Source organism: Pseudomonas syringae group sp. 26L6 (assembly GCF_032587815.1).
GTDB classification, from domain to species: domain Bacteria; phylum Pseudomonadota; class Gammaproteobacteria; order Pseudomonadales; family Pseudomonadaceae; genus Aquipseudomonas; species Aquipseudomonas amygdali.
In genome coordinates, this window is the sequence record NZ_JAWHPJ010000009.1 from 1 (window position 1) to 57,671 (window position 57,671).

General features: G+C 57.1%; 49 protein-coding genes and 3 pseudogenes. 37 read left to right on the forward strand and 15 right to left on the reverse strand.

The genetic code is table 11. The features are described 5' to 3' along the window. Positions 1-1,228, reverse strand: a 1,228-nt coding sequence (gene tssI, locus RYA97_RS02605) for a type VI secretion system tip protein TssI/VgrG (protein ID WP_316886969.1), incomplete at its 3' end; no start/stop codon positions are given. Between the two features lie 68 nt (positions 1,229-1,296). Then, a complete protein-coding gene (locus RYA97_RS02610; protein ID WP_117139953.1) occupies positions 1,297-1,815 on the reverse strand; it encodes an Hcp family type VI secretion system effector in 519 nt (172 codons plus the stop codon). A 599-nt stretch (positions 1,816-2,414) separates the two neighbouring features. Here RYA97_RS02610 and tssA point away from each other — a divergent pair. The 12 genes and pseudogenes from tssA (at position 2,415) to tssM (ending at position 19,350) form a co-directional block, all read left to right on the forward strand. Next, entirely contained in the window at positions 2,415-3,965 is a 1,551-nt protein-coding gene (gene tssA, locus RYA97_RS02615) for a type VI secretion system protein TssA (protein WP_016981947.1), read from the forward strand. Positions 3,966-3,996: 31 nt separating this feature from the next. Continuing rightward, the gene (gene tssB / locus RYA97_RS02620) at positions 3,997-4,497 is read left to right on the forward strand and encodes a type VI secretion system contractile sheath small subunit (protein WP_002553522.1); all 501 of its coding nucleotides are present in this window, start codon (positions 3,997-3,999) and stop codon (positions 4,495-4,497) included. A gap of 28 nt (positions 4,498-4,525) precedes the next feature. Further along, positions 4,526-6,001 (forward strand): type VI secretion system contractile sheath large subunit, encoded by a 1,476-nt coding sequence (gene tssC / locus RYA97_RS02625; RefSeq protein WP_016981948.1) that lies wholly within the window; start codon positions 4,526-4,528, stop codon positions 5,999-6,001. A gap of 8 nt (positions 6,002-6,009) precedes the next feature. Further along, on the forward strand, positions 6,010-6,417 hold the full coding sequence (gene tssE, locus RYA97_RS02630) for a type VI secretion system baseplate subunit TssE (protein WP_016981949.1): 408 nt from the start codon (positions 6,010-6,012) through the stop codon (positions 6,415-6,417). Between the two features lie 90 nt (positions 6,418-6,507). Further along, the gene (gene tssF / locus RYA97_RS02635) at positions 6,508-8,295 is read left to right on the forward strand and encodes a type VI secretion system baseplate subunit TssF (protein WP_044293270.1); all 1,788 of its coding nucleotides are present in this window, start codon (positions 6,508-6,510) and stop codon (positions 8,293-8,295) included. Next, on the forward strand, positions 8,259-9,278 hold the full coding sequence (gene tssG, locus RYA97_RS02640) for a type VI secretion system baseplate subunit TssG (RefSeq protein ID WP_044293272.1): 1,020 nt from the start codon (positions 8,259-8,261) through the stop codon (positions 9,276-9,278). The genes tssF and tssG overlap by 37 nt, the downstream gene beginning before the upstream one ends. Next, on the forward strand, positions 9,275-11,869 hold the full coding sequence (tssH, locus tag RYA97_RS02645; RefSeq protein ID WP_117139952.1) for a type VI secretion system ATPase TssH: 2,595 nt from the start codon (positions 9,275-9,277) through the stop codon (positions 11,867-11,869). Before tssG ends, tssH begins: the two co-directional genes overlap by 4 nt. 1 nt (position 11,870) lies before the next feature. Continuing rightward, a pseudogene (locus RYA97_RS02650) lies at positions 11,871-12,812 on the forward strand (sigma-54 interaction domain-containing protein); the annotation flags it as partial. A 320-nt stretch (positions 12,813-13,132) separates the two neighbouring features. Continuing rightward, positions 13,133-13,633 (forward strand): type VI secretion system lipoprotein TssJ, encoded by a 501-nt coding sequence (gene tssJ, locus RYA97_RS02655; protein WP_029240993.1) that lies wholly within the window; start codon positions 13,133-13,135, stop codon positions 13,631-13,633. Next, positions 13,630-14,961: a type VI secretion system baseplate subunit TssK gene (gene tssK, locus RYA97_RS02660; RefSeq protein WP_044293273.1), complete on the forward strand. Its 1,332-nt coding sequence runs from the start codon at positions 13,630-13,632 to the stop codon at positions 14,959-14,961. The genes tssJ and tssK overlap by 4 nt, the downstream gene beginning before the upstream one ends. An 8-nt stretch (positions 14,962-14,969) precedes the next feature. After that, the gene (gene icmH / locus RYA97_RS02665; protein WP_117139950.1) at positions 14,970-15,821 is read left to right on the forward strand and encodes a type IVB secretion system protein IcmH/DotU; all 852 of its coding nucleotides are present in this window, start codon (positions 14,970-14,972) and stop codon (positions 15,819-15,821) included. A gap of 25 nt (positions 15,822-15,846) precedes the next feature. Further along, entirely contained in the window at positions 15,847-19,350 is a 3,504-nt protein-coding gene (tssM, locus tag RYA97_RS02670; protein WP_117139949.1) for a type VI secretion system membrane subunit TssM, read from the forward strand. Positions 19,351-19,393: 43 nt separating this feature from the next. On the opposite strand, the gene RYA97_RS02675 is transcribed toward tssM, so the two are convergent. Both RYA97_RS02675 and RYA97_RS02680 read right to left on the reverse strand, forming a co-directional pair. Then, entirely contained in the window at positions 19,394-19,852 is a 459-nt protein-coding gene (locus tag RYA97_RS02675; protein WP_117139948.1) for a metallophosphoesterase family protein, read from the reverse strand. A 123-nt stretch (positions 19,853-19,975) separates the two neighbouring features. Continuing rightward, a complete protein-coding gene (locus RYA97_RS02680; RefSeq protein WP_117139947.1) occupies positions 19,976-20,992 on the reverse strand; it encodes a zinc-dependent alcohol dehydrogenase family protein in 1,017 nt (338 codons plus the stop codon). Positions 20,993-21,173: 181 nt separating this feature from the next. On the opposite strand from RYA97_RS02680, the gene RYA97_RS02685 reads away from it, so the two are divergent. Continuing rightward, positions 21,174-22,073, forward strand: a complete 900-nt coding sequence (locus RYA97_RS02685) for a LysR family transcriptional regulator (RefSeq protein WP_117139946.1) — start codon at positions 21,174-21,176, stop codon at positions 22,071-22,073. A gap of 57 nt (positions 22,074-22,130) precedes the next feature. Here RYA97_RS02685 and RYA97_RS02690 read toward each other — a convergent pair whose 3' ends face one another. Together RYA97_RS02690 and RYA97_RS02695 are read right to left on the reverse strand one after the other, a co-directional pair. Then, positions 22,131-22,709 carry an ATP phosphoribosyltransferase regulatory subunit gene (locus RYA97_RS02690; RefSeq protein ID WP_005777737.1) on the reverse strand — a complete coding sequence of 193 codons (579 nt, stop codon included), beginning with the start codon at positions 22,707-22,709 and terminating at the stop codon, positions 22,131-22,133. Positions 22,710-23,018: 309 nt separating this feature from the next. Then, positions 23,019-23,522 carry a GNAT family N-acetyltransferase gene (locus RYA97_RS02695; RefSeq protein WP_005777735.1) on the reverse strand — a complete coding sequence of 168 codons (504 nt, stop codon included), beginning with the start codon at positions 23,520-23,522 and terminating at the stop codon, positions 23,019-23,021. 138 nt (positions 23,523-23,660) lie between these two features. Between RYA97_RS02695 and RYA97_RS02700 the strand changes: the two genes are divergently transcribed. Then, entirely contained in the window at positions 23,661-24,500 is an 840-nt protein-coding gene (locus tag RYA97_RS02700) for a TauD/TfdA dioxygenase family protein (RefSeq protein WP_057404038.1), read from the forward strand. 92 nt (positions 24,501-24,592) lie between these two features. Beyond that, positions 24,593-24,829 (forward strand): hypothetical protein, encoded by a 237-nt coding sequence (locus RYA97_RS02705; protein WP_004661480.1) that lies wholly within the window; start codon positions 24,593-24,595, stop codon positions 24,827-24,829. A gap of 66 nt (positions 24,830-24,895) precedes the next feature. On the opposite strand, the gene RYA97_RS02710 is transcribed toward RYA97_RS02705, so the two are convergent. After that, positions 24,896-25,435 (reverse strand): Bro-N domain-containing protein, encoded by a 540-nt coding sequence (locus RYA97_RS02710; RefSeq protein ID WP_117139945.1) that lies wholly within the window; start codon positions 25,433-25,435, stop codon positions 24,896-24,898. Positions 25,436-25,827: 392 nt separating this feature from the next. Continuing rightward, positions 25,828-26,331 (reverse strand): GAF domain-containing protein, encoded by a 504-nt coding sequence (locus tag RYA97_RS02715; protein ID WP_005744147.1) that lies wholly within the window; start codon positions 26,329-26,331, stop codon positions 25,828-25,830. Between the two features lie 231 nt (positions 26,332-26,562). On the opposite strand from RYA97_RS02715, the pseudogene RYA97_RS26380 reads away from it, so the two are divergent. Together RYA97_RS26380 and RYA97_RS26385 are read left to right on the forward strand one after the other, a co-directional pair. Then, positions 26,563-27,600 (forward strand): annotated as a pseudogene (locus tag RYA97_RS26380) (methyl-accepting chemotaxis protein); the annotation flags it as partial. A gap of 255 nt (positions 27,601-27,855) precedes the next feature. Then, positions 27,856-28,455, forward strand: a pseudogene (locus RYA97_RS26385) (methyl-accepting chemotaxis protein); the annotation flags it as partial. Between the two features lie 70 nt (positions 28,456-28,525). Here the strand turns inward: RYA97_RS26385 and RYA97_RS02725 are convergent. Next, a complete protein-coding gene (locus tag RYA97_RS02725; protein ID WP_005757793.1) occupies positions 28,526-29,431 on the reverse strand; it encodes a LysR substrate-binding domain-containing protein in 906 nt (301 codons plus the stop codon). A gap of 103 nt (positions 29,432-29,534) precedes the next feature. On the opposite strand from RYA97_RS02725, the gene RYA97_RS02730 reads away from it, so the two are divergent. Both RYA97_RS02730 and RYA97_RS02735 read left to right on the forward strand, forming a co-directional pair. Then, on the forward strand, positions 29,535-30,737 hold the full coding sequence (locus RYA97_RS02730; protein ID WP_005777724.1) for an aspartate aminotransferase family protein: 1,203 nt from the start codon (positions 29,535-29,537) through the stop codon (positions 30,735-30,737). Between the two features lie 124 nt (positions 30,738-30,861). Continuing rightward, positions 30,862-31,407 carry a DUF4174 domain-containing protein gene (locus RYA97_RS02735; protein WP_005733079.1) on the forward strand — a complete coding sequence of 182 codons (546 nt, stop codon included), beginning with the start codon at positions 30,862-30,864 and terminating at the stop codon, positions 31,405-31,407. Between the two features lie 53 nt (positions 31,408-31,460). On the opposite strand, the gene RYA97_RS02740 is transcribed toward RYA97_RS02735, so the two are convergent. Then, positions 31,461-31,901 (reverse strand): CBS domain-containing protein, encoded by a 441-nt coding sequence (locus RYA97_RS02740; RefSeq protein WP_002553546.1) that lies wholly within the window; start codon positions 31,899-31,901, stop codon positions 31,461-31,463. Between the two features lie 222 nt (positions 31,902-32,123). On the opposite strand from RYA97_RS02740, the gene RYA97_RS02745 reads away from it, so the two are divergent. Continuing rightward, entirely contained in the window at positions 32,124-34,487 is a 2,364-nt protein-coding gene (locus tag RYA97_RS02745; RefSeq protein ID WP_117139944.1) for a DNA polymerase II, read from the forward strand. Here the strand turns inward: RYA97_RS02745 and RYA97_RS02750 are convergent. Then, positions 34,484-35,329 (reverse strand): NAD-dependent protein deacetylase, encoded by an 846-nt coding sequence (locus RYA97_RS02750; protein ID WP_117139943.1) that lies wholly within the window; start codon positions 35,327-35,329, stop codon positions 34,484-34,486. The two genes, RYA97_RS02745 and RYA97_RS02750, sit on opposite strands and share 4 nt — an antisense overlap. 165 nt (positions 35,330-35,494) lie before the next feature. Here RYA97_RS02750 and RYA97_RS02755 point away from each other — a divergent pair, with 165 nt between their 5' ends. Next, a complete protein-coding gene (locus RYA97_RS02755; protein WP_005744138.1) occupies positions 35,495-36,337 on the forward strand; it encodes a PhzF family phenazine biosynthesis protein in 843 nt (280 codons plus the stop codon). Positions 36,338-36,407: 70 nt separating this feature from the next. On the opposite strand, the gene RYA97_RS02760 is transcribed toward RYA97_RS02755, so the two are convergent. The 3 genes from RYA97_RS02760 to RYA97_RS02770 all read right to left on the reverse strand — a co-directional run bounded on the left by RYA97_RS02760 (position 36,408) and on the right by RYA97_RS02770 (position 39,393). After that, positions 36,408-37,247 (reverse strand): TIGR03915 family putative DNA repair protein, encoded by an 840-nt coding sequence (locus RYA97_RS02760; RefSeq protein ID WP_016981963.1) that lies wholly within the window; start codon positions 37,245-37,247, stop codon positions 36,408-36,410. After that, complete coding sequence (locus RYA97_RS02765) at positions 37,244-38,464, reverse strand: putative DNA modification/repair radical SAM protein (RefSeq protein WP_016981964.1); 1,221 nt, start codon at positions 38,462-38,464, stop codon at positions 37,244-37,246. The genes RYA97_RS02760 and RYA97_RS02765 overlap by 4 nt, the downstream gene beginning before the upstream one ends. Positions 38,465-38,535: 71 nt before the next feature. Continuing rightward, the gene (locus RYA97_RS02770; RefSeq protein WP_005777714.1) at positions 38,536-39,393 is read right to left on the reverse strand and encodes a LysR substrate-binding domain-containing protein; all 858 of its coding nucleotides are present in this window, start codon (positions 39,391-39,393) and stop codon (positions 38,536-38,538) included. 256 nt (positions 39,394-39,649) lie between these two features. Here RYA97_RS02770 and RYA97_RS02775 point away from each other — a divergent pair, with 256 nt between their 5' ends. The 13 genes from RYA97_RS02775 to RYA97_RS02835 all read left to right on the forward strand — a co-directional run bounded on the left by RYA97_RS02775 (position 39,650) and on the right by RYA97_RS02835 (position 52,569). Beyond that, positions 39,650-40,492, forward strand: coding sequence for a transporter substrate-binding domain-containing protein (locus RYA97_RS02775; protein ID WP_029240997.1), 843 nt, complete (start codon positions 39,650-39,652; stop codon positions 40,490-40,492). 67 nt (positions 40,493-40,559) lie between these two features. Then, complete coding sequence (locus RYA97_RS02780; RefSeq protein ID WP_005744133.1) at positions 40,560-41,399, forward strand: transporter substrate-binding domain-containing protein; 840 nt, start codon at positions 40,560-40,562, stop codon at positions 41,397-41,399. After that, on the forward strand, positions 41,396-42,817 hold the full coding sequence (locus tag RYA97_RS02785; RefSeq protein WP_117139942.1) for an FAD-binding oxidoreductase: 1,422 nt from the start codon (positions 41,396-41,398) through the stop codon (positions 42,815-42,817). The genes RYA97_RS02780 and RYA97_RS02785 overlap by 4 nt, the downstream gene beginning before the upstream one ends. Continuing rightward, entirely contained in the window at positions 42,814-44,031 is a 1,218-nt protein-coding gene (locus tag RYA97_RS02790; protein WP_117139941.1) for an aminotransferase class I/II-fold pyridoxal phosphate-dependent enzyme, read from the forward strand. The genes RYA97_RS02785 and RYA97_RS02790 overlap by 4 nt, the downstream gene beginning before the upstream one ends. After that, entirely contained in the window at positions 44,028-44,762 is a 735-nt protein-coding gene (locus RYA97_RS02795; protein ID WP_005744131.1) for an amino acid ABC transporter permease, read from the forward strand. The genes RYA97_RS02790 and RYA97_RS02795 overlap by 4 nt, the downstream gene beginning before the upstream one ends. Further along, entirely contained in the window at positions 44,752-45,540 is a 789-nt protein-coding gene (locus RYA97_RS02800) for an amino acid ABC transporter permease (protein ID WP_005744130.1), read from the forward strand. The genes RYA97_RS02795 and RYA97_RS02800 overlap by 11 nt, the downstream gene beginning before the upstream one ends. Next, positions 45,527-46,363: an amino acid ABC transporter ATP-binding protein gene (locus tag RYA97_RS02805; RefSeq protein ID WP_005744129.1), complete on the forward strand. Its 837-nt coding sequence runs from the start codon at positions 45,527-45,529 to the stop codon at positions 46,361-46,363. Before RYA97_RS02800 ends, RYA97_RS02805 begins: the two co-directional genes overlap by 14 nt. Positions 46,364-46,407: 44 nt before the next feature. Beyond that, positions 46,408-47,001, forward strand: coding sequence for a hypothetical protein (locus RYA97_RS02810; RefSeq protein WP_005744127.1), 594 nt, complete (start codon positions 46,408-46,410; stop codon positions 46,999-47,001). A 54-nt stretch (positions 47,002-47,055) separates the two neighbouring features. Further along, positions 47,056-49,863 carry a cystathionine beta-lyase gene (gene metC, locus RYA97_RS02815; RefSeq protein WP_117139940.1) on the forward strand — a complete coding sequence of 936 codons (2,808 nt, stop codon included), beginning with the start codon at positions 47,056-47,058 and terminating at the stop codon, positions 49,861-49,863. Between the two features lie 57 nt (positions 49,864-49,920). Beyond that, on the forward strand, positions 49,921-50,049 hold the full coding sequence (locus tag RYA97_RS02820) for a hypothetical protein (RefSeq protein WP_002553552.1): 129 nt from the start codon (positions 49,921-49,923) through the stop codon (positions 50,047-50,049). Next, a complete protein-coding gene (gene aztA, locus RYA97_RS02825) occupies positions 50,046-50,795 on the forward strand; it encodes a zinc ABC transporter ATP-binding protein AztA (RefSeq protein ID WP_117139939.1) in 750 nt (249 codons plus the stop codon). Before RYA97_RS02820 ends, aztA begins: the two co-directional genes overlap by 4 nt. Next, positions 50,792-51,661 carry a metal ABC transporter permease gene (locus tag RYA97_RS02830; protein WP_002553554.1) on the forward strand — a complete coding sequence of 290 codons (870 nt, stop codon included), beginning with the start codon at positions 50,792-50,794 and terminating at the stop codon, positions 51,659-51,661. Before aztA ends, RYA97_RS02830 begins: the two co-directional genes overlap by 4 nt. A gap of 11 nt (positions 51,662-51,672) precedes the next feature. Continuing rightward, positions 51,673-52,569: a metal ABC transporter substrate-binding protein gene (locus tag RYA97_RS02835; protein WP_117139938.1), complete on the forward strand. Its 897-nt coding sequence runs from the start codon at positions 51,673-51,675 to the stop codon at positions 52,567-52,569. A 52-nt stretch (positions 52,570-52,621) separates the two neighbouring features. Here the strand turns inward: RYA97_RS02835 and RYA97_RS02840 are convergent, their stop codons facing one another. Beyond that, the gene (locus RYA97_RS02840) at positions 52,622-53,770 is read right to left on the reverse strand and encodes an aldose epimerase family protein (protein ID WP_005777696.1); all 1,149 of its coding nucleotides are present in this window, start codon (positions 53,768-53,770) and stop codon (positions 52,622-52,624) included. A 248-nt stretch (positions 53,771-54,018) separates the two neighbouring features. Between RYA97_RS02840 and RYA97_RS02845 the strand changes: the two genes are divergently transcribed. From RYA97_RS02845 to araG, 3 genes are all read left to right on the forward strand, one after another. Further along, on the forward strand, positions 54,019-54,891 hold the full coding sequence (locus RYA97_RS02845; RefSeq protein ID WP_057404012.1) for an SMP-30/gluconolactonase/LRE family protein: 873 nt from the start codon (positions 54,019-54,021) through the stop codon (positions 54,889-54,891). A gap of 187 nt (positions 54,892-55,078) precedes the next feature. Continuing rightward, a complete protein-coding gene (locus tag RYA97_RS02850; RefSeq protein ID WP_004664986.1) occupies positions 55,079-56,092 on the forward strand; it encodes a substrate-binding domain-containing protein in 1,014 nt (337 codons plus the stop codon). Between the two features lie 55 nt (positions 56,093-56,147). Next, complete coding sequence (gene araG / locus RYA97_RS02855) at positions 56,148-57,671, forward strand: L-arabinose ABC transporter ATP-binding protein AraG (protein WP_005757844.1); 1,524 nt, start codon at positions 56,148-56,150, stop codon at positions 57,669-57,671.

Consider the following 57,671-nt stretch of genomic DNA (forward strand, 5'->3'; position numbering starts at 1 on the left):
AACTGCTCTTGTCATCGCCGCTGCCTTCACGATCCCAATGAAACTGCACCTTGACCCGGCCATGCCGGTCGCAGTGAATTTCCTGATCTTTCGGGCCAGTAACCACTGCAGTCTGACTGCCGAATATTCTCGGTTTGGGATGATGCAGAGGCGGGCGATACAAGGCCTGCCAGGGAGTAGCGAAAAAGGTATTGCGATAGCCCTGTTGAAAGTTATCAGGGCTCTGGATTTTATGTGCGGACTCTTCAAGAACCTGAGGCTGGCGACCTTCGTGACGCACCTCCGTGAGCAACCACAGAGCATTCCACTCCTTGTTGGGGTGTCCATCCAATGGCAGAAAATGACCGCTGACCAGCCGAGGCTGATCGCTTTGACCTTCGCCCAGCCGGTAATCATGGCGGTGGCGTTCAAGGGCTCGATTCGCCCGTTGCAGACCCTGATCACGGTGGGTGAAACCGCCGGGGTAGTCATAGTCCTCAAGATCAGGCTGCGTCTTGATATCCGCTGAACTTTCCATCTTCAGAAGGGGTTTTTCAAAGTGGTAATCGCGGCGAGTGGTGCGATTGGCGCGGGTTTCCAGGCGCAGCTTGAAACGCTTGATGACCGGCTCATCGGCCACCAGGCCATTGTCATGGCGATAGATCACCGAATCGAGTTTAGGAAACACCATCTGGTTATCGCCAAACACCAGTTGATGCGCTGTGGGGCTGTGTTCGAAGTGATAGTGCAGACCTTCCTCTTCGCACAGTCTCTGGACGAAATGCAGATCCGACTCGTTGTACTGCACGCAGTATTCCCGTTTGGCGTATGTGGTGCCGAGTTTGAAGCGGTAGTCATTGGTCAGCAGGTGATGTTCTTTCAGTACCTGCGCAATGATCTGCTGCACGGTGCGATTCTGGAAAATACGCTGATTGGTGCGATGCCCGAGCCGGGCCAGATGCGGGCGCAGGGTGATCGAGTAGTGCGTGAGGCGTGTGCCGGAGTCGCCTTGGGATACCTGATCAATCAAGCCGTGAATGCCCCCACCGTCAGGCACGAACTGCAGAAATGCAGGACGATTCAGCAGGTCTTCAAGGTCCAGCGCCGTGCGCTCGCTGACCAGCTCAAGCGTAAAGCAGAAGGGCTGGTTGATGGCCTCATGGCCGGTAAATGAAAGGATTTGAAAGTCATGCTCAAGGCCGTCGACGCTCAGGCTGAAGTAAGGTCGATCAGCGGGGTTCAGCGTCATATGGACCACCGTGCCTAGCCGGTTTATGAAAACCCCGCCGATCCTGTCGGACCGACGGAGCAGTGGAGTTATGCCGCCTTTGGGCTTCTCCAGTCATCAGATCCGGTAGTGTTGGCCTTTACGTGATCCCAGATTATTTTGCGATAGCTGAATTGAACGTCCTCGAGGTGTCCAAAGTGCGAGTTCTTCGGATCCTGGCAGTTGTGCATGTAAGACTTGATGTTGACGATGACCGCATCCTCAAGGGTGGTGGTGTAATAGTGTTCCTGCTTGCCATCGATAGACGTCCGGTACCACTTGATTTCGACTTTGCTCAGTGTTGAGCCCGAACAAAGGGCTTCCAGAAGCAATGGCGAGGTTTTGTCAAAAATTTTTGTGACACAAGCAGACCCATGAATGCGTTGGCCAGCAGGCTGGCCTGACTGCGTATCACAGGGTGTAATAATGTTATGGCTGAAAGCCTGGATTATTGCTTCATCTTCATGGCCTTCCTGATAGACGTTGCCAACAGAGTCTGCTGTGAAAGCTCTTGCTGTCAGCGTTTTTTGATTGGCGTCTATGACAGTCATATAGGCGGGTGTAGGCATTAACGTTCTTCCTTACAGTCGATGGTACCTCACAAGCGAATCGGCTTGGAGATCGAAGCATGGCTATAACAAGTTACGTGCCAGGTATCTCTTAAGTCAGTAATGTCAGCTGGTTTGGCCATTTGCAGGATATGCAGAAGACGCTTGTAGTGAGTTTTCTTCGAGTAAATTGTGCAAGCTTTTGCGCACCGTTATCATTTTTTTGCGCAGCTTTCCAAGCTGCTATCTGAAAATATTAATATTTTCATATCTGGTCTTTCTGTGTGGAAAGTCACATTTTTCGCACGTTCTCCTGACAAGTTTTTTGGCCGTTCAGTAGTCCCTTTCGGTGAATTTTAGACCGAATACATCTGTGAGTTCTGATATGCATATAGCTGCGTATCGGTCAATGGATAATTAAAGCTATAAATATTTTGGTACATAAATTAATTGCTTCCTACATATTTGCTCTGCTCGGGTGTAAGAATTTTCCGAAAGTTTAATATCTTTCAGGTGTCACCTTGCTTGCTGGTTTTTATGACGATAAGGTTTGCCTGGTTTTATGAGTGGCTGGAAAAGCTTTTCACAATGAAGTGTACGCTATGTGGGGTGTATGATCAGTGGCAGGTAAAGACAAGCTCTCCATTCTATATCTGGATCTGGCTCGGCACCCTGTAGCGGCGGACGATTACGCAGGCGAAGACATTCGTTTTTCTACGATGTTTGAAGTCCTGGAGCGTGAGCTGGGCTGTACGCAGGCCGTTTTCGGGGAAGTGAATGTAGACTGGCTGCGGATCAGAGAGGGCTGTGAACATATTCTTTCAAACCAGTCCAAAGACCTGCGCGTCGCTAGCTGGCTGGCCTGGGCTCTATATGAATGCGAGTCTGTCAGCGGATTAGCTGCGGGCCTGGGGTTGATTCATTATTTGTGCAAAGAGCGTTGGCTGCTCTTTCATCCCAGAAAGTTACGAACACGTTCGGCGAGCATGCAATGGCTCTTGCTGAAACTTGAAAAGGCACTGGGAGAAGATATTTCCATTACTCACCAGCTTCCTGAGTTCCAGCAACTGCTCAGGCAGCTTGATGGCCTGGATGAAATATTTAATCTGTATCTGGGAAGTGATGCCCCGTTGCTGCTGCCGTTGCGAAGACGGCTCGCCCGTATGATTCAGCGTGCTGAGCAGGTCGAGAAAGAGCCTGTCAAGGTGGTGGAGCGCGTCAAGCAGGCTGCGGTTCAGTTATTTTCAAGTGACTCCGACATTGACAACGAGAGAGATGCGCAGCGGGCTTTAAGTATGCAAGAGAACTCCGTACGCAGCCTTTGCAGATGGTGGCTCAAGCAAAAAACTACAGATCTGCGGGCTTTTCGCCTTGGTCGCTCGCAGGTCTGGTATGCGGTGGATAGTCTTCCTGAAAGAAATAGTGAGAAAATAACGCAGTTAAGGAGATTGCCCGCTGACAAACTAAGTAATTACCAAGAGCGATTCGAACAGGGCCTTTACGCAGACCTCATTGTAGACCTTGAAGCAAGTCTTGCAGGCTCGCCTTTTTGGTTTGATGGTCAGCGAATGGTCTGGAACTGTCTGAAAGCCTTGGGTGGCGAAGCGGCAATGCGCGAGGTGGAGGTTCAATTTGCTTTACTTTTAAAGCGCATTCCAGACCTTGTTGAACTTCGCTTTCACGATGGTGTGCCGTTTGCAGACGTGGAGACGTTACAGTGGATCGCCGCTCATATCCTGGTTCCTGAAGTTCATGTCAGTAATGCGCGTGGCAGCGAAAGTCAGCATGACGCCTTAGAACAAAGCTCGTTGTATCACGATGCACTGCCGGTTTTGCAGAAAAAAGGACTGAAGGCCGCTGTGCGATTGGTGAATGATCATTTGAAAGGCGTGGAGGGCGGGCGAGAGCGATTTTTCTGCAAGCTATGCATCGCACGTCTCTGTATAGATGCAAAAAAATACGAGTTGGCGAAGGTTCAACTTGAGCACCTTGATCAAGAACTTCAAACAGCAAGCTTGCCGGTATGGGAACCCACGGTCTTCCTGGATGTGTCGCGCTTGTTATACAGCTGTTACGAGCGCATTGCTCTGAACGAAAAGGCAGTAGCGCGCAAAGAAGTAATTTACCAGAGGTTGTGTCATCACGACCTTGAGCGGTTTATTGATAGCTAATGCACAGTTGAATGAATTGAGGGGAAATGAGATGGCCAGAGAAGGCTCTGTAGCGCCCAAAGAACGGATTAACGTGACGTTCAAACCTGCTGTTGGTGGCGCACAGGAAGAAATAGAGCTGCCGCTGAAGTTGCTGGTTCTTGGCGATTTCATACAACGCGCGGACGAGCGAAAGCTTGAGGACCGTAAATCAATCAGTATCGACAAGAATAATTTCGATGATGTATTGGCGAAACAGGAGCTTGAACTGGTACTGAATATACCTGACCGCTTGCAGGCTGATAGCGGGGCTGACGAGCTGACTGTCAGCATCAAGGTCTCTTCGATGAAAGACTTCAACCCTGCCAGTCTCGTCGAACAGATTCCGGAGCTTAAAAAGCTGATGGAGCTCCGCAACGCCCTAATGGCGCTCAAGGGGCCGCTGGGGAACATGCCTTCTTTTCGCAAGGCCATCGAGCATGTCATTACGGATGAAACATCGCGTAAGAACGTGCTGGATGAGCTTGGCCTGGATGTCGCGTCGCAACGGTAATGTCGGATTTATTGTCAGGAATTAATATATGAACACAAAAGCCATACCGCAGCGCGACGCAAATGAGCTTCATCATGGAATTCTCGATCAGATTATTGCGCATACCCGATTAGAGCCTTTTGACGACGCCTATGGCATTGCCAAACGAGGGGTGGCTGCATTTATTGAAGAGTTGCTGAAGCCGCGTAATAACAACGAACCGGTCAAAAAAGCGCTGGTTGACCGGATGATTACCGAGATTGACGTCAAGCTGAGTCGCCAGATGGACGAGATCATCCATCATGTAGAATTTCAGGCATTGGAAGCTTCATGGCGTGGGTTGCAGTTACTGATTGATCGAACCGATTTTCGTGAAAATATAAAAATCGAGTTATTAAGCGTTTCCAAACAGGATCTTCTAGAGGATTTCGAAGATTCACCTGAAGTGGTTCAGTCGGGCCTCTATAAACACGTCTACACCGCTGAGTACGGCCAGTTTGGCGGTAATCCCGTTGGCGCAATCATCGCCAATTATTTCTTCTCGCCAAGCGCCCCTGATGTCAAGACCATGCAATACGTTTCAAGCGTTGCCTGCATGGCGCATGCACCTTTCATCGCTGCCGCGGGTGCCAATTTTTTCGGGCTTGAGCAGTTCACCGGTCTGCCTGACCTCAAGGATCTGAGCGATCATTTCGAAGGCCCGCAGTTCGCCAAATGGCAGAGCTTCAGGCAGCAAGAGGATGCTCGGTATCTTGCCTTGACGGTGCCGCGTTTCCTGCTGCGCAGTCCTTACGAGCCAGCGGAAAACCCGGTGAAAACGTTTGCCTACAAGGAAAACGTCGCGAATAGCCACGAGCACTATCTATGGGGAAATACGGCCTATACATTTGCGACGAAGCTGACAGACAGTTTTGCCAAATTTCGTTGGTGTCCCAACATCATCGGGCCACTGAGTGGTGGTGCGGTGGAAGACCTTCCCTTGCACCGGTTCCACAGCATGGGTGAAATCGAGACAAAGATTCCGACGGAGGTCCTGGTCTCTGATCGCCGAGAGTATGAACTCGCAGAAGAGGGGTTTATCGCGCTGACCATGCGCAAAGGAAGCGATAACGCCGCGTTCTTTTCCGCGAGTTCGGTGCAAAAGCCCAAGTTCTTTGGCAACCATTCGGAAGGCAAAATAGCCGAGCTTAATTACAGGCTGGGGACCCAACTGCCCTACATGATGATTGTCAACCGCCTCGCGCACTACCTCAAGGTGTTGCAGCGAGAGCAGATCGGGTCCTGGAAAGAGCGAGCGGATCTGGAGAGTCAACTTAATAAATGGATTCGCCAGTACATTGCAGATCAGGAAAACCCGAGCGCGGAAGTGCGAGGAAGACGCCCGTTACGCTCAGCGCAAATTATTGTTAGCGACGTTGAAGGTGATCCAGGCTGGTACCGTGTCAGTTTGAATATCCGTCCTCATTTCAAATATATGGGGGCTGATTTTACTCTGTCGCTGGTCGGGAAAATGGAAAAGGAATAGGTAACGCCATGAGAGGCCTCGGTAGTCTTTTTGAACGCCTTGCCGAAGTGAGGTTACAGCCGCCAGGCTTTTCTGAGGAAGAACAGTTAACGGCATCGGTAGCGACACATTTGTCGAACATGCTTGGCGCTCGTGCAGGAAGCGTGAAAATGCTACCTGATTATGGCTTGCCTGACTTGAATGACATGAGCATGAGCGCTCACGATATATTGAGGCAATCCCGAGTGGCGATCGAGAAAGCTGTCAGGCTCTATGAGCCCCGCTTGTCAGAGGTTTACGTCATGTCTGAAGGGCACTCGGAAGATAGGCTGACACTGCAATTTTTTATTGATGCAATTTTAAAAGCTGACGGCATTAAAAAGGCTGTTCGGTTTTCCGCAACTGTCAGCGAAGCCGGAAGGGTAAGGGTGAGTTGACTATGCCAAGTGATTCTCGCGAATCGGTTGTTTCCTGTTTCTTTACATAAACTCCGATTCATTCATAAAACAAGATCCGGCGGGTGAGCATTGTCATTTAACCATTACTATCAAGAGGAACTGATGGCCCTGCGTCAGTCGGGCCGGCAGTTTTCTGATCGCAATCCGGCATTGGCTTCTTTTTTGGGGCAGGCAGGTCAGGATCCCGACGTTGAGCGGTTGCTTGAAGGGTTTGCTTTCCTGACGGGTCGTTTGCGTCAAAAACTCGATGATGATCTGCCTGAGTTGACTCATTCGCTTATGCAATTGTTATGGCCCAATTATATGCGACCGATGCCGGCAGTGAGCATGTTGCAATTCGATCCGTTGATGGCTGTAGGGCCTGGTATAAGGGTCGAGCGCGATACCCCGGTAGAAAGTGAGCCCGTGAAGGGGCAGGTCTGTCAATTTCGTACCTGTTTTCCAACCGATATTCTTCCACTGAAGTTGGTAAATGTTTCCTACTCGGCCAGCGCGGAGGCGACGACTTTGACGTTGTGTCTGGAGATGACAGGTGACGGGCACCTGGGGGCGCTGGAGCTGAATAGGCTACGCCTGCACTTTGCAGGCGATCGTGCTATTAGCCAAGCGCTGTATCTTGGCCTCATGCGCAAACTTAAAAGCGTTAAGTTATTACTGTTGGATGAACAGGGCAAGCCGCTTCTGAATGGGGATGGCAAATCATATGAACTGAGCATTTCTGCAGATCAAGTACAGCCAGTGGGCTTTGCAGAAGATGAGTCATTGATCCCTTATCCGCTGAACACTTTTCGCGGTTATCGCTACCTGCAAGAGTATTTTTGCTTTCCGGAGAAATTCCTTTTTTCTGATATTGGCGGTCTCCAGATCATCACATCAGTGAGTGAAGATGTATTGAAAGTTGCTCGTGGCTTTCAGCTGATCTTTGAAATGCATGGCGAGGATATGCTGCACCTTCGGCCGAAGGTTGAACATATAAAATTATATTGCACACCCGTGGTCAACTTGTTCAAACAGGATGCACTCCCCATTTTGGCCGACGCACGACAGGATGAGTATCTGCTGATTCCTGCGCACTACGGTCATGGCAAGTGCGGGGTTTACTCGGTTGATACCGTCACCGGATGGCAGCCAGGAGGCAGGGGATATCAGAACTATGTGCCCTTTGAGTCCTTCGAACATGATCCGGCCGTCGATGTGCAGAGCAACGCCCCTTATTACAGCGTGCGTCATCGTGACTCCGTAGCGCATGGAGGGCTGGATACTTACCTGAGTTTCGATGCGCGTGGCGACCGAGACAACGAAACGATCTCGATTGGATTGACCTGCACCAACCATAATCTTCCACAGCAGATCAGGGCCGGCGGGATATGCAAGCCGTGCGAAGGCACTCCAGACTTCCTGCGGTTCAGAAATATTACACCAGCAACTAAAAGCTATGCGCCGCCGATTGGACGTGACTTTCTATGGCGCGTCATTAGTAACATGTCGCTGAATTATCTGTCTCTGGCAAGTATCGAAGCGTTAAAAGTCATTATCGAAACCTATGACTTGCCGCGTTATTACGACAAGCAAGCGGAGAAGGTCAGTCAGCATTTGTTAAGTGGGCTGAAATCGATACGTCACCAGCACGTTGATCGCTTGCATGATGGCCGGCCGGTGCGAGGCATTAAAACCGAGCTGCTCATTGCCCCTGGCGCGCTTGCAGACGAAGCCAGTCTGTTTCTGTTTGCTTCAGTCCTAAACGAATTCTTTGCGCTTTATGCCAGTTTGAATTCTTTCCATGAACTGCATGTAAAAACCGCTCAGGGAGGTGCTTACGAATGGACGCCACGCATGGGGCAGCAGCCGCTGCTCTGACTACGCTCAGTCAGCATATACGGGAATATTCCGTGTATCAGGCGATACCTTTGATCCTCGGGGTTTTACGTGAAGTTCACCCGGATGCCGATGATGAGCAACTGCATGCTTTTCTTGAATTAAGGGCAAATCCCAGTCTTGGATTTCCGTGTAGCGACATAGAACGTCTGGATTTTTTTCATGAGCACACTGACCTGTATGTCCGGTTGTACCTCAACGTGATGAGCCTGGTTGGGTCCGGTTCACCGCTGCCGGCTTTCTATGCCGAGCAGGCGTTGGGGGAACGGGACAAGCCTAATGCCACTCGGGATTTCCTGGATATTTTTAATCATCGCCTGCAAAAACTGATGTTGCCTGTCTGGCGCAAGTACCGCTATCACGCGGTGTTCGCCAGTGGCGCAACCGATCCTTTTTCCGAACATCTCTTTGCATTGATCGGTTTACATGGCGCGCGCATTCGAGAAACAACCGAGTTGAACTGGAAGCGGCTGTTGCCCTATCTGGGGCTCTTGAGCCTGCGTGCTCATTCTGCCGCGTTGATCGAGTCGGTGCTTCGTTACTACTTCAAGCATGCCCGGATGTTCATCGAACAATGTGTCGAGCGAACGGTTGAGATCAGTCGTGCTCAGCTCAATTGCCTTGGCAAAGCCAACAACCAGCCAGGGCGGAATATGGTGCTGGGTGTTCGTGTTCCAGATCGGAGTGGCAAGTTTCGTATTCATATAAAACAGCTTGATTGGGAGCGCTTCCACGAATTTCTACCCACCGGCCGGAGTTACCAACCGTTGGGCGCACTTGTGCGGTTCACGTTGCGCGATCCACTGGATTACGACGTTTGTCTCGAGCTTCTGAATTCGGATATCAGGGATCTGCGCATTGGCCAATCGAACACCTGTCACCTGGGTTGGACCAGTTGGCTCGGGCGTGAGCATGCCCAGGGGCTTGTGACGTTCAACAGACCGACCAATAAGGACTATTCATGATCGATGTAGACCTGCAGCAGCTCGTCAGAGCCCTTGATGCCCCTACACGCAGCGAGCTTGAGGGGGCCGCCGAACGTTGTGTTTCCAGAGGCAGTAGTAAAATTTCGGTTGAGGATCTACTGGTTGCCCTGCTGGAACGGCCTGATGGAATGCTTGCGCGTGCGCTGCTGGAGGCCGATGTTGCAGCTGACGAATTTGCAGGCTTCCTTCGCCAGCCGATCGAGCAAAGTGCAATCCGTAACCCGGTATTCTCTGCCGAGCTTGTTCAGTGGCTTCAAGACGCGCTGTTGATTTCCAATCTGGATTTGGGCGAAAGCCTCATTGACCAGGCTGCGTTGATTCTTGCCTTGCTGCGCAATCCTTCGCGCTATGCGGACCGTCCATACCAGCCGTTATTGGGCAGGATCAACATTGAACGCTTTCGCGATTACGCCCTTGCCCAGCAATCACCGGGCGTAGCAAAGCCAGCCCTGAATCAAAGTGAATCGCTACTTGCACGTTTCACTCATAACCTGACGCAGCAGGCCCGAGAGGGTTTGCTGGATCCCGTACTATGTCGTGATGACTGCTTGCGCCAGATGGTCGACATACTGGCTCGTCGACGCAAGAACAATCCGATTGTGGTGGGCGAGGCGGGTGTCGGCAAAACCGCAGTTGTCGAGGGACTGGCGCTGCGGATCGTTCATGGTGAAGTGCCTGATCTGTTGAAGAATGTCGAGCTACTGTCGCTGGATATGGGGTTGCTCCAGGCGGGCGCCAGTATCAAAGGTGAGTTCGAGCGTCGTTTGAAGGGGGTCATTGAGGAAGTCCAGTCTTCACTCAGGCCTGTCATTCTGTTCATTGACGAAGCCCACACGCTCATCGGGGCCGGTGTTCAGGCCGGAGGGTCGGATGCGGCCAACCTGTTGAAGCCTGCGCTGGCACGCGGGGAGCTGCGTACCATTGCAGCGACAACGTGGGCCGAATACAGACAATATTTCGAAAAGGATCCGGCGCTTGCACGTCGCTTTCAATCGGTCCGCGTAATGGAACCCACGGTGGAGCAGGCCATCACCATTCTGCGTGGGCTCGCGCCGTTATATGAACGCAGTCATGGCGTCTATCTGCGCGATGACGCTGTGGTTGCCGCTGCCCGGCTTTCGGCCCGCTACCTTTCCGGGCGTCAGTTGCCGGACAAGGCAGTTGACCTGCTCGATACAGCGTGTGCTCGTGTGCGAATCGGTCTGGTTGCCGTGCCTGAACGTCTTGAGCATCTGCGAGGTGAACTTGCTCGGCAACGAAGGCATTTTGAGGCATTACAGCGTGATGCCACTGCCGGGTTGTCGGTTGATGAAAGCTTGCTGGTTACGCTGGTTTCTGACCTGTCACGGATGCAGAGCGAGGCAGATGAGCTTGAGTACAGGTGGGCCAATCAACTCGCAGCCGTCAAGCGGCTCATTGGTCTACGCAGTCAACTGGCTGACCGAAAAGTACAGCAGGCAGGCGAGGGGAGCGACTCTCAATACACGCACGCGCTGGAGTCCGAGTTGACTGAAGTCCGGCAGGCTCTGATCGATACGCAAGTGGACGAGCGTCTGGTGAGCTTTGAAGTGTGCCCCAGACTGATCGCAGAAGTGGTGAGTGCCTGGACTGGAATTCCGGTATCGCGATTGGCTCAGGAGCACAGTGAACGGATTGACCGCTTCTCTTCGGAGCTACGTTTGCGCATCAGGGGACAGGAGCAGGCGATGCAGGCGATTGAAAAATCGGTGAGGGCATCGGCTGCCGGTTTGAATACACCCGGTGCTCCAACCGGAGTATTCCTTTTGGTCGGCCCAAGCGGTGTCGGCAAGACCGAAACAGCTATTGTTCTGGCTGACCTGCTGTATGGCGGCGAGCGTTTTCTCACGACGATCAACATGTCCGAATTTCAGGAGAGACACACCGTTTCCCGTTTGATCGGCGCACCGCCGGGCTACGTCGGTTATGGCGAGGGAGGCATGTTGACTGACGCTGTTCGACAGAAGCCTTACTCGGTGATTCTACTTGATGAGGTGGAGAAGGCGGACCCGGATGTACTGAATCTGTTCTATCAGATCTTCGATAAAGGCGTAGCCAACGACGGAGAGGGCCGGGAAATCAATTTTCGCAACACGCTCATTCTGATGACCTCCAACCTCGGCGCCGAGGTGATCCATGCCAACTGCCACGAGAGCACGCTCCCGGATGCCAAACAGCTGGCGATGCGCCTAGAGCCAGTACTCAGCGCACATTTCAAACCGGCATTGCTGGCCAGAATGCGCGTTGTGCCTTACTACCCCATCACGGGTGTAGCGCTTCGTGAACTGGTCGAACTAAAGCTGAGTCGCCTTGGAGAGAGACTTGAATCCCGTGCTCTCACCTTCAGCTACTCGCAGAGTCTGGTTTGTCATCTGCTTGAGCATTGCACACAAAGCGACAGCGGCGCCCGACTGATCGATCAGTTACTCGAGTCCTCCCTGACCCCGTTGATAGCGGACCATTTGCTCAGTGCCATGAGCAGTGGTAAAGCCTTATGCAGGGTTCATGCGGCGCTGGACAGCTCAGGCGGAATTGTCTGTGAATTCGAATAACTATGGGTTTACAGGACGTAGCGCTGCCCTGGGCCGAACAACCCATCTTCTGGGCAAGATTCTCGACAGCACCTGCACTGTATTGCTCACTGGCGAGACCGGAACGGGCAAGGAGGTCGTGTCTCGCGCTATCCACGAGCATGGACCTCGCCGCTCCAACGCATTTGTTGTGCAGAATTGTGCTGCGTTTCCCGAAGCTCTTCTGGAAAGCGAGCTGTTTGGCTATTGCAGGGGCGCGTTTACCGGCGCTGATCGTGATCGACCTGGCCTGTTCGACATTGCTCATGGCGGTACGCTTTTACTCGACGAAATTGGCGATATGCCAATGCTGCTGCAAGCAAAGCTACTGCGGGTGTTACAGGAGGGAGAGATTCGGCCGCTGGGCGCCAACAAGGTTCGCAAGGTCGATGTGCGAATCATTGCTGCTACTCATCGCGATTTGCCAAAGCTCATTGCAGAAGGGCGTTTTCGTGAAGACCTTTACTACCGTCTGGCGCAGTTTCCCATTGAGCTTCCTCCGCTTCGTCAGCGCGTGGGTGATATAGAAATATTGGCCCGGCATTTTTCCGACAAGGCATGCCTGCACTCACAACGAGATCTGGTGCAATGGTCGCAGGCTGCATTGAGAGCTTTATCGGGATACGCCTTTCCGGGCAACGTTCGGCAGTTGAAGGGGTTCGTCGAGCGCGCAGTGTTGTTATGCGATGACGGTGAGTTGAAGCTGGAACACTTTCCCATCCCCGCCAACCCGATAAGCAATCCGGCTTGCCTTTCGCTACGTGAGCGCATCGAACAGTTCGAACGCGACGTACTGCTTGAGTGTTTGCGCGATTGTAACGGCAACCGGAGTCGTGCAGCACGCACTCTCGGAGTGTCACGACGCACGCTGCTTTATCGCCTGGCGCATTTGAAGATCGGTGCTGCTCACGGACGACCTGATTAACTGCCGAATCACCACGATTGCCTAACTCATTATCTGGGACTTTTTTCAATGAACGTTCATTGTCGGTGCTCTGCGCCTTTTATGCTTGCTGCGGTGATTTGCCTTGGAGGGTGCACTGGCCGTTTCAAGTTCAGCGATGATCAATACCGGGCTTTGGGCAGCCCTGAACCCACCAGCCGAAACGAAGTAATAGAAGAGTCGAGTGTGGGGCTTTCGGGCATTGCCCACCCCCGTGTCAACGCATTCTATGGGCGTGAGCTGTCATGAGCCGCCGTTCGGTTGTATCACTGCCTCCATCAGGATTTACAGGGCTGATTTCAATGTGTCTTCACGTTAGCCGAGTCAAGCGGTCACTAGTGTTACTGCTGTTACTCACGCTCAATGGTTGTTCAGCACTCTCACCGTACTCAACGCAAACCCGTGTGGATTTACAACTGAATGCAGACAATCAGCTTAATCCTGATGTCAATGGCAGGCCCTCGCCGATTGTTCTCAAGGTCCTGGAGCTCAGGCGTCCGGTGACCTTCGAGAATATGGATTTCTTTTCGCTTTACCAACGGACTGCTCAGGCACTCGGGCAAGACCTGATTGCAAGCGAAGAGTTTGAACTTCGTCCAGGCGAGAGTATTGAACTGAAGCTGAAACTGGATCAAGGCAGTCGTTACATCGGTGTACTGGCTGCCTATCGAAATTTGCCGGAAACCCAATGGCGTCACGTGATCAAGGTTCACCCCAAACAGCAGAATCGAGCCGTTTTCGTACTGGGTGAATCAGGCCTTCAACGGGCAGATAGCCAGACAGGCACAGGAAATCCGACATGAACGCGCACAAGGTTATCTGGCAGGAAGGCATGTTGCTGCGGCCGCAGCACTTTCAACATAACGATCGTTACTACGACCATCAATTGCGGGTTCGCACTCGGTTGGCGGGCGCCTACAACTGGGGGTTCACGGCCCTGGAAATAGATCCGCATTTTTTGGGCTCGGGACAGATCGTACTGGCTCAGGCCTCGGGTATCCTGCCGGACGGTAGCGTGTTCGACATATGCGACCGTAACAGTCCATTGGCGCTGGATATTCCTGCAAACACTTCAAACATGCCAGTGTACATAGCGCTGCCGACAATGGCGGGTAATTGCATTGAGACACGCAGCCACGAACAGCCGGAGGTGATCGCACGCTTTACAGCCTACGCAACGGATGTTTTGGATTCGAACGCCGGAGCAGACTGTTCCACTTCGGTGTTATGCGCGCGCCCGGAATTTCGTCTGTTAGTGGGAGAACCTCGCGGAGAGCACGCCTACACCTTGCTCAAGTTGGGGCATATTCTTATCTGCAGCCCTGACAAGGCAATAACGCTGGACACCGGTTTTTCACCGGCCTTCATCAACGCCAGTGGTTCACGCTACCTGATGTCGTGCCTCAAGGAAGTTGTAGGTCTGCTGCAGCATCGAGGCGACATCATCGCCGAGCGCATCGGTACATACGGCCAGGCGCGTGGTGCAGAGACGGGCGATTTCATGATGTTGCAACTGATTAATCGCAACGCGTTGGTACTTCAACACTATCTCACTACCCGGCAGGTGCACCCCGAAGAACTGTATCGGGCGCTGTTATCTCTTTTTGGCGAGTTGTCGACGTTCGGCGATGAAAGCAGACGTCCTCGACTGGAGGGCAGCTATCAGCACAGTGATCAGGGTGCAACGTTCAAACGTTTAATGTTTGCCATTCGACAAATGCTGTCGATGGTTCTCGAGCAGCACGCGCAGGAGCTTGAGTTGCAGCCCAGACAGTACGGCGTTCTGGTGTCGCCTCGGGTGGATCGTGAGTTGCTGGGGGATGCCTCATTTGTCATTGCCGCTCGTGCTGATTGCGATACCGAAGAGCTGCGTGGGCGACTGCCTTCGCACCTCAAAGTGGGCTCTGTGGAAAGTATTCGCGAACTGGTGAGTCTGCACCTGCCGGGTATGCGGCTCAGGCCGCTGCCTGTGGCTCCGCGGCAAATACCGTTTCACGCTGCAAAAGCCTATTTCATTCTCGATATCGATGACCGGGACCAAAGCGGAATCGATAAGTCAGGGGGATTTGCTTTCCATGTATCAGGTGAATTTCCGGGGCTTGAGTTGCAGTTCTGGGCGATCAGAAATTGAGCAGGGTGATGGATATGCAAAGCAGTCGCGAAGACCATGCCGTTACCTATGGCCGGGACAATGTCTGGCCGGGTGATGACATGTTCACGAGTCCCCACGATGCGAATCTTTTCGAAGGTCTGCAGGAACGGTTGATCAACAACACCCTGCAAGTATCCGAAAAGCGGGTCAGTATCCATGTCAATTCGCTGGTTGCTGCCGCGAGCGAATTGCTGGCTCAGGTGTCCAGGCTGTCTGCAGCCGAAGAGTTTGGCGATATTGCGCTGCTGAACGTACAGCTATCGGACCAGATCAAGCTGTTCGAGGCCGAGGGCCGGCGAAACGCTATAGAAAATGATCAGCTACTGGCTGCGCGCTACGTGCTGTGTACGGTCGTGGATGAAGCTGTGTTGAACACGCCCTGGGGCAGCAAGAGTGACTGGTCGAAGATCAGTCTGCTGAGCCGGTTTCACAAGGAGACATTTGGCGGCGAAAAATTCTTTCACCTCCTCGAAAAGCTTTCTGCCAATCCGTTCAAGCATCTGCCTATGCTCGAGCTGATGTACCTGTGTCTGGCGCTCGGGTTCGAGGGGAAATACCGCTCGCACCGCCTTAATGGCCACGAACTGGAGGACATCCGCGATAGCCTCTATCGGCAGATAAGGCATGTTAGAGGCGACGTGTCCCGAACTCTTTCACCTCGCTGGCAGGGAGCGCAATCCAAGTCTTCTGAACGGCTGCATGTCGCACCGGTATGGCTGATTATGCTGTTCACGGTTATCAGCCTGGCTGTGCTGTATTGCGGATTTACCTGGGTACTCGGCGAGCAGCGTGAGGCCGTGCTCAAACCCTATCAGACAGCGTATCTGGCAGCGCTTTAGCTCCGGTCTTGAAATGAGAGATGCAATGAAAACCCTGTTCAAAAAACTTATCGCGCTGCTGTGCAGTACCTGGGCCTGGTCGCTGCTGTTGGTGCTCGTGCTGGCCGCTTGTATATGGATATTCGGGCCACTGCTGGCGGTGGCGGATAACCGGTTTTGGGAGAGCCCCATTGCGCGACTCGTATCGATCAGTGTGTTGTTTCTGGTCTGGGGTCTCGGGATTGTCTTCAACAACTGGCGCATTGGTTTGCAGAAAAAACAGGCGCAAGACAGTCACGCAGGTCAAGAACTTCTGCGTAAGTCTGTCGCCGTGGAAAAAGAGCACTTGGAGCTTGCCAGTCGTTTCAAGGATGCCCTGCGCGTTCTCAAGGATTCTGCGTTGTATGGCAAATTGGGTGCCCGGGGTCGAGTCGAGCTGCCCTGGTATGCGCTGATCGGCCCGCAGGGCAGCGGCAAGACCAGCCTGCTGGATTCTTCCGGGCTCGACTTTCCCCTGCACAGGCGTGGGCGCAAACTGACGCACGACACGAGCAGCACCAGCAGTTGTGGCTGGTATTTTACCGAGCAGGCTATTTTGCTGGATACATCGGGTCGCTATCTTGACCAGCCTGTACCCGAGGTCGACGGCAGCGCCTGGATGACCCTTCTGGGGTTGTTACGGGACCGCTACCGCGTACAGCCGCTCAGCGGTGTGCTGGTGACGTTGCCAGTGGACATATTGTTTGACGAGCGTGACAAGCGTCTGGAGCAAACGGCTGAAGACGTGCGCGCGCGCCTGGACGAAGTTTTTCAGCAACTGCACGTTGATGTGCCGGTTTATCTGGTACTGACCAAGGCCGACTCGATAGCAGGTTTCGATGATTTTTTTGATCAACTGTCCCGTGAGGAAAGTGAGCAGATCCTTGGAGTCACGTTCCAAAACGGCCAGAGTGGCACCGACAGCGGTGTTCTCATTCAGGAGTTTGAGACGTTGCTGCAACGGCTTGGCAGCCAGGTCATCGCTCGCATTCATCAGGAACGAGACAGCCAGCGCCGTGGCAAAATGCTTGAATTCCCCAACCTGCTTGGAGGTATCGCACACAGACTGGGTGTTTTTGTCGAACTCGCGTTCTCCGGAAATCGCTATCAGCGCGCCAGCCAGTTTCGTGGGTTCTACCTGACCCGTGCGCCGCAACTTGTTCAGAGCTCTCAAAGAGCTAATGGGGAGGGCAGTACCGGATTACAGGTTCCACAACCTGGAAAAGCACGGTTCATTCACGATCTGTTGCGGCATGTGATTTTCCCTGAGTCCGATCTCGCTGTTCTCAACAAGGAAGCACGCGGAAAGATTCTTTGGCGTCAGAGGGCAGTGTATTGCTCCGCGCTATTGCTTTTATCTGTGTTCGGAGTGCTATGGACGACTGGTTTCAGTGCTAACCACGACCGGCTGGAGCGGCTTCGTATTCTAGGTGAACAGTGGACGCAACAGCGTTCATCGCTCACCGCCGAGGATGATCTACTGACAGTCCTTGATAGCCTGAACACCCTTTACCAGGCCGCTCAGGTATTTCCGGACAACAGTGATGTCACTCTGTATGAGCGCAACGGTCTTTATCAGGGCGAGCCTGCAAATGATGTGCTTTTGCGCGCTTATCATGCCCAGTTGCAGGGCCAGTTGCTGCCACGAGTGGTGCGGATGTTTGAAGCCCGCATAATGGCCAGCCTGCAGGATCGCGAGCAGTTACTGGACAACTTGCGCGCCTATCTGATGCTGGTTCAGCGTGAACACCGGATACCTTCTGCGCTGAAGGAGCGGGTGGCGACCGACTGGTCAATTCGTTATGTCGGGCATGCACAGGCTCAGCACGAGTTGAATCAGCATTTTGGGCGTTTGCTCGAACAGTCTTTTGCCTATCCGCTAAACGACACATTAGTGGCGCAGGCTCGGCAGTTGCTGCGTAACGAATCCTTCGCCAACGTGGTTTATCGGGTATTGCGTGAAAAAGCGCGTGTACTTCCGGACTACAGCCTTGGCCACAACACCGGCCCTCAGGCAAAGCATTTGGCTGGTACTGACTATCGGATTCCCGGGTTCTATACACGCCAGGGCTACGAGCAGTATTTCGTTACCCGTGGCACAGCCGTGGTAACTGAAATCATGCGTGACAACTGGGTCCTGGGTGAAAGTGAACAGTACAACGCACATCAGTTGCGAGCATTGATGGTCGAACTGGAAAAATTGTACTTTCGTGATTACGCCGATCATTGGGCCGAAGCGATCGGTCGGGTTTCACTGCAGCCCTTTGAAGGAGCCAGCCAGGCTGCCGTGCAACTGGCCGGGCTGACGGCAGCGCATTCGCCTTTGCTGCAGTTGCTGGTCGAGGTGCGTGACAACACACTTTTCCCGGTCCTTGCAGACAGTCTCGGTGCTATGAAGGCCGAGGCTGACAAGGTAGCAAGGGACTCTGTGGCGCTCACCCAGGTTGCTGCGATTGGCGATACGTTGCAGCAGACGGTTACCGATAGCCTGCCCACAACGGCGAAGCAATCATTGCAGCGTCGCTTCGATCCTTTGCACCGCTTGCTGGATGAAGAAAATGGTCCTGCCGCCGATCTGATTACAGCATTGAACGCCATCAATGAATTGCAGATGCAAATGGCCGCACTGGGCCGATCCGGTCAGCCCGAACTGGCGGCCTACGAGATGGCAAAGGGACGAATGTCTGGACAGCGAGACGCCTTGAGCAATCTGCGTAATGCCGCGACTGTGTTACCCCAGCCTCTGGGCGGCTGGTTGAGCGCGTTGGCTGAAGATACCTGGAGCTTTGTGCTGTATCAGTCTCACCATTACCTCAACCAACGCTACAAGGCAGAGCTTTACAGTTTCTATGAACAGTCTCTCGCCAAACGCTATCCATTCCATGCGCACAGCAGCAGTGATGTGGCGCTTAATGATTTTCGCGAGTTCTTCGGCGCGCAGGGCATAGCCGAGCGCTTCTTCGATAGCTACCTGAAGCCCTTCGTCAGTGGCGATCCTGGTCGTTATAGACTGCGCACGATTGACGGCTACAGTCTGCCGATGAGTCGTGCCTATCTGGATCAGATGGCGGGTGTTTATAAAATCCGCAGTAGCTTCTTTGCTCACCGCACGCAGGAACCGCAGGTGCAATTCACTCTTGAACCTCACACCCTCGACCCTGCGGTACGCCGCGCTCAGTTCCGCTTGGGTGATCAGTCACTTGAGTATCGTCATGGCCCCATCGTACCGATGTTATTCAGGTGGCCCGCTGATACTGAGGATGGACGTACAAGTCTGGTGATGGAAGGCATGGTCGGCCGGCCGCTGGGCATCGAAAAGAATAGCGGCCCATGGTCGCTGTTCCGCCTCTTTGACCTGATGCAGACCGAGCCGCTGAAGGGCCGTGATGTACTTGTGCTCAAGGCCGATGTCGGAGGCATGCGGGCCAACTATCTGTTGTCGAGCCAGCGTGCGCCGAATCCTTTTGATATGAGTGCATTACGCGATTTTCGTATGCCTGCTCAGCTGTGATGATATTCAGATGGGTTCTCACACTCGATGCCTATCTGAATTGTCAGTCAACCAACTGCACCAGCGTCGGCTCCATCGAATCTGCGCCCATCTCAAGCAACGCCAGCGTCACCGGCAACTTGAAACGCCGCCGCCCGGCGCTGCCCGGGTTCATATACAGCGTGTCGCCGCGCCAATCGATAAGGGGTTTATGTGAATGGCCGGTAACGACCAGTTTCACGCTGTCATCCAGTAGCGCCGGAACATCGGCGATGTCGTGAACCAGCAGGGTTTGCCAGCCTTCGATGTCGAAGCGCAGGTGATCGGCGATGTTTTTTGCCCACTCGGCATCCTGGTCGTTGTTGCCGCGCACGATGTGCAGCGGGGCGATGGCGCTGAGTTGCTCGACGATGTCCTGGCTGCCGATGTCACCGGCATGGAGGATGGCTTCGCAGCCCTCAAGCGCCGTAATGGCTTCAGGACGAAGCAGTCCGTGGGTGTCGGAAATCACGCCAACTTTCATCAGGGGCCTCGGGTCATGGGCAGGGTAGGGAGGCAGTGTAACCCTTTGAGTTCGAATGGTTGATGAGGGATCGTGGCGTGCGACGCTCAGGAAGTATCCGCGCGTCGCAACCTCAAGAGAGTGTCAGGCCTGATCAACCTTGATCACCACCTTGCCAAACGCGCCTCTGGCCAAGTGCTCGTATGCCTCGCGAGCTTGCTCAAACGGGTAAGCGTGATCGATTACCGGACGAATCTTGTGCTCGTTGAGAAAAACGTTCATCCGATCAAACGACGAGCGAGGTGCTACGGCGATTCCGCGAAAGGTGGTCTGGCGGAAGATCATCGGCATCAGGTTCAGCGCCGCAGTCTGGCCGGTCAGAAAACCGATCTGCGCGATGCGCCCGCCCGCTTTGGTGGCCGCAATCGACTGATTGATGCCGTCGCCACCGGCTACGTCCAGTAACAGGTCCACACCCTTGCCGTCGGTGAGTTTCACTACTTCGTCTGCCCACTCGGGATGGGTTCGATAGTTCACCCCGGCGACAGCGCCCAACTTCTTCACCGCTTGCAGATTTTCGTCCTTACTGGAAGTCGCGATGACCTTGGCACCCAAGGCTGTCGCGATCTGTACAGCAAAGATCGACACGCCGCCTGAGCCCTGCACAAGGACGGTTTGCCCGGCTTCGATCTGACCGAAGTCGACCAGTGCGTACCAGGCCGTCAGTGCGGCAATCGGCAGTGTGGCGGCTTCTTCATCTGACATGGCATCCGGTGCACGTACGGCACTGTCTTCATGGATGATCATGTATTCAGCCAGGCCGCCCGGCAAAGGCGAGCCGAAGCAGTAATCCGGTTCGTCCGGGCCTGGTGGGCCGTCGATCCAGCGCGAGTAGAGATGCGAGTTCACGCGATCGCCTACTGCAAAGCGGCTGACGCCTTCGCCTACCGCCACGACCGTACCGGCTGCATCGCTGACCGGAATGAGAGGCTTGGGTACGCGATGCGGCTCGTAGATGCCGTCGACGATGGCCTTGTCGCGAAAGTTGAGGGATACCGCACCGACTTTCACCAGCAGTTCACCCGCTTTTGGAACCGGCGTTTCAGCTTCTCCGAGCACCAGATTGTCGAGCCCGAAGTCTTTTAACAGCCACGCTTTCATTCAATGTCTCCAGCAATCATGTGTGGGCTCACAGAGGCGGTTGCCTTGTGGGCGCTGAAGTCATTGTTGGTAAAACGCTGGTGCAGATAAATGGGCGCAAATCGACAGGATTGTTATCCTGCCAGGCAACAATGGTTCGGTATTTGTTCAGGGGGATTCGGCGGTGGACCTTTTACAGTCAATGCAGGTGTTCGCGAAACTTGCCGAGCTGGGCAGTTTTACCAAAGTGGCGGAGGCCACGCAGATAGGGCGTCCCCATGTGACCCGGATCATTCAGGACCTTGAAGCGTCGCTGGATGTCCGGCTGTTTCAACGTACCACCCGCAGTGTAAAACTCACTGCGGAAGGTCAGCGTTTTTACGAGCGCGTGAAGAACAACCTCGCTGATCTTGCCGAAACTACTTCCATGTTCGACCGGAATGGCTCGACCCTGAGGGGGCGGCTTCGGATTGATATCCCGGCAGCGTTCAGCCAGCGTAGTTTCATGGAGAGCCTGAAAGGGTTTACCCAGGCATTCCCCGACATCGAGCTGGCACTGGGAGTAACGGACCGCACGGTGGACCTGGTCGCAGAGGGCATCGACTGCGCGCTGCGCATCGGCAAGCTGCCCGATTCAAGTCTGGTGGTCCGGGAAATTGGCAAGGCCACGATGGTCACCTGCGCCGCGCCGTCCTACCTGCAAGCCTTCGGCACGCCGGAAACGCTGCACGAGCTGGCAGGTCATTGCGGGGTCAGCTTTCTGTCTGGTCAGAGCAACCGGCCGTTACCCTGGCATTTCTCGTTGAATGGCGACGACTTTCCTGTTCTGCCGCGTGGTGGCATTACTGTCAACGAGTCCAACGCCTATGTGCAGTGCGGCCTTGCAGGGTTCGGTATTCTTCAGGCTCCGGGCATTACCGTTGAGTCGTTTCTGGCCAGCGGAGAGTTGGTCGAAGTGCTTGAAGCGTTTCGCCCGTTGCCGCGCCCGGTTTCTGTGCTGTACCCGAGCCGTACACACCTTGCGCCGCAGGTGCAGGCATTCGTCGCCTGGCTGAAAGAGCATTTTCCGAAACTTCATCCTCGTTGGTTTGAAGTGCGATAAATACGTGCAGCAGAGTAGAAAAGCGCCTCCTTGCAAAGGCGCTCTGGCCAAGCGGGATTAATTACGCTCAAGCGCCAACACCAGCCGCTCCAGCCCGATGCCAAACCCGGCACCTTCCCTGTAGGCTCCGCCGCCGACCACCTGCTGCTGTGCACCCAGGCGTGAGCAGCGTACCTCGAAGCCGTTGCCGTTCAGGTAGTAGCTCAGGCCGCGTTTGACGGCGGTATTGAGTTCATAGTCCAGACCCAGCGAGTCCAGAAAGCCTGTGCAGATGGCCTGGCTGCGTTGCAAGGCTTGCTGCGGTGACGGGCCGAGAATTTCCAGCCCCAACTGGGTGAACTCGCGGTAGCGTCCGGCCTGCGGTCGCTCGTAGCGATAACAACGTGCGACATAGAAAAACACTGCTTCGCGTCGCCCGTTGAGCAGGGCTTCACTGCGCTCCTGGAACAGGGCCGTTGCTTCCGGGATCAGGCAACAGGCGCGTCCGGCCTTGTCGTTGAATGCCCACATCTGGCTGATGATCTCGCTGCCGCCGGCTTTTTCGATAAAAGTGTCCTGACCCCACAACGCGGGGACTATCGCTTCTTCAGCACCCGCTTCGATGAAGATAGCTCCGGAAGCGGCTTTCTGTCTCACGCAGGGTTGCGGTTTCTGTTCCGGTCACGATGCGGGTTCCGCGTAGCATGGTCATGGTGGTGATCTCCGTTGTTTTCAGGTGGTTGTTTTCAAAGTAATAGGCAATAAAAAAGGCGCCGTGGGCGCCTTGGTTTGTTTCACTGATGGGTCAGAACGTGGGTCTATGTCTGGCCAATCGATGAGCGCAAGCAACCGCGGCACCTGAGGTGGGGCCGTGAGGGTGATGTCGGTTACTTTCAAGAAATTGATTCATGGCTGATCCTTGCATGCTTTCGGCTATCGCTCAAGCGTTAGCTTCAGGGGCACCGCTCACCTCAGCCGGGCCATGCTCAAGGCATCGACGAATACGCCATCGCGCACGGCGTAGTTGCGCAGGCGTCCTTCCTGTTCAAAACCGTACTTGCGATAAAGGCCTTGTGCAGCCTCATTGTCGGCAAACACGGTCAGTTCTACCCGGTGCAGGTTCATCCAGTTGTCTGCGATGTCCAGCGCCGCCGCCAGCAGTTTCGAGCCGATGCCCTTGCCCTGCCAGGCGGACGCTACGCCCATGCCTATAGCGCCGACATGGCTTTGTCGGCTGCGCGAGTATTGTTCCAGGCCGAGGCTGCCGATGACTTCGCCGCCACTCAGCGCGACCAGTTTCACATGTCGCTCTGTGCTGGCTGCCAGGCGTTTGCGCCACACGTCGATGGACTGAAACGGCATTTGCAGCACCTGACGACAGACCGCAGGCTCGTTGTAGAGCGCAGTAACGCCTTCAATATGGGTTTCGTCCATGCGCTGAATGAGGATTTGCGGGGCAGGGGCGTGCACGTTGATTCATTCCTTGAACGGTCAGTGGATGGCCAGTGTAAGACGCAGGCGAGGTGTGGGGCCAGTCGGCTCAATAAGAGGTTGCGCAGATTTTTCCATAAGTGTACCGTTGTGTTCACTTATGAAGAGGATCGCATCATGTTAGCCACTTCGCTCGTTCAGCTGTCCCAGGAGCCCATCAAGCCAGGTATTGGTACGCGTATTTTCAACAGCAAGCAGGAGCTGCTGTCGGGTCAATTCGCCGGGGAAATCCGGGAACTGCTGGAGCAGCGAGGTGTGCTGGTGTTTCCGCAGATTGATTTTTCCGATGCAGAGCAGATCGCTTTCACCCGCACGCTGGGCACTTTCTGTCCGGAAGCCAGTGATGGCCAGAACATCACCAAGATCAGCCTTGATGTCAAAGAGAACCCGGCAGGCGCTGAGTTTCTCAAGGGCTCGCTCTACTGGCATATCGACGGTACGAGCAGCGATGTGCCCATTCTGGCGTCGTTACTGTCTTGCAAGGTGCCCGCCAGTTGGGGAGGCAACACCGGTTTCTGTAATACCTATGCAGCTTACGAGGCGTTATCGAGCGCTGATAAACAACGTTACGAAAGCTTACGAGTAATTCACGCGCCATGGGCATCGTTACTCTATTACAATCCCGAGCCTGGCCTTGCGATGCTCAAGGCCATGCAGGCTATCGGCGAGAAGGAGTTGCCGCTGGTCTGGAGGCACCGGTCCGGTCGCAAGTCGCTGATTCTGGGATGCACTGCGCAGCAGGTCGTTGGCGTCAGCCTGGCGCAGAGCGCGCAGATTCTGGTCGGCCTTCGCGAGTGGGCCACGGCCGAGGCGTTCAGTTACAGCCATGCGTGGCAGACGGGTGATCTGGTGATATGGGACAACACCGGCACCATGCACCGTGCGGAAGCTTACGACCCCGCGTGCGGGCGAATGATGCACCGCACCAAGTTGCAGGGCGAAGAGCCTTTCGAGTGATCTGCCGGGCGCGACAAGCGGGTGACGCCGTGGCTGTTATATCGAGTTGCTCATTGTGAGCTGAATCGTTTTGCCGGATTGGAGAAACGAGAATGTGCAGACCTAAAGAGCCCATCGCGGGCGTATTTCTACTGTTGGTTCTGGCGGCCGGAGGCTGGGTGGCTCAGGAGCCATTTCCTCATTTCGGGATTGATCTGCCTGCCGAGGCGTTATTGGACGGCGAGCGCCCGGTCAAACCTGTGTCGCCTCGACACCGAACGCAATTTGATGAAAGCCAGTTCAGTAGCGCCATGCTTGAACTCGTGCCCATGTACGCGACCGTAGAGTAAACCGTAGGCTGTGTACGAAAAGTCGGCCAGCGCGGCCACTTTTTGTACAGAGCCTGTTTGAAGCGCTCAGGCAGCCCGTTTGCCCAGCAACTTCAGGCGTTTCAGCCAGCCATCTTTCTTGCCGGTCGTCTGGACCTGAACGATTTCCGGCATGTCACGCAACTTCACCCAGATATCCCCGCGCCATTGCAGCGTACTCAGGGGTGTGCCCTGCCACTGCATTTGGCAGTGAGTGGGGCCGTCGTTGTTGATATCAACGGCGCGGGCGCTCAGTGCGGGCAGCACGTCTTGTGTCAGCCAGCGTCGCAGGGCGCGGTTTTCCGGGATGTAATGGTGAATCAACAGGGCGAATACCGCAGACTCGCTGATCAGCAGGCATTTTTGCCATTCGCCGTGGGTCAACAACCATGCGGTGCGGCGCTGATCGGCGTCGAGCTTGCGGGTGTTGCGCTCGTCCAGACGCTTGCCCATCAGGCGGGCGATGTCTTCCAGCGGGAACCAGGCTTCTGCGTGCATGACAACAGCACGCAACATGCGACGGTGGCGCAGGAAGAGGGTGGGTTCGTGGTTTTCGGTGCAGGGGAGAAGGGGGAATGGGAGATCCATTGATTAAACGCTCCATAGCGAACATAGAGCCCCAATCACGTCGCTAAACGAGAAGGTGGCAGCTGTGCGAAGGTTAGCGAACCGGTCTCTAATCTTTCGCATACCGGCAGACCCGAAGGTCTCCGACGCACAGCCGCCATAACGCGATGTTCATGTTGAGCATGAAACGCGATGTCGAGAATAGAGATTCGGATCGCTAAATCCGGCCGCTGATTTTGCAGCGACGGCGCACCTTAAATCCTCGATACAGCCCGCGCAAGCAACTGAAGTCTTCTCGGAAACTTCACACAGGGCGAAGAGATTTTTCAGTCGAGCGACTTCATCCTTTCCTGCAAAATCAACGCTTCGTCCGCATGAAACGTTTTTTTCACCCTCATCAAGCGGCAGCTACATCAGTCTGTTTCGCTGATGTTGGCGAAGAAAATACAGCCGATCAATCTGGCAAACAGAGTCAGTGTTTCCGCCAGATCGGGGTCGTCAAACAACGTCACGTCGGAGTCGAGCGCACATAGCGCGCCGTACAACTGTCCGTTCGGAAGATGGATCGGCACGCCTGCATAACTCTCGATGGCGTAGCGCTTTACCACCGGCCGGTTCGCGTAGCGGCCGTTTTTGCTGATCTGCGGTACGAACAACGCTTCGGGGTTGACGCAAAACTCACTGCACAGCGTGGTCTCCAGTTTGAACACGTCCCCATCGTCGATGCCCAGGTCAGTCGGGTCGTATACAGAACAGGCGATCCAGTCCGCGTCGGTGAACTTTGCGATACCTGCAAAGCGCATGCCTGTCAGTCGGGTGACCAGCCTTAAAATGTTGGTCGTTGCCTCTATTTCGGCAATCGCAGAACGTTCCTCTGTGGTCAGGCCGTCTCGAGAAGCTGTCAACTCCAGACTCATGCAATTCTCCGAAATACTCGATGTGTAGGTACAGCGGCCCATGCTAACCGACTGGCGTGAAAGGCCATACGGGTTATTCGACGAGTCGATGTTTATTTTCGAGCATGAATTTTGACGTCAACTTTAAAGTTTGAAGCTGCCCCGCCGACAACTGTGGGTTGTATCAATGGCAAGGACAAGCCGCTTATAACCCCCACAATGACTAGACAAGAGCAATTTACGGTGAACACTATGCTGAACAATATTTCTGTAAGGTCCAAGCTTGTGCTCGGGTTTGCCTTGGTCATTGTGCTGACCGTGCTGATTGCACTTACCGGCTGGACGGGGATCAGTTCGCTGAGCGAACGAAGCGAGAGGATTGCCGATATCGGCAAGCTGAGCACGCTGACCCGTGATGTCCGTATAGCCCGCCTGGCTTATGCGCTCAACTACGATGCCGAGCGCGCCAGCAACTGGCTGAAAGCTATCGATAGTCTCGAAAATCATGTGAAGTATGCGCAGAAAGTTTTCGACTCTCCGCTGAACACCCCGCTGGTAAATGCTTCTGCTGAAGCGATGAAGGATTATCGTGTCCACTACGATAATCTGATGCAGGCAACTGCCGCCCGCGAGGCGACCCGGTCAGTGTTTGGCCAGTACGCTGACGCAGCCGCTGACGATTTGCAAAAACTGAACGCCATTGCCCGATCAGATGACGGCAGCGCCTCGCAGCGTGACGACATTATTCAGGCGATGACGTTGTTTCAGAAAATGCGCTTCGACTTGCGTGGTTACACCTATTCCCTGAAAACCGAGAACCGGGCACCGGCTGAAACGTCGATGAACACGGTTATTAATTTTGTTAAAAATCTGAAAGGCTTCGATGGCCAGTCAGCGACGATCAAGCACCTTGTGGACGCTCTGCTCGGTTATCAGAACACGTTGAATCAGTTCACTGCGGCGCAGGAAAAGATCGATCAGGCACAGGCAGGGATCACTAAAACTATCGCCATTCTGTTTGATTCTGCCGACAAGCTGTCAGCCAATCAGGTCAGTCTGAGAATAGAAGACGTGGGCGAGGCCAAGACCCTTCTGTCTGTCTGGCTGATTGCAGCGTTGATCATGAGCGCTTTGGCGGCCTGGGTGATCACTCGTCTGATCGTCGGCCCGTTGCTTGACACACTGAAGCTGGCCGAGCGTGTAGCGGATGGCGATTTGACGTACAACCAGCCGGTCACGCGCAAGGATGAACTGGGCTTGTTGCAAGGCAGCATGCTGCGCATGACCAGCAACCTGCGCGAGCTGATTGGTGGCCTGCGCGATGGTGTGACACAAATCGCCAGCGCAGCCGAGCAGCTGTCGGCTGTCACTGAGCAGACCAGTGCCGGGGTGAACAGCCAGAAGAGCGAAACGGATCAGGTTGCCACTGCAATGCACGAAATGTCTGCGACTGTTCAGGAGGTCGCACGCAACGCAGAGCAGGCTTCCCATGCGGCGGTTAATGCTTCGAAGGAAGCCCGCGATGGCGAAGGTGTGGTATCCAAGGCGGTTGCCCAGATCGAGAAGCTCGCAACTGAAGTCAAACACTCCAAATCTGCAATGGACGAGCTCAAGAGCGAAAGCAACAAGATTGGCGGCGTGCTGGACGTGATCAAGGCCGTTGCCGAGCAGACCAATCTGTTGGCGCTCAATGCTGCCATTGAAGCGGCGCGTGCAGGTGAAGCCGGACGAGGCTTCGCGGTGGTGGCTGACGAAGTAAGAAGCCTGGCCCAGCGCACGCAGACATCGACGGAAGAAATTGCTGCGTTGATCAGTGGCCTGCACAGCCGTACATCGCAAGTGGCTACTATCCTCGACAATAGCCAGGCTCTGACTGAAAACAGTGTCGAGCTGACACGCAATGCTGGGGTTTCCATCAATAACATGACCCAGGCGATCTCGACCATCGAGACGATGAACCACCAGATTGCCGCTGCTGCCGAAGAGCAGAGTGCGGTTGCCGAAGAGATCAACCGCAGCGTTCTGAACGTGCGCGACATTTCCGAGCAAACGGCGTCCGCCAGTGAAGAGACCGCGGCGTCCAGCGTCGAGCTGGCGCGCCTGGGTGTGCATCTGCAGAGCATGGTCAGCCGATTCAAGGTCTGACCGGCAAACTCCGGTGCGGGCAGCAACGCGCGCACCGGCGTCGGTTCGATGACATTTGGGCGGTAAGTGCTTACCGCCCCCAGAGCCCCATCGCGTACTCCACAAAACTTCTCACTTTAGGCAGCCGATAACGATCCTGCACATACAGCAGGTTCGTCGGTCGTCTGGGTAAGTGATAGCCCGGCAGCAGCGCAACCAGCCGGCCTTCCTGCAGGTCTCGCTGAACCAGCGCATCCGGTAGCATCACTACGCCCATTCCAGCACATGCCGCCTGATAAAGACCGGCAGAGGTGTTGGCAACCATCGAGCCGTCGACATCCACCAGCACTTCACCTTCGGGGCCGGTCATACGCCATTGGGTGCCAGCCGTGCGCCACTCGTCTCCTGCCGGGTAGGAGAACGCCAGGCAATTGTGCGCACCAAGGTCTTCGGGGTGCGCTGGCGTTCCATGACGAGCCAGATAACTCGGCGCAGCGCAGATGGTCAGGGTGTAGTCCTGCATGGGGCGCGCAATCAGTGGCGAGGATTGCGGGATGTTCCCCAAGCGTATGGCGATATCGAAACCATTGTCGATCATGTCCAGACGCTGGTTGGTCAGCACCAGATCAAGTTTGACCTCGGGAAAACGTAGCGAGAACCCGGCAAGGGCCGGGGCCAGCACTTCCGAACCGAACGTCAGCGGCGCGGTGATGCGCAATGTGCCGCTGGGATCGCCCTGGGCCTGCTCGGCCAATTGCTCGGACTCGGCCACCAGCCCCAGCACTTCAAGGCAGCGCTCGTAATACGCCGTGCCGAATTCCGTCAAGCGCTGACGGCGAGTGGTGCGCTGCAACAGGCTGACGCCCAGGCGCTGTTCCAGTGCGCGCAGGTGGTTGCCAACCATCGTGGTAGAAATCGAACACGCCTGCGCTGCCGCCGTCAGGCTGCCTGCTTCGACCACCTTTACGTACACACGCATCGCCTGAAACAAATCCATTATCAAGCCCTGCTTTAAAATGATTGAAGTATTTGGCTGTTTATCCATAAGGAGTGGTTAACGATACTGCAAAAACCGAAACATACCCAAGGAGCTTCACGTCATGACCACTGCCTGCCTGATGAGCACTTACCAACCTCTGGCCCTGAGCTTCACCCGTGGCCTGGGCACGCGTCTGTGGGACCAGAGCGGGCGCCAATACCTGGATGCTGTGGCGGGCGTGGCGGTGACCAATGTCGGCCATTCGCATCCGCTGCTGGTTGAGGCCATTCGGGATCAGGCGGGGTTGCTGTTGCACACTTCCAATCTTTACAGCATTGACTGGCAGCAGCGTCTGGCGCAGAAACTGACCGGTTTGTCGGGGCTGGATCGGGTGTTTTTCAATAACTCCGGTGCCGAGGCCAACGAGACTGCGCTGAAGCTGGCGCGCCTGCACGGCTGGCACAAGTACATCGAACGGCCTTTGGTGGTGGTCATGGAAAACGCCTTTCACGGCCGCACGCTGGGCACACTGTCGGCCAGTGACGGACCGGCTGTGCGCCTGGGCTTCAGCACCTTGCCGGGGGATTACGTCAAAGTACCCTTTGGCGATCTGGCGGCGTTCGACAAGGTCTGCGTGACTCACGGGCACCGCATTGCCGCAGTACTGGTGGAGCCGATTCAAGGAGAAGGCGGCGCGCAGGTCGCGCCAACCGGGTATCTCAAGGCGCTGAGGGAGCGCTGCACCCGGCGTGACTGGCTGTTGATGCTCGACGAAATCCAGACCGGCATGGGGCGGACCGGCAAGTGGTTTGCCTTTCAGCACGAGGGCATCGTGCCGGACGTCATGACCCTGGCCAAGGGTTTGGGCAACGGTGTGCCGATAGGTGCCTGTCTGGCAAGGGGCAGGGCGGCGCAATTGTTCACCCCCGGCAGCCACGGCAGCACCTTCGGTGGTAATCCGCTGGCCTGTCGGGTCGGCTGCACGGTGATCGACATCATCGAACAGCAGGCCTTGGTGGAGAACGCTGCCCTGCAAGGCAACCGCTTGCTGGAGCGGCTGCGCAACGTGCTTGGCGCTCACCCGCAGGTGCTGGAGATTCGTGGCCTCGGGCTGATGATCGGTATCGAATTGCGGCAGGCCGTACCCGAATTGACCCGGATCGCGGCCGAGGACTACGGCCTGTTGATCAACGTCACGCGCGGTAAGGTCATCCGTCTTCTGCCGCCATTGGTGCTGAACGCTGCCGAGGTGGAACAGATCGTTCAAGGCCTGCTGGCGAGCCTCGACAGCGCCCTTTACAAATCGCTTGAGCGCTCTGCCTGAAGCAAGGGATTAAGGAAAAGGACTACATCGGGCTGTACCGGGATGACCCATATGCGGTAGAACAGTTCAGCATCGCGTATGTCTGCGCGCGATGGCTACCCAATGGATTTGAAAGGAGCCCACCATGTTAATCCGGTCCCTGACCCTCGCCACCCTGCTTGTCGCTGCCGGTACAGCACTTGCCGCTGACAGCGATGGCCCTTTGGCCCAGGAGCGCGGCAAGTCGCGCCCGCTGATCATCATCGCACCCAGCCCGGCTGATCCGGCGCTGAGCCACCTCAAGGATGCGCTGAAGGAGTCTGCCAATCATAAAGACTTCACAGAGCGCAATATGGTGCTGTTCACGGTGGTGAACACTATCGGCGAGCGTGACGGCAAGAGCATGGACCCCCAGTCGACCATGGCCTTGATTCGTGAATTGAAGCTGGGCGCGGGTGTCGGTACCAAGGTCATTCTGGTGGGCAAGGACGGCGAGAAAAAGATCGACAAGACTATCGGCAAGTCAGAATCGGTAGACCTTAAAGAGATCTTCGCCACCATCGACCAGATGCCAATGCGCGAGAAAGAGGCATCCGCGCCGCCACCAGAGCCAGAGGCCAAGCCTGCACCGGCCGAAAAACCGGCCAAGCCAGTCAAGGGCGGGGCACCTGGCAAGACGCTGGATGACTGAGTGACCGGCGCAGCGTGCGGTAATCGCGCGTTGCGCCTGGCGTGCCGTTCGGCTCACTCGCCGCGAATGTACTGCTCAAGCTGCTGAATGAGACTGGCCTGTTCGGCAATGGCTTCCTTCACCAGGTCGCCGATCGACAGCAGGCCCAGCAGCTGGCCGTCTTCCACGACCGGCAGATGGCGCAGATGGCTGTCGGTCATGATCCCCATGCACGCTTCGACGCTCTGTTGCGAGTCGACGGTAATGACTTTGTTGCTCATGATTTCTCTGACCGGCGTGCCCACCGAGGAGCGCCCCTTGAGGATCACCTTGCGTGCATAGTCGCGCTCACTGACGACGCCGACCACCACGTTGCCCTCGACCACCGGCAGCGCACCGATGTTCTTTTCCGCCATCAGCCTGAGCGCATCGAGCACCATCTGGTCCGGGCCGATGGTATGCACTTGCTGGTTTTGCAGGTCTTTCAATTTCAGTAGTTGGGCGACGGTTTTCATGGTGCTCTCCGTGATCGGGACCTGTAAGACTGTAGTGCATTTTCAGGCGCACTACAGAATCGTGCAGCGCGCAGAATCGAGCAACAAATAAATAGGGATAAGGGGCATAGACGCAATTAATTGACAGCGCCTGAAAATGGCCTGAATTCGACTACCGACCGCGCGCTTGATCTCACAGCCAAGTAGAATCAACGGTTTCGTCATGCGGTCGAGGTAGCAGCGTTGGATTTACAGCAGGGCTTCATCCTGAGTCGGCACTGGCAAGATACGCCCGCCGGGACCGAGGTCGACTTCTGGTTGGCCACCGATCAGGGGCCTCGCCATATTCGCCTGCCTTGCCAGCCCTCCGTCGCCTTTATTCCCGCCGAGCAGGGCGAGCGTGCGCGGTCGCTGTTGCGTACCGAGCGAGGGGTGGAATTGCGTCCGCTGGAACTTTGCGATTTTCGCCATCGACCTGTGCTCGGTGTGTATTGCCAGCAGCACCGCCAGTTGATGAACATCGAAAAACTGCTGCGTAGAGGCAATGTCGATGTTTACGAGGCAGACATTCGCCCACCCGAGCGCTATCTGATGGAGCGCTTCATCACCGCGCCAGTGCAATTCAGCGGTACGCCGGATGCCGAGGGCGTGCTTTGCGACGCGCAAATCAGGCCGGCACCCGATTACCGTCCCAGCCTGAAGCTGGCGTCGCTCGATATCGAAACCACGGCGCGTGGCGACCTGTATTCGATCGCGCTGGAGGGCTGTGGTCAGCGCCAGGTGTACATGCTGGGGCCACCCAATGGCGGCGACGAGGAGCTGGATTTTCAGCTCGATTATTGCGATACCCGCGCGCAGTTGCTGGAGTGCCTGAATGGCTGGCTGGCGTTGCACGATCCTGACGCAATCATCGGCTGGAACGTCGTGCGGTTCGACCTGCGGGTTCTGCATGAACATGCCCAGCGCCTGCAAGTGCCATTGCGGCTCGGGCGTGGCGGTGAAGCAATGGGCTGGCGGGAGCATGGCAGCCGTAACAATCATTTTTTTGCCGAGGTCAGCGGGCGGCTGATCATCGACGGGATCGAGGCCTTGCGTTCCGCGACCTGGAGCTTTCCGTCGTTCAGTCTCGAGAATGTCGCGCAGACCCTGCTGGGCGAGGGCAAGGCCATTGATACGCCTTACCAGCGCATGGACGAAATCAACCGCATGTTCGCCGAGGACAAGCCTGCGCTGGCGCGTTACAACATCAAGGATTGCGAGCTGGTGACGCGCATCTTCGCCAAGACCCAGTTGCTGACCTTTCTGCTTGAACGCGCCACCGTAACGGGCCTGCCCGCTGACCGCAGCGGTGGTTCGGTGGCCGCGTTCTGCCATCTGTACATTCCGCTGATGCACCGCCAGGGCTTCGTCGCGCCCAATCTGGGCGAACGCATGCCGGAGGCAAGCCCCGGTGGTTTTGTGATGGATTCCCAGCCGGGGCTCTATGAGTCGGTGCTGGTGCTGGACTACAAGAGCCTTTATCCGTCGATCATTCGAACCTTTCTCATCGACCCGGTGGGGTTGATCGAAGGGATGCGTCACCCCGAGGACAGCGCGTCGGTGCCAGGCTTTCGCGGCGCGCGGTTTTCCCGCACCCGCCATAGCCTGCCAGCGATCGTGGAACGAGTGTGGCAAGGTCGGGAGACCGCCAAGCGCGAGCACAATGCGCCGTTGTCCCAAGCCCTGAAAATCATCATGAATGCCTTCTACGGCGTGCTGGGGTCGAGTGGCTGCCGGTTCTTCGATCCGCGGCTGGCCTCATCGATCACCTTGCGCGGGCATGAAATCATGCTCAAGACCCGCGACCTCATCCAGGCACAGGGCTATACCGTAATCTACGGCGATACCGACTCGACGTTTGTCTGGCTGGGCCGTCCTCACGGGCAGGAAGAAGCGGCAAGCATCGGCAAGACGCTGGTGCAACAGGTCAACCAGTGGTGGCGCGAGCACCTGCACAATGAATATGGCTTGCACAGCGCGCTGGAGTTGCAATACGAAACGCATTTTCGCCGCTTCCTGATGCCAACCGTGCGCGGCGCGGAGGAGGGCAGCAAGAAACGCTACGCCGGACTGGTCACTCGCGCCGACGGTTCCGAGGAGATGGTCTACAAGGGCCTGGAAACCGTGCGCACCGACTGGTCGCCGCTGGCTCAGCAGTTTCAGCAGGAGCTATACCTGCGCATCTTCAAGCGCCAGCCGTATCAGAATTATGTGCGTGACTACGTGCAGCGCACCTTGTCAGGCGAACTGGATGACCTGTTGATCTACCGCAAGCGCCTGCGCCGCAAGCTCGATGATTATCAGCGCAACGTGCCGCCACACGTGCGCGCCGCGCGGCTCGCCGATGAATACAACGATCAGCAGGGGCGTCCGCGTCAATATCAGAGCGGCGGCTGGATCAGCTATGTGATGACCACTGCCGGGCCGGAACCACTGGAGATTCGTCACGCGCCGATTGACTACGACCATTACGTGACTCGCCAGTTACAACCACTGGCGGATGCGATCCTGCCGTTTGTCGACGATGATTTCAGCACGCTGATCGGCGGGCAATTAGGGTTGTTCTAACGCGCGCTGAGCTGCTCGGCGATCCACGGCAGTACCTGCTCGCATGATGCTTCGATCTTCATTTCAAGCAATTCGTCCGCGCGGGTCTTGCCGTGGTTGATGGCGATGACCGGTTTGCCCTGTTCGACCATTGCCTTGCACAGGCGGAACGCCGACCAGGCCATCAATGACGTGCCAACCACCAGCAAGCCTCCCGCCTGTTCGACACTCGACGTTGCCTTTGCAGCGGTCTGCGGCGCGACGTTCTCACCAAAGAACACAACGTCCGGCTTGAGTCTGTCGCCCTCGCAATGCGGGCAACGGGGCACCTTGAAACCAGCCTCGAAAGCCGGGTCCAGCAGGGTGTCGCCATCGGGTGCCTGTTTTGCATCAACGCCTAGCAGATAGGGGTTTTGCTCCAGCATCTGCTCTTGAATATCCGCCCGCTCGCTGCGTTGCTGACAATCCAGGCACAGTACACGGTGCAGGCTGCCGTGCAGCTCGATGACGTCCTGGCTTCCGGCCTGACTGTGCAGTGCATCAACGTTCTGGGTAATCAGTCCGCTGATGGCATTTTCAACCTGCAATGCAGCCAGTGCCCGATGCGCGGCATTGGCCTGCGCCGCGCGAATACGCGGCCAGCCCAGCATCGCCCGCGCCCAGTAACGTTGGCGCGCAGCGGGGTTGCCGACAAACTCTTGATACATCATCGGCTGTTTGCCACGCCGCACGCCGTCCTTGTCGCGGTAGTCCGGAATGCCGGACGCGGTGCTGATACCTGCGCCGGTGACGACCAAAAAGGACTTGCCGGTCATTGTCTCGCAAAGTGTTTCGAGCTGACTGTAGGTTGTAGTGTCCAGCATCTTCAAACCTCGAATGACTCATGTTGTCCGGACCTGTGTCTGCCAGATTAGCAGGCGAGTGCGAGCTGTGAGCGGCCAAGGCGAGCGTTGGTTCAATAGACCGTTGTCTACCCGGTGGCGTGCGTGGCAACCTTGGTTCTTTAACACCTTGCCAAGGAAGCTCAGATGCGCTCGTTTCATTTCAAACAACTGGATGTGTTCAGCGATCAGCCTTTGCTCGGTAATCCGCTGGCGGTGGTGCTGGGCGCGGACGGGCTGAGTGATGAACAGATGGCCGCCTTTGCACGCTGGACCAACCTGAGTGAAACCACGTTTCTGCTCAAACCGACAGACCCGCGCGCCGACTATCGTGTACGTATTTTCACGACCCTTAGAGAGCTTTCGTTTGCAGGTCACCCCACTCTGGGCAGTTGCCACGCATGGCTCGAAAGCGGTGGCGCGGCGCAGGGTGAGGAAATTATCCAGGAGTGCGGGATCGGTCTGGTGCGCATTCGTCGCGAGGGCAGCGGGCTGGCATTCACTGCGCCGCCTTTGTTGCGTTCGGGCACCGTAGACCCTGAATTGATCGAGCAGATCCGCCTCGGTATGAAGCTGGGTGCGGGTGAGATTCTGGATGCGCGCTGGGTGGATAACGGCCCGGGTTGGGTCGCCTTCAGGCTGGCAGATCGCGCCAGTGTTCTGAGCTTGCAGCCGGATTACACACTATTGAGCGGCCTGAAACTCGGCGTCGTTGCGCCATGGGCCCCGGCAGTCGATGGGGATGAGGCGCAATTTGAAGTGCGTGCCTTTATTCCGGGCGATGGTATGGCGGAAGACCCGGTGACCGGCAGCCTCAATGCCGGAATCGCTCGCTGGTTTCTGGAAGAGGGGCTGGCACCGGACAATTACATCGTCAGCCAAGGCACCGCGCTCGGCCGCAAGGGGCGAGTCTCCATTCAGCGTGTAGGTGAGGATATCTGGGTGGGCGGCTCGACGGTTACCTGCATTGAAGGGCGCGTTTCGCTTTAGGCGCTTGTCGTCATAGACAACACCTGAAGAGCACAGAGTGCCGGGTAGCAAGAGCCCGCGAGTGAAAGACTCAATCCCTGTGCGCAATCTTCTTGCCACGTCTGGCGGCGATATCGCTGGCCTGGCCGTCGCGTTGTTTGCCAGTCCGGGCCTGGGTGATGAGCGCTGGAATCAAAGGGCCTTCGGGCAGATTCTTCCAGAAGCGCGAAGGGAAGTGGCCCTCCATGACTTTGGGGTTCAGGCGTGCAGGATTGAAGATGTGGCTGTAATAGGTGAGCCACAACTCGCCATGCGGGTCTTCGACCTGCCGGGCCATGGTCTGCCACGCTTCAGGGCAGCGGCGCTCGTGGATCAGCTGTTTGCCGTCGTAATACACGCCGTCCTGAGGGGTAGCGATCATCCAGCGGTGCTGGCCCATGCGGCCGATGAAATGCTCACTGGCACTGAGCAGAATATCGTGCGCCGGCTCATGCCAGGCCACGTACTGCGGGCGCATGATGGCCGCGTCATCAGCGACAGGCGGCAAAGCCACAAAACGTAGAAACGCGTGCAAATGATGCGCCTCACGTCTGACCGACTTGAGACGACGGTGCAGCTCGCTGCCGAGTTTGTCGCCGGCCATCATGGCCGTGCGATCACCGTGGGTGACGCGCCACAGCACTTCGTACAACAGGCTCCAGCGCTGATCGCCCCGGTAGCGCGAGGCGCTTTCCAGCAGTTGCACCAATTCCAGCGGGACCCGGGCCAGAAAGGGGCCCTGTTCCTGCGGGTATTCTTCTTCGCTGCCAAACAGGTCGGCGGCGTCCGGTGACTTCCAGCTGACCTGGCTGGGGTCGATCTCATGGCTCAGCAGCCAGCGTGCCTGTTGCCGCCAGGTGCCGAACAGGTCGTCGCAGTCCAGACAGATCATCCCCACAGCCCCATTTGCTGAGGCTGCGGCCGGTCACGCAGCTGGTGATGCAGAAATTCGCTGGTGGTTTCCGCATGCGGCGGGTGGTAATCGCTGGTAATGATAAACGGCTTGGCCTTGGCCAGTATGCAGCGCATGCGGGTGAGGTCTTCGTAGCGGATACGCCGCTGCCTACGCAGCTCGACCAGCCGCTGGGTGGTACGAATGCCGATGCCTGGCACCCGGGCAATCAGCGCCGCGTCGGCCTTGTTCAGGTCCAGCGGAAACACCTGCCGGTTGCCCAGCGCCCAGGCCAGCTTGGGGTCAATGTCCAGCGCCAGGTCACCGGGGCCGCTGAGCAATTCACCTGCAGTAAAACCGTAGCCGCGCAAAAGGAAGTCGGCCTGATACAGCCGGTGCTCGCGCATCAGCGGCGGTGCAGCCAGTGGCACACTGTTGGGGCTGTTGGGGATCGGGCTGAACGCTGAATAGTAGACCCGGCGCAGTTTGAAGTCGCTGTACAGCGACTGCGCGCTGTGCAGGATGGTGCTGTCGTCGGTAGCGTCGGCACCGACGATCATTTGCGTGCTTTGCCCGGCCGGGGCAAAGCGCGGCGATCGCGGCTCGTTGCGCACGGTTTGCTCGCCGGTGTAAATGGTTTGCATGGCCTGTTTGATCGACGCGACGTCTTTTTCCGGTGCAAGGGTTTGCAGGCTCAGGTCGGTCGGCAGCTCGATATTGACGCTGAGGCGGTCGGCATAGCGACCGGCTTTTTCGATCAGCGCCGGATCGGCGTCGGGGATGGTCTTGAGGTGGATATAACCGCGAAACTCGTGCACCTCGCGCAACAACCGGGCGACCTCGACCAGTTGCTCCATGGTGTAGTCCGCAGAGCGAATGATCCCGGAACTCAAAAACAGCCCGCTGACGCAATTGCGACGATAGAAGTCCAGCGTCAGGGTGACCACTTCTTCGGGCGTGAAGCGCGCACGGGGCACGTCGCTGGAGCGGCGGTTGACGCAGTACTGGCAGTCGTAAAAGCAGAAATTGGTCAACAGGATTTTCAGCAACGACACGCAACGGCCATCCGGCGTATAGCTATGGCAGATGCCCATGCCGTTGGTGGAACCCAGACCGGATTTGTCCTGCGAGCTGCGCTTGGGTGCTCCACTGCTGGCGCACGACGCATCGTACTTGGCGGCGTCCGCCAGAATGCTGAGCTTGTCGATAAGCTGCATGAAGTACCCCTTTACTGTTTGCATGTACAGTATAGGGCTGTGCGCCTCGCCACAAGTACCGCACGGCGGAGTTATAAGCCCTGGCTTGTCCTTATCAACTCATAGGCCTTGCGCACCAGCGGGTTCAGGGTATTGGGCCGGATCCACAGGTGGTAGGTCACGTCCGGTAGCCGTGGCAGGCCGTCGTTCTCACCCAGCACGCGCATATCCGGGCCGAGCATTTCCATGCTGCGCGGCGTTACTCCCAGGCCTGCTCGGGTTGCAGCCTTGATACCGATCAGGTTGGACGCCAGATACGCCTGACGCCATGGAATGTTGGCAGCTTCCAGCGCCTGCAAGGCATAGCGCCGGTAAATGCTCGGTTCGTCGACCAGAATCAACGGCAGCGGCTCGCTGGGTACATGAATGTAGTGCGCCGAGCAGATCCACCAGACCGGAGAGGTGCGCAGTGCGAAGCCCTCCAGGGTCGGATCTTCACGAGTGGAAATAACCATGTCGACCTTGCCACGATGCAGGTCGTCCATCAGAAACGGGCTGCGCCCCACGTCGATCTCCAGCCTCAGGCGCGGAGCTGAGCGGGCGATGTGGCTGAGCAGCGGCGGCAAAATGGTGTCGGCGATGTCGTGGGGTGAGCCGATGCGCAAGATGCCGCTAAGGCTGCTGTCGCGCAAGGAATTCAGGGCGTCGTCGTTGAGCGACAGCATTTGTCGGGCATGCCTGAGCAACTGCCGACCCGATTCGGTCAGGTGTTTCTGTCGCCCCTGTTTCTGAAACAGGCTGACGCCGACCTGCTGTTCCAGGCGCTGCATGTGTTGAGTTACCGAGGATTGGGTGCGCGCCAGTTGTGCACCTGCCAGGGCGAAGCTGTGGTAGTCGACCACCGCAACGAAGGTGCGCAGCAGTTCCAGGTCGAGGGTCGATGTCGGCATTGTCGAGTCGGGCGTTTTCAAGGTCGAACTCATATCAGGGCGGTGGGTTAATACATTACGTAGTTTTATGTTTATTGTGCAGTCTGTGTGACTGACTTCCATAACTATCAACGTTTATTGAGTTTTAAGCGTGCAGAACCGCTTGCCGTACTTAAAGTTATAACCATATTTGATATTTGAATTTCCGTTAACGGATGGCGATCCGTAGTGTCGCGGTATCAGGTCGGGGGACGCCGATCATCAGCCGGGGAATTTCATGTCGAACAAGCGCTCATCCGTTTCAGGTTTTTTTCCCGCCATGCTGGGTGTTCTGGCCAGCCTGACTGTGAGCAGCGCGGCGCTGGCCGATGCCACGCTTGACAGGATTCAGGAGCGCCATCGTCTGGTGGTCGGCGTGTTGCTGTCGGGTGGACCGTTTGGCTCTATCGACCCGCAAACCCGCAAGCCCAAGGGCGTCAATGTGGAACTGGCCGAAGATATCGGCAAGCGTCTGGGTGTCGACGTTGAACTGGTGTCGGTACTGACCGCCAACCGTGTGCAATTTCTGCAGCAGGGTAAGGTGGACCTGTTGATTGCCAACATGGAATGGACGCCCGAGCGCGGCCAGCTGCTGGGCTCGGTGCCAACGCCGTTTTACCGCGTCGGTGGCACGGCCGCTGTGCTCAAGGACAGCAAGATAACCCGCTGGGAAGACCTCAAGGGCCAGCCAGTCTGCACCTCGCAAGGCAGCAGCTATATCAAGGCGCTGACTGAGTTCGGTGCCGACATCAAGGCGTTCAAAAGTTCGTCCGAATCGCTGTTGGCGCTGCGAGGCAACAATTGCGTGGCTGCTGTGCACGACGCCACGCTGGTCAACCCGCTGCTGGCTGGAAATGACGAATGGAAGGACTATCGCGCCATCACTCCGGAACTCAACCCGGCCCCGTCGGTGATCTGGACCCGTTCCGGGGAGGCCGACACGCAGAAGCGGCTGGACAGTATCGTTCAGGAATGGCATCGCAGCGGTTGGCTGATCGAGCTGGAAAAACGCTACAACATCACTCCTCCTTCTCCAGCGCTGGTCGAGCTGCATGAGCAGTTCACGAGCAAGGGCGCCTGATCTCACCTTTCCCGTTTCACTATTCCCACGCCGATTGGTACGACCTCGGCCAATAAGGAAGGCATTCATGAGCAGCATTTTTTCGGGCAGGACATGGACCGCACTCGGGTTGATACTGTGTGCAGGTCTGGCCCAGGCTGATGCGACACTGGAGCGTATCAACGAGCGCCACAAGGTCAGTGTGGGAGTCCTTCTCAGCGGTCCGCCGTTCGGCACTATCGACCCGGCAACCGGCGACCATCAGGGCTATAACGTCGAGCTGTCCAAAGAGCTTGCCAAACGACTGAGTGTCGACCTGGAAACAGTTTCGGTGCTGGCACCCAACCGTGTGCAGTTTTTGCAGCAAGGCAAGGTCGACCTGTTGATTGCCAACATGCAGTTCACCGAAGAGCGGGCGCAGATTCTGGATTACGTGCCCACGCCTTATGAAGAAGTGGGTGGCGCGGCGCTGGTGCGCAAGGGCTCGGGCATCAGCATGTGGGAGGACCTTAAAGGCAAGCCGGTATGCGTGTCGCAGGGCAGTAATTTCATCAAACCCTTGCAGGAACTCTACGGCGCGCAGATCAAGGCGTTCCGAAGCCAGTCCGAATCGCTGCTGTCGCTGCGCGGCAATGGTTGTGTCGCGGCCGTGCATGTCAGCCCGACCATGCGCACCTTGCTGTCCGAAAAGGAATGGTCCGGCTATGAAATACCCGTGCCGACCGATCTCATCCCGTCCAGCTCGGTGATCTGGGTTCGCAAGGGTGAGCACGATATTCAGGCTCGCCTGGATGCCATTGTCCGTGACTGGCATCGCAGTGGCTGGCTGATAGAACTGGGCAAGCGCACCGGTATGGAGCCATCGCAGGCGCTGCGCGATCTGCATGAAAAGTTTCGCGACAGTGCGCCACTGGCTGTCACACCATGAGCGAGCCGTTGTTCGCTGCGTTGCAGCAATTGTTGGGCGACAGCCATGTGCAGCGGGGTGCCCAGGCCAGCGATCGCTTGATCGACCGGCAAGGGCGCTATACCGGGCAGGTGATTGCTGTGGTGCATCCGGGTGATACCGAGCAGGTTGCCGAGGTGGTACGACTCTGCGTGGCACATTCAGCGCCGGTGGTGGTGCAGGGCGGTAATACCGGTTTGATGGGCGCTGCGACACCCGACGCCAGTGGTCGGGCGGTGCTGTTTTTGCTGGATCGCATGAATCAGGTGCGCGAAATCGACACTGACAATGACACCCTGACGGTCGAAGCGGGCTGCATCCTGCAAGATTTGCAGGATGCAGCCCGGCAGGCGGATCGTCTGTTTCCGTTGAGCCTGGGCGCGCAAGGCAGTTGCACTATCGGGGGCAACCTGGGTACCAACGCAGGAGGCAATGCGGTGTTGCGCTACGGCAACATGCGCGAGTTGACGCTGGGGCTTGAGGTGGTTACCGCTCAGGGCGAAATATGGAATGGCCTGCGTGGTCTGCGCAAGGACAATACCGGTTATGACCTGCGGGATCTGTTCATTGGCAGCGAAGGCACGCTGGGTATCATCACCGCTGCGACGCTGAAGCTTTTTCCGTTGCCCAAGGCTCAGGCAATTGCCTTTCTGGCGTTTGACTCCCTGGCCGATGCGGTTGCCTTTCTGTCTCACGCCCGCGCCGGCCTTGGCGCTGGGCTGACGGCTTTCGAGCTGCTCAGCGCCGATTGTCTTGCGCTGCTGCGTGAGCAGTTCACGCAGGGGGCGCAGCCGTTTCGTAACGCACCGCAACCCTGGTTCGCGTTGCTGGAATTGTCGGATAACCGCAGCGAGGAACACGCCCGTGAAACGTTTGAAACGGTGCTCGGTGATGCGATCGAGCAGGGTTTGCTGGCTGATGCGCTGATCGCCGAGAGCCTGGCGCAGGGGCAGGCGCTGTGGTTGCTGCGGGAAAACATGAGTGAGGCGCAGAAACGTGCCGGTCGCAATATGAAGCACGATATTTCTGTGCCGATTTCTCGCGTCGTCGACTTCGTGACCCACACCGATGCCTTGTTGCAAGCGCACTTTCCAGGTGTCCGTCATTTCACCTTCGGGCATCTGGGCGACGGTAATCTGCATTACAACGTCGCACATCCGCTGGGCTCCAGCGTCGAGGCACACATGGTCAACTACGCCGCTTTGAGCCGGTTGGTGCATGACAGCGCGTATGCACATGGCGGCTCGATCAGCGCCGAACATGGCATCGGGCAACGCAAGCGGGACATGTTGACCGATTACAAGAGTCCGGTGGAGCTGGACTTGATGCATCGTATCAAGCACGCGCTGGACCCGCTCAATTTGCTCAATCCGGGCAAGGTACTGGAGGCTCGGACATGAGTATCGTTCTGTCAAAGCGAGTGCAGCGCGTTTCGCTGTCAGCCAATGCTGCAGCCAAATCACAGGCGACGGCCTTGCGTGAGGGTGGTGCCGATATCCTCGACCTGACCACCGGCGAGCCTGATTTCGATACCCCGCAGCACATCAAGAACGCTGCGTTCGAGGCCATTGACCGTGGCGACACCAAATACACGCCAACACCGGGGGTGCGTGCATTGCGTGAGGCAGTGCAGCGCAAACTGCGACGGGAAAATCATCTGGATTACTCATTGGCTTCCGTCGTGATCGCCAACGGTGCCAAACAGATCATCTTCAATGCCTTTGCCGCGACGCTGAATGACGGCGACGAGGTGCTGATACCTGTCCCTTACTGGCCGTCGTTCCCGGATAGCGTGCGTTTCAATGGTGGCGAACCGGTATTCATCGAGTGCGGGCTGGAGCAGGGCTGCAAGCTGACCCCGGAGCAACTGGAACAGCACATCAATGAACGCACCCGCTGGTTGATCCTCAACGGGCCGGGCAATCCCAGCGGTGCGGTGTATGACCGAGAGGAGTTACTGGCTTTGGCGCATGTGCTGCGTCGTCACCCGAACGTGCTGATTCTTCTGGACGAGTTGTACGAACATATCCGCTTTGACGGTCAAGCGGCCCTGAGCCTGCTCAATGTAGCTGCGGACTTGCAGTCGCGCTGTCTGCTGGTCGGCGGCGTGTCGAAAACCTATGCCATGACGGGCTGGCGTATAGGTTTCGGTGCCGGTCCGCAGGACCTGACCAGTGCCATGACGGTCGTTCAGTCGCAATCGACTTCGGGCGCTTCATCGGTGGGCCAGGCGGCGGCGCTGGCCGCCTTCGAAGGCGGGTTGGGGTTTCTTGCGGAGCAGGTGGCGGCCTACCGGCAGCGCCGCGATGTGCTGGTGGCGGCGCTGGGGCAGGTGGCCGGGCTTGAGGTGCTGGTACCGCAAGGTGGCTTTTTTGTTTTTGTGCGCTGTGCCGGGTTGCTGGGGCGTTATCGTCCGGACGGCCAGCGCGTGAACAGCGATGCCGACGTGGTTGCCTGGCTGCTGGAGTCCGGAGTGGCCGGTGTGGCAGGCAGCGCCTATGGCTTGTCGCCCTGGTTTCGGCTGTCCATCGCGACGGCGACTGAAACGGTCCGCGAAGCCGGTCGACGTATTGCCCGCGCCTGTGCGCAATTGCATTCCGGTGAAACCACATGAACCACTGGCTTGAGTCGTGGGTGCAGTGGGCGGCCAGCGTCGGTTTGAACTACACCTTTTTGCTCGATGCCTATCAGCGCGGCACGATGCTGGAGGGGGCCGTCACAACCCTGTGGTTGTGCCTGTTCACCATCATTGGCAGCTTGCTGACGGGTGTCGGTCTGGCGGCAATGCTGACCTCGGGCAAGACCTGGCTGGCAGTGCCTGCGCGGGTATTTATCGAAGTGACTCGCAACACACCGACGCTGGTGCAGCTGTACTGCGCTTTTCTGGTGTTGAACATGCTGCTGACCCAGGCGGTCGGTGCAGCGAACCCGTTGACGCCTTTCGCCTGGGTGGTGATCGTGATTTCCCTGCATAAGGGTGCATTCCACGCCGAAGCGCTGCGGGCCGGTATCGAGGCAGTGCCCGCCGTGACCCTGGAAGCTGCCAGTTCACTGGCCTTTAACAGTCGCCAGTTGTTGTGGAACGTCCAGTTGCCGCTGGCCGTGCGTTTCGCTTTGCCGTCGTTGGTCAACAACCTGATTGATCTGGTGAAGATGACCGCTGTGGCGTCGGCCATTGCGGTGAATGACATCACTTACGCATCAATCATGATCTGGACACAGAGTGACAACGTGCTGGAACTGATGATTCTTCTGCTGAGCTTTTTCGCGTTACTCAGCTTTGCGGTCAATTGTGCGGGGCGTGCCCTGGAAGCCCGTTTGAGGATGCCCGGTTATGGCGATTGATTCTTCACTGACGACGCTCCCTGCGTGGTCGCGTCGTCACCTGGTTTCACTAAGCCTGTTGGTGCTACTGGTGATCGCGCTGGCGTGGTGGACTGCGGAAAGTCCGGTGTTCAGCGCGCTGCTGCAATGGTCGCCTGCGCTGGCGGCCGGATTTGCACAGAACATTCTGATCAGCCTGGTCGCCATCGCTCTGGGTTCGATATTCGGCCTGTTGGTCGGGGCGCTGGGGCTTTCGCCATTCAGGTTGCTGCGTCTGCCGGCACGGCTCTGGGTGCAGGTGTTTCGTAACGCGCCCTGGCTGGTGCTGATCTACTTCACTACCTATGTTTTTCCGTTCGAGATAAAAGTCGCCGGGACTTACATTGCCTTTCCTGACTGGGTGAAAGTCACCCTTGGCCTGGCACTGCCCGCCAGCGCCAACGTGGCCGAAATCTTTCGTGGCGCTGTGGCGTCGATTCCCGCTACCCAATGGGAAGCGGCGCGCTCGCTGGCGTTTACCCGCGGGCAGATTTTTCGCTCGATCATCCTGCCCCAGTGCCTGAAACGCATGCTGCCGCCGTGGATGAACCTGTATGCAGTGATCACCATGGGCACTGCACTGGCTTCGCTGGTGGGTGTGCATGATGTGATCGACACAGCGCAGATCGCCAGCAATACGGTCAACCAGACCAGCTTCACCGTCATCATTTATTGCAGCCTGCTGGCGCTGTTCTTTGCCTATTGCTACCCCATTTCCCGTCTGACTCATTATCTGGAGCGACGTTATGCTTTCCATTGATCCCGCCGCACGCTCACTGGTCAGCCTGCGCGACCTGCACTTGTCGTTTGGCAGTAACCGTGTGCTCAAAGGCATTGACCTGGATGTCGAGCGCGGCCAGGCGGTGTCGATCATCGGGCCGTCCGGCTCCGGCAAGTCGACCATCCTGCGTTGCATCACCGGTTTGTTGCAGGCGCAGGGCGGCAGCATTCGTGTGGGCCAGACGCAAGTTGACGAGCTGACGCGTGAAGCCGAGCGTATCGAGCTGCGCAAGCGCGTGGGTTTTGTGTTTCAGCAATACAACCTGTTTCCGCATTTATCGGTGTTGGAGAACCTGGTCATAGCGCCACGCAAGGTGCTGGGCATCGAGCGCGGCGAGGCTGAAAAACAGGCGCGTGCATTGCTGGCCAAAGTACGCATGGAACACAAGGCTGATGCCTATCCAGGGCAGTTATCCGGTGGGCAACAGCAGCGCGTGGCCATTGCTCGTGCGCTGACGATGCGCCCGGAACTGATCCTTTTCGATGAGGTGACATCAGCGCTGGACCCGGAGACAGTCGGCGAGGTGCTGACTGTGATCCGCGAACTGACCGAAGAGGGCATGACCTGTTTGCTGGTCACTCACGAGATGCGCTTTGCCGAAGAGATCAGCGACCGGGTGTATTTCACCGAGAACGGGCGGATTGTCGAACACGGCAGCGCCGAGCAGATATTCCAGCGCCCGACCAGCGAACGCACGGCAGAATTTCTGCGTCATGCATTGGGCGAGTCGGGACGTCGACAAGCGGCTGTAGGCGATCCGTTTTTATTGAGCAATATCAGCCGCTACAGCTTGTCCGTTTGAGCCAGAACTTCCAGCGCCAGAACTTGAAAAACCGGAGCAACTGCATGAGTCATCACGACCGAACCCACGTAATAGAAACATTTCTGCAACAGGTACGTATCATCCATCAGCGCGGCGTAGACCGTAAGGCCCTGACTGAAATCGTTGCGCTGCTGGAGACCCTGGCCGAGCGTCACGACCTGTTCAATTTCAGCGAGTTTCCCGCACCTGTTCCGGGCGAGGGCGATACCGCGTTCCGCTATCGTCTTAACGACGATGGGGAAACCCCGACGCTGTACATGAATTCGCTGCTGCCCGGTAAAAGCACGTTGCCGCACAACCATGAAACCTGGGCGGTGATCGTTGCGGTACAGGGCCAGGAAATCAATTACGTGTGGGCCCGTACCGATGATGGAAGCGATCCGGCCTTTGCCCGGCTGAAACTGGAAAAAGAAGTGGTGGTTCAGCCGGGCACGCCGATTTCGTTCCTGGGTGAAGACCTGCACGGCATCAAGGTCGAAGGCGATCAGCCGACCTTGCATTTCCACCTCTACGGGCGTCCGCTGGAATCGCTCAACGGCCGTTATGGAGTCAACCAGGAGGGGCGCGTGCTCAATTACAACGCTTCACAGATGGCACCTTCAATTCAGGCGTATTGAGCCGACGCCGCCTGCGTTCAGCGTTGTTTCCCTTAAATTCAAACGAGCCACCCAATGAGCCAGATCATTACCCCGGCGCAACTTCAACAATGGCTGTTAGACGGTCAGGAAATTGCCCTGTTCGACGTACGAGAGCACGGCCAGTATGGCGATGCGCATTTGTTTCACGGGGTAACGCTGCCCTACAGCCGTCTTGAACTGGACATCCGTCGTCTGGCACCCAACCCCAATGTCCGGTTGGTGATTTACGATCAGACAGGTAGCGACGTAGCGCCGCGCGCAGCCTTGCGCCTTGTTGCGTCGGGATACCGCAACGTACACCTGCTTGAGGGCGGTGTGCAGGGCTGGCAAGCGTCGGGGCGACAATTGTTCGCCGGTGTGCATGTGCCGTCCAAGGCATTTGGCGAGTTGGTCGAGCAGGTCAGCCATACCCCGCACGTCACTGCCACCGAGCTGGCCCAGTGGCAGGCGAGTGGCGAGCCGTTGGTGGTGCTGGACGGTCGGCCGTTTGACGAATACCGCAAGATGACCATCCCCGGTTCCGTGTGCTGCCCCAACGGCGAGCTGGGTTATCGCATCCCGGAACTGGTCAGTGATGAAAGCACGCCGATCGTCGTCAACTGCGCCGGGCGTACGCGCAGCATTATCGGTGCCCAGACCCTGATCGAGATGGGCGTGAAGAACCCCGTCTATGCTCTGGAAAACGGCACTCAAGGCTGGTATCTGGCCGATCTGCAACTGGAGCACGGCAGCGTGCGGCGTTACCCGGATCAGGTCGCGCCTGCGGCATTACCCCGTCAGCGCAGCGCTGCCGAGGCGCTGGCAAAACGGGCTCAGGTACACACCGTGACCGCCGAACAGGTCAGGCGCTGGGCGCAGGATTCAGCGCGCAGTCTGTTCCTGTGTGATGTGCGCAGCGCTGAAGAGTTTGCCGCAGGCAGCCTGTCCGGTGCGCGGCACACACCGGGTGGGCAGCTCATCCAGGCCACTGATCTGTACATCGGGGTGCGTAACGCGCGGCTTGTGTTGCTGGACTCCGACGGCATTCGCGCACCGATTGTGGCCAGCTGGCTCAGACAACTGGGGCATGACGCTTGTGTGCTGGCTGACGGTGTCGACAGCGGGTTGTCATTGCCCACGACGTTGCTGGATGTGACGGTCAGCGGCGTGTCTGCGGTTGAGGTGCCTGCCATTGGCGTACAGGCACTGGCGGATGCGCTGAAAGACGCTGCGGTGGCACTGATCGACCTGCGTTCAAGCACGCGCTACCGCAAGGCCCGTATCGATGGCGCGCGCTGGTCGATTCGTCCGTTGCTGGCCAGTGCTCTGGCCTTTGAAACGAGGCCGGTTGTGTTGGTGGCCGATGACCCGATGATTGCGCAACTGGCCGTGCAGGAACTGCCGTTTGCGCAGCGCCAGCAGGTTCGCCTGCTCGAAGGCGGAGTTGATGCCTGGCAGGCAGCCGGGTTGCCGATGAGTGAGGGCAAGGCGAGTCTGGCCGATGAGCAATGCATCGACTTTTTGTTCTTTACCCACGATCGACATTCAGGCAACAAGGATGCAGCACGTCAGTACCTGGCTTGGGAAATCGGCTTGCTGGGGCAAATGACCGACGAGGAGATCGCTGGCTTCAAGCCATTGCAGCCCGACCATGCAATCGGCAAGGAGCGTGACCCGCTGGTGCGCACCCGCCTGGTGCATGCCGCACGCACGCTCAAGGGTAGCGGGGTGCGTGGCGTGAATGTGCCGGTCACGCGCTTGAGCACGGTGCTGTTCGACAGCCTGAGCGAGATGCGCGATGTACGTAAACGTCGCGACAGCGAGCGCTTGTTGAGTTATGGCGCGCGGGGCAACCCCACAGGCTTCGCTCTGGAAGATCTGGTCACAGAACTTGAAGGTGGTTATCGCACCCGGCTGTTCAGCAGTGGCCTGGCTGCGGTGGCGCAGACGTTTCTGGCCTATCTGCGTCCCGGTGATCATGTTCTGTTGACCGATGCGGTCTACTCGCCGGTGCGGCGCGTGGCGCAGGAGTTCCTGCAGCCCTTCGGCATCGAAGTCAGTTATTACGCTGCCGATGGCCAGGGGCTGGAAGCGCAACTGCAGGACAACACGCGAATGGTCTACGCCGAGGTGCCGGGTTCGCTGCTCTATGAGCTGTGCGACCTGCCGGCGCTGGCTGGCCTTTGCCGACCCCGCGGCATTCTTCTGGCGGTGGACAACACTTGGGGCAGCGGCTACCTGTACCAACCACTGCAACTGGGCGCGGACATTTCGATCATGGCCCTGACCAAATACCTGTGCGGCCATAGCGATGTGGTGATGGGCAGTGTCTGTACGCGTGAAGAGGTCTGGTCGCCGCTGGGGCGGATGGGCGACACCCTGGGCAACGCGGTCAGTCCCGATGATGCCTGGCTGATACTGCGTGGCGCACGCACTCTGGCTTCACGCATGGATGTTCATGAGCGTCAGGCGCTGGACGTAGCGGTGTGGCTCGCTGCGCACCCTCAGGTCGGCCGGGTTTTTCATCCGGGTCTGCCCGAGCATCCGCAGCATTCGCTGTGGAAACGAGATTTCAACGGCAGCAACGGCTTGCTATCGTTCGAATTGCGTGAAGACAATCCCGCGCTGGCAGAGCGATTTATCAGCGCTTTGCAGCTGTTCGGTCTGGGGGCTTCGTGGGGCGGTTATGAAAGTCTGGTTACGGTTGCCGAACTGGGTAATCGGCAAGGCGAGCAGGGCAGCCAACTCAATACCGTGTTGCGTCTGCACATAGGACTGGAAGATGTGTCGGCGCTGATAGAGGATTTGCAGCGAGGATTTGACGCTTGTCTGGAGGTACAATCTCGCATGAATGTTATTTAATAACATTTGCGTGACTGGTATGTAATACTGTAACAAATAGTTGCAGGTTACTTTCGCGTGAAAACTCCTTTTGCCTCGATAGCAGGCTCCGTGCTGGCCCAATCGGCCTGGAAGCGGGTCCTGTTTTCTCTTGCGGTGCTGATATTGCTCTGGCTGGCCATCGGCTGGTCGGTGGCCATTCCATGAGTGCAGCCATTGCTCTGGAAAACCTTACTGTGGCCTATGAGCGCCGCCCGGCGGTGCACCACATCAGCGGGCGGTTCGAGGCGGGCAGCCTGACGGCCATTGTCGGGCCGAACGGGGCGGGTAAATCGACCTTGATCAAGGCCATCGCCGGCACCATGAAGCCTGCGCAGGGGCGCGTCGACCGTGGCCGCCTGGCGACCCGCACGATCGGCTACCTGCCCCAGGCCGCAGAAATCGATCGCAGTTTTCCGCTGAGCGTCGCCGATACCGTTTCGATGGGCGCCTGGCACAGCATCGGGCCGTTTCGCAGCCTGACACGCAATCATGCGCGACTGACCGGGGAAGCGCTGAGCACGGTCGGCCTGGAGGGTTTTGAAGGGCGCTGCGTCGGTTCGTTGTCGTCCGGCCAGTTCCAGCGGGTGCTGTTTGCCCGATTGCTGCTGCAGGATGCTTCTGTGATTCTGCTCGACGAGCCATTTACCGCCATCGACGCACGCACCACCCGTGATCTGCTGGAGCTGGTGCGCGCCTGGCATGGGCAGGGGCGCACAGTGATCGCGGTCCTGCACGATATCGAACAGGTTCGTCAGCACTTTCCGCAAACCCTGCTGATGGCCCGTGAAGCCATTGCCTGGGGCGAAACCTCGCAAGTGCTCAGCGCCGCCAACCTGCGCAAGGCGCGCAACATGGCCGAGTACTGGAGCCCGGACGCCTTGCTGTGCGATAGCGAGGACGAGCGCTCATGATGCTTTATAGCCTGGTCGTCGAGCCTTTTATCGAATTCGGTTTTATGCGCCGCGCGCTGGTGGCGTGCCTGGCACTGGGGATTGGTTCCGGGCCGGTGGGCGTGCTGTTGATGCTGCGCCGTATGAGTCTGGTGGGCGATGCCATGAGCCATGCGGTGCTTCCCGGCGCGGCGGTGGGCTTCATGGTCGCCGGTCTGTCGTTGCCCGCGATGGGCTTCGGCGGGCTGATCGCCGGGCTGGCAGTGGCTTTGCTGTCAGGGCTGGTGAGCCGACTGACTTCGCTGCGTGAAGACGCCAGTTTTGCCAGCTTTTACCTGACCTCTCTGGCGGCCGGGGTGCTGATCGTTTCGCTGCATGGCTCCAGTGTCGACCTGCTGCATGTGCTGTTCGGTACCATTCTGGCCATTGATGACACGGCTATCTATATGGTCGGCAGCATTGCTTCCTTCACGCTGATTCTGTTGGCAGTGATCTATCGCCCATTGGTGCTGGAATGCTTCGATCCGGGCTTTCTGCGTGCGGTCGGCGGGCGCGGCTCGCTGTACCACGTGTTGTTTCTGTTGCTGGTGGTGCTGAACCTGGTCGCAGGTTTTCAGGCGCTGGGCACCTTGATGGCCGTGGGCATGATGATGCTGCCGGCAACCGCGGCACGTTTCTGGACCAACTCGCTGAGTGGCCTGATGGTGATTTCGACACTGCTGGCGACCTTGTCAGGCCTGATCGGCCTGATCGTTTCCTACCACCTTGGCGTCGCCTCGGGCCCGGCCATCGTGCTTACCGCCAGTGCGTTCTACGGCCTTTCCCTGTTGTTCGGGCGCACGGGAATCGTGCGCCGACTGTTTCCCAAACCTCACCTGGCTAACTGAAAAGGTACGTCATGAAACGATTGATGGTGTTGAGTTCCATAGCTGCAGTGGCGCTGTCTGCGTTCGCCAGCCTGGCCCAGGCCAAACCGCTGGAAGCCGTCGCGTCGTTCACTGTCATCGCGGACATGGTCAGTACGGTCGGCGGCGACCGTGTTCACGTAAAGTCCCTGATCGGCCCGAACGGCGACCCGCATGTCTACGAGCCAACGCCAAGTGATGCTCAGGCATTGAAAAATGCCGACCTGGCGTTTGTCAGTGGCCTGCATCTGGAAGGCTGGATGGATCGTCTCATCAAAGCGTCGGGCTACAAGGGCAAGCCGGTAGTGCTCTCTGAAGGGATCAAGACCCGCAGCATGGACGAAGATGGCAAGCGTATTGTCGACCCGCACGCCTGGAACAGCGCCGCCAACGGGGTGATTTATGTGCGTAACATCATCGCCGCGCTGAAGAAAGCCGACCCGGAAGGAGCAAGCGAGTATCAAGCCAATGGCGATCGCTACATCGTCGAGCTGCAACAACTGGACATTTACGCCCGCGATCAGATTCATTCTATTCCGGCCGCCAAGCGCAAGATCCTCACTTCTCATGATGCGTTCGGCTACTTTGGCGATGCCTATGGCGTGACTTTCCTGTCACCGTTGGGCTTGTCTACCGAATCGGAAGCGTCGGCAGCTGATGTCTCGAAACTGATTCGTCAGATCAAGGCCGAGCATGTCAGTGCCTACTTCTTCGAAAACTCCAGCGACCCGCGTCTGGTCAAGCAGATTGCCGAAGCCAGTGGTGCCCAGCCAGGCGGTGAGCTGTATGTCGAAGCCTTGTCGCCAGCCGACGGCCCTGCGTCAACCTACGCGAAGATGTTCCGTTACAACGTCGATACCCTGACTGCGGCAATGAAGCGCAATCAGTAATCTCGAGAGTCGCCAGCCCCTGGGTTTTAGGGGCTGGGCGACTTCAACGTCCCTAGTTATTGAGAAACTTGAACACGGTGGTCTGGGTGTAGGCTTTGCCTGGGTCCAGTCGTGTGCTGGGGAATTTCGGCTGATTGGGCGCATCAGGATAGTGCTGGGTCTCCAGGGTAAAGGCACCCCAGTGCGGGTAGACCTTGCCCGCCTTGCCATGAATGCTGCCATCCAGGAAGTTGCCGGTATACAGCTGTACGCCTGGCTCTGTGGTGAACAGCTGCAGCCTGCGGCCTGATTGCGGGTCGCTGACCTCGGCGGCCAGTTTCTTCACATCACCCTTAGTGTCGAGTACCCAGTTGAAATCAAAACCGCCTTGTTTGGGTTCGGCATATTTCAACTGCTGGTGATCATCCTTTATGTGCTTGCCGAACGCGGTGGGCTTGAGGAAGTCCATCGGCGTGCCCGCGACGGCAGGCAGTTCGCCGGTCGGGATCAGCTTGTCGTTGACCGGTGTGTAGTGCGAAGCGTGCAGGGTAGCGACCTGTTTGAGTACATCACCACTGCCTGCACCCGCCAGGTTGAAATAGCTATGGTTGGTCAGGTTCAGCACTGTCGGCTTGTCAGTGGTGGCGCGGTAGTCAATCTTCAGCTCGTTTTTCTCATTCAGGCTGTAAGTGACTTCAGTTTTCAATGTGCCCGGAAAGCCCATCTCGCCATCCGGCGACACATAGGTCAGCTTCACGCCGACCGAATCACCGGTCTTGGTTTCTTCTGCCTTCCAGAGTCGTTTGTCAAAACCCTGAGTGCCGCCGTGCAGGGCATTGGTCTTGTCGTTGAGCGGGACCTGGTAAGTCTTGCCATCCAGGCTGAACTTGCCGCCTGCCAGGCGGTTGCCGAATCGGCCGATGGTCGCGCCGAAATAAACCGTGCCGTTGTTCTGGTAGCCCTGAACATCGTCGAAGCCCAGGACGATGTCCTCGACCTTTCCGGCCTTGTCAGGCACCAGCAGCGATTGCAGCGTCGCGCCGTAGGTGATGATGCTGGCCTGCACGCCGTGACTGTTGCGCAGGGTGAATTTCTCGACGGCAGTGCCGTCGGGCAGTTGGCCGAAAGTGCTGTGCTCGCTGGAGAGTGCTGCGGCCTGTGCAGTCAAGGTGCTGATCATCAAGGACAGTCCAAGGGTGCTGAGGAGAGCATGTGTTTTCATCTGATCTGCCTGCTTTTATTGTTATTGGTAAGACTATTTGATCGGATTAAAGCCGATGCATGGATTTATAGCCTATAAAATGCCACTTGAAAAATAAATTGTAATACTATTTAGTAGTGCCAGCTTCACTGAAGCCGGTCGATCCGCTGGATGCCTGCGAAACAGGTCGACTGAGCACGCAGGTTGGACAAGACTGCGACGCAAACATCCAAAAAGTGCCTTTACAACAATAACAAAGGACATTTTCCATGAACTGGCTGCCCGTTTCCGAGCACCGTTTCAAGCTGGCCGAGGGCTCGTTCTGGGATGCCGCAGAGCAGGCCTTGTACTGGGTCGACATTGCCGGTTTTCTGGCTTGTCGGCTGGTTGCCGGGGAGTATCGCCAATGGCGCATGCCCGAGCCGGTGTCTGCGTTTATACCGACCGGGCAGGGCGACGCACTGGTGACTCTGGCCAGCGGCGTGTATCGCCTGGACCTCACATCCGAAAAAACTTCACTGGCGTTGTTTTGCGTCGCAGACCCGACCCCTGGCAATCGCGCCAATGAGGCCCGTTGTGACGCGCGTGGCCGCCTGTGGCTGGGCAGCATGCAAAACAATATCGATGCCGAAGGCGAAGACGTACCTTTGGTCCGTCGTTCGGGCGGGCTGTTCCGGGTTGAACCCGACGCCCGCGTGACGCGTTTGCTGGACGGGCAGGGCATCGTCAATACCCTGCTGTGGAATACCGACGGCAGCGTGCTGTACAGCGCCGATACCCTCGACGAAGTGATCTACCAATACCCTGTGCAGGAAGATGGCTCGCTGGGACCACGTCAGGTATGGGCGGCCGAGCAGGGCCAGGGTTCGCCCGACGGCTCGGCAATGGATGCCGAAGGTTATGTATGGAACGCGCGCTGGGGAGGCAGTTGCCTGATCCGCTTTGCCCCCGACGGCAGTGTCGACCGGGTCATCGAGCTGCCCGTCAGCCATCCCACCAGTTGTGTGTTCGGAGGTCCTGACCTGGAGACACTGTATGTCACCAGTGCAGCGCCTGCCGATGCTCATGGACGGCTCGATGGCGCGGTACTGATGGCGCATGTCGGCGTCAAAGGAACGCTGTGTCAGCGCTTCAGCGGTTGAAAAAAAATGCCGCGCCGTCGCCTTTTCTGCGGCGGCGTCGCGGTGGGAAATGCAGGAGTGACATTCGGTTACATAGCGGTCATTCATTGTATGGTATGACTATTTAATCGGTTCTCGGACGCCTCCGCGTTTGCAACCGCCACCTCGCTGAACGCTGTAGCTATTCAATAAAAATAAGGAGTTAGCTATGTTGAGTCGTCACGGGATTCGTTCCCTGTGCTGTGCCGCCGTCACCACCGCCATTCTGGGCATGAGTGGCATCACCTCCGCTGCTGATGAAGTCAAAATCGGCTTTCTGGTCAAACAGGCTGAAGAGCCATGGTTCCAGACCGAATGGGCGTTTGCTGAAAAGGCAGGCAAGGAGCATGGTTTTACCGTGCTCAAGATTGCCGTGCCAGATGGTGAAAAGACCCTTTCCGCTATCGACAGCCTGGCCGCCAACGGTGCCAAGGGCTTTGTGATCTGCCCGCCTGATGTTTCTCTGGGCCCTGCAATCGTGGCCAAGGCCAAGGCGCTCGGTTTGAAAGTCATGGCCGTGGACGATCGTTTTGTCGACGCCAACGGCAAATTTATGGAGGACGTGCCGTATCTGGGCATGGCAGCCTTTGAAGTGGGCCAGAAGCAAGGTGCCGCGATGGCCACCGAAGCGAAGAACCGCAAGTGGGATGAGGGCGGGTGGAAAGGCACCTACGCGATCATCAACACTTACAACGAGCTCGACACCGGTAAGAAACGCACTGACGGTTCGGTGAAGGCGCTAGAGGAGGCCGGTTTGCCGAAAGATCACATCCTGTTCACCGCGCAGAAAACTCTTGATGTACCAGGCAGCATGGACGCCACCAACTCGGCGCTGCCAAAACTGCCTGGCGATGCGAAAAACCTGATCATCGGCGGCATGAACGACAACACTGTTCTGGGGGGCGTACGCGCGACGGCGAGCAATGGTTTCAGCGCGAAAAACGTTATCGGGATCGGCATCAACGGCACCGATGCCATTGATGAGCTGAAGAAAAAAGAGAGTGGCTTCTTTGGCTCCATGCTGCCAAGCCCGGACAAGGAAGGCTACAACACCGCGCTGTATATGTATAAGTGGGTCACCGAGGGCGTTGAACCGCCTAAATATACCGCTATGGACGATGTGACACTGATCACCCGCGCCAACTTCCAGGAAGTATTGACCAAGATCGGTCTGTGGAAGTGAGTTGACTGGGGGGCCTGATTTTCAGGCCCCTCACACGTGCGAGGAGGTTGGTTTCATGCAACAGGCTATCGAGCAAACATCCATAAACGGTGCCTTGCGCTTCAATGGCATCGGCAAGGTCTTCCCCGGCGTAAAGGCGCTTTCGGACATCAGCTTCGAAGCGCGCCCCGGCAGTGTTCACGCCTTGATGGGCGAGAACGGTGCCGGTAAATCCACGCTGCTGAAAATCCTCGGCGGCTCTTATCAGCCCAATAGCGGCACCTTGCAGATCGGTGAGCAGAGCTACCAGTTCAAATCCACCGCCGAGAGTATTGCGGCGGGTGTGGCGGTGATTCACCAGGAATTGCATCTGGTGCCGGAAATGACCGTCGCCGAGAACCTGCTGCTTGGGCACATGCCCAATCGTTTCGGTTTGATCAATCGTGGCGCGATGTACCGTCGGGCAGGTGAGCTGCTCAAAGGCCTGGCTGACGAAATCGACCCGCGCACTCGCCTGGGTGATCTTTCACTGGGCCAGCGGCAATTGGTGGAGATCGCCAAGGCCATGTCACGCAATGCGCACGTCATCGCCTTTGACGAACCCACCAGCAGCCTGTCGGCACGTGAAATTGACCGGTTGATGGCGATTATCGTGCGGCTGCGCGACGAGGGGCGGGTGATTCTCTACGTGTCTCATCGCATGGAAGAAATCTTCCGTGTCTGTGATGCCGTAACAGTGTTCAAGGACGGTCGTTTTGTAAAAACCTTTGAGCAGATGGCTGATCTGGATCATGACCGGCTGGTGACCTGCATGGTCGGCCGGGATATTCAGAACATCTACAATTATCGTCCGCGCCAGCATCAAGGGCCTAGCCTGCGAGTGACCGGGTTACTGGGGCCGGGGCTGCACGAACCCGTGAGTTTTGCCGTAGAGAAAGGTGAAGTGCTGGGTTTCTTCGGGCTGGTGGGCGCCGGGCGTACCGAGCTGTTCCGTCTGCTGTCGGGGTTGACGCGCAGCACGGCAGGCACGTTGCAGTTGGACGGCAAGCCATTGACGCTCAAGTCCCCACGCGATTCGATCGAAGCAGGCATTCTGCTCTGCCCGGAGGACCGCAAGAAGGAAGGTATCGTGCCGCTGTCCAGCGTCGCGGAGAACATCAACATCGGTGCACGGCCCCGGCATGTGAATCTCGGCTGCCTGATTCAGGGCCGCTGGGAGCGCGACAACGCACGCAGCCAGATCAAGTCGATGAACGTCAAGACACCATCGCCTGAGCAACAGATCATGTTCCTCTCCGGCGGCAATCAGCAGAAGGCGATTCTCGGTCGCTGGCTGTCGATGCCGATGAAGGTCCTGTTGCTGGACGAGCCCACCCGCGGGATTGACGTCGGTGCCAAGTCCGAGATCTACGAGATCATTCACAACCTGGCCGCCGACGGGATTGCGGTCATTGTGGTGTCCAGTGACCTGATGGAAGTCATGGGTATTTCCGACCGCATTCTGGTGATGAGCGAAGGCGCGATCACTGGTGAACTCAACCGCGATGAGGCTGATGAATCGCGACTCCTGCAATTGGCTCTGCCTCGCACGCGCAGCTGA

What these genes read in the sequence shown, in the direction of transcription:
- RYA97_RS02610 (WP_117139953.1), bottom strand. Translation starts at nt 1,815, where the DNA reads ATGCCTACACCCGCCTATATGACTGTCATAGACGCCAATCAAAAAACG.
- RYA97_RS02675 (WP_117139948.1), bottom strand. Translation starts at nt 19,852, where the DNA reads ATGAAAGTTGGCGTGATTTCCGACACCCACGGACTGCTTCGTCCTGAA.
- RYA97_RS02840 (WP_005777696.1), bottom strand. Translation starts at nt 53,770, where the DNA reads ATGAAAACACATGCTCTCCTCAGCACCCTTGGACTGTCCTTGATGATC.
- tssE (WP_016981949.1), top strand. Translation starts at nt 6,010, where the DNA reads ATGAGAGGCCTCGGTAGTCTTTTTGAACGCCTTGCCGAAGTGAGGTTA.
- RYA97_RS02740 (WP_002553546.1), bottom strand. Translation starts at nt 31,901, where the DNA reads ATGAAAACCGTCGCCCAACTACTGAAATTGAAAGACCTGCAAAACCAG.
- RYA97_RS02685 (WP_117139946.1), top strand. Translation starts at nt 21,174, where the DNA reads ATGCAGGTGTTCGCGAAACTTGCCGAGCTGGGCAGTTTTACCAAAGTG.
- RYA97_RS02800 (WP_005744130.1), top strand. Translation starts at nt 44,752, where the DNA reads ATGGCGATTGATTCTTCACTGACGACGCTCCCTGCGTGGTCGCGTCGT.
- RYA97_RS02780 (WP_005744133.1), top strand. Translation starts at nt 40,560, where the DNA reads ATGAGCAGCATTTTTTCGGGCAGGACATGGACCGCACTCGGGTTGATA.
- RYA97_RS02805 (WP_005744129.1), top strand. Translation starts at nt 45,527, where the DNA reads ATGCTTTCCATTGATCCCGCCGCACGCTCACTGGTCAGCCTGCGCGAC.
- RYA97_RS02835 (WP_117139938.1), top strand. Translation starts at nt 51,673, where the DNA reads ATGAAACGATTGATGGTGTTGAGTTCCATAGCTGCAGTGGCGCTGTCT.
- RYA97_RS02845 (WP_057404012.1), top strand. Translation starts at nt 54,019, where the DNA reads ATGAACTGGCTGCCCGTTTCCGAGCACCGTTTCAAGCTGGCCGAGGGC.
- RYA97_RS02760 (WP_016981963.1), bottom strand. Translation starts at nt 37,247, where the DNA reads ATGATCTGTCTGGACTGCGACGACCTGTTCGGCACCTGGCGGCAACAG.
- RYA97_RS02770 (WP_005777714.1), bottom strand. Translation starts at nt 39,393, where the DNA reads ATGCCGACATCGACCCTCGACCTGGAACTGCTGCGCACCTTCGTTGCG.
- RYA97_RS02755 (WP_005744138.1), top strand. Translation starts at nt 35,495, where the DNA reads ATGCGCTCGTTTCATTTCAAACAACTGGATGTGTTCAGCGATCAGCCT.
- tssJ (WP_029240993.1), top strand. Translation starts at nt 13,133, where the DNA reads ATGTGTCTTCACGTTAGCCGAGTCAAGCGGTCACTAGTGTTACTGCTG.
- RYA97_RS02750 (WP_117139943.1), bottom strand. Translation starts at nt 35,329, where the DNA reads ATGCTGGACACTACAACCTACAGTCAGCTCGAAACACTTTGCGAGACA.
- RYA97_RS02795 (WP_005744131.1), top strand. Translation starts at nt 44,028, where the DNA reads ATGAACCACTGGCTTGAGTCGTGGGTGCAGTGGGCGGCCAGCGTCGGT.
- RYA97_RS02850 (WP_004664986.1), top strand. Translation starts at nt 55,079, where the DNA reads ATGTTGAGTCGTCACGGGATTCGTTCCCTGTGCTGTGCCGCCGTCACC.
- tssB (WP_002553522.1), top strand. Translation starts at nt 3,997, where the DNA reads ATGGCCAGAGAAGGCTCTGTAGCGCCCAAAGAACGGATTAACGTGACG.
- metC (WP_117139940.1), top strand. Translation starts at nt 47,056, where the DNA reads ATGAGCCAGATCATTACCCCGGCGCAACTTCAACAATGGCTGTTAGAC.
- RYA97_RS02715 (WP_005744147.1), bottom strand. Translation starts at nt 26,331, where the DNA reads ATGAGTCTGGAGTTGACAGCTTCTCGAGACGGCCTGACCACAGAGGAA.
- RYA97_RS02810 (WP_005744127.1), top strand. Translation starts at nt 46,408, where the DNA reads ATGAGTCATCACGACCGAACCCACGTAATAGAAACATTTCTGCAACAG.
- tssK (WP_044293273.1), top strand. Translation starts at nt 13,630, where the DNA reads ATGAACGCGCACAAGGTTATCTGGCAGGAAGGCATGTTGCTGCGGCCG.
- aztA (WP_117139939.1), top strand. Translation starts at nt 50,046, where the DNA reads ATGAGTGCAGCCATTGCTCTGGAAAACCTTACTGTGGCCTATGAGCGC.
- RYA97_RS02730 (WP_005777724.1), top strand. Translation starts at nt 29,535, where the DNA reads ATGACCACTGCCTGCCTGATGAGCACTTACCAACCTCTGGCCCTGAGC.
- RYA97_RS02830 (WP_002553554.1), top strand. Translation starts at nt 50,792, where the DNA reads ATGATGCTTTATAGCCTGGTCGTCGAGCCTTTTATCGAATTCGGTTTT.
- tssG (WP_044293272.1), top strand. Translation starts at nt 8,259, where the DNA reads ATGGACGCCACGCATGGGGCAGCAGCCGCTGCTCTGACTACGCTCAGT.
- RYA97_RS02790 (WP_117139941.1), top strand. Translation starts at nt 42,814, where the DNA reads ATGAGTATCGTTCTGTCAAAGCGAGTGCAGCGCGTTTCGCTGTCAGCC.
- tssH (WP_117139952.1), top strand. Translation starts at nt 9,275, where the DNA reads ATGATCGATGTAGACCTGCAGCAGCTCGTCAGAGCCCTTGATGCCCCT.
- RYA97_RS02680 (WP_117139947.1), bottom strand. Translation starts at nt 20,992, where the DNA reads ATGAAAGCGTGGCTGTTAAAAGACTTCGGGCTCGACAATCTGGTGCTC.
- RYA97_RS02710 (WP_117139945.1), bottom strand. Translation starts at nt 25,435, where the DNA reads ATGGATCTCCCATTCCCCCTTCTCCCCTGCACCGAAAACCACGAACCC.
- RYA97_RS02735 (WP_005733079.1), top strand. Translation starts at nt 30,862, where the DNA reads ATGTTAATCCGGTCCCTGACCCTCGCCACCCTGCTTGTCGCTGCCGGT.
- RYA97_RS02775 (WP_029240997.1), top strand. Translation starts at nt 39,650, where the DNA reads ATGTCGAACAAGCGCTCATCCGTTTCAGGTTTTTTTCCCGCCATGCTG.
- RYA97_RS02700 (WP_057404038.1), top strand. Translation starts at nt 23,661, where the DNA reads ATGTTAGCCACTTCGCTCGTTCAGCTGTCCCAGGAGCCCATCAAGCCA.
- RYA97_RS02785 (WP_117139942.1), top strand. Translation starts at nt 41,396, where the DNA reads ATGAGCGAGCCGTTGTTCGCTGCGTTGCAGCAATTGTTGGGCGACAGC.
- RYA97_RS02725 (WP_005757793.1), bottom strand. Translation starts at nt 29,431, where the DNA reads ATGGATTTGTTTCAGGCGATGCGTGTGTACGTAAAGGTGGTCGAAGCA.
- RYA97_RS02705 (WP_004661480.1), top strand. Translation starts at nt 24,593, where the DNA reads ATGTGCAGACCTAAAGAGCCCATCGCGGGCGTATTTCTACTGTTGGTT.
- tssM (WP_117139949.1), top strand. Translation starts at nt 15,847, where the DNA reads ATGAAAACCCTGTTCAAAAAACTTATCGCGCTGCTGTGCAGTACCTGG.
- araG (WP_005757844.1), top strand. Translation starts at nt 56,148, where the DNA reads ATGCAACAGGCTATCGAGCAAACATCCATAAACGGTGCCTTGCGCTTC.
- icmH (WP_117139950.1), top strand. Translation starts at nt 14,970, where the DNA reads ATGGATATGCAAAGCAGTCGCGAAGACCATGCCGTTACCTATGGCCGG.
- tssC (WP_016981948.1), top strand. Translation starts at nt 4,526, where the DNA reads ATGAACACAAAAGCCATACCGCAGCGCGACGCAAATGAGCTTCATCAT.
- RYA97_RS02765 (WP_016981964.1), bottom strand. Translation starts at nt 38,464, where the DNA reads ATGCAGCTTATCGACAAGCTCAGCATTCTGGCGGACGCCGCCAAGTAC.